Origin of the sequence: Bradyrhizobium sp. CB82, from assembly GCF_029714405.1 — a bacterium.
Classification (GTDB): Bacteria; Pseudomonadota; Alphaproteobacteria; order Rhizobiales; family Xanthobacteraceae; genus Bradyrhizobium.
This window is the reverse complement of record NZ_CP121650.1, coordinates 1943643-2001313: the sequence shown is the minus strand read 5'-3', so window position 1 is coordinate 2001313 and position 57671 is coordinate 1943643. Positions and strand designations below refer to the sequence as shown.

Below are 57671 nucleotides of genomic sequence, written 5' to 3'. Positions count from 1 at the left end.
TCCGTAAGGGAGAAACGCGCGTCATTGAATGGCGGCAGCAAGCCGCCGGTGGCGGCGAGTTCGAATTGTGGTATCCGGGATCCCGCCGCCTGGAAGTCAGGCTCGTCGCGCCCGATGGCACGAAGTTCGATCCCGTGGCGCCGAACGACTACTTGGCCATGGGCAGCGATAGTCAAATGGCCGCTTTCATCAGCAGTCGTCTCAACGATCCCAACAACGGCGACAACATGATCGGGATCTGGATCGCCGAAGGATTGTCGGAAGAGAACTTCAAAGTCGAATTGAGGATCCTGGACGATGTGAATGAGGATCTCGAGTACCACGCCTGGATCGAACGCGATGACCGGAAGCAGGGCAGCTTCGTGGACGCGGTTGCCACGCATACGCTGGGGTCGATTTCGACCGGTCACGATACCTTGGTCGTCGGCAGCTACGATGGTCACAAGAAACACTTTCCCAATGCGTCCACATCAAGCGCAGGTCCCACCAGAGACGGGAGAGAGAAGCCGGAGCTGTCGGCCCCCGGCCAGTTCGTATTGGCCGCCATGTCCGGTACGAGGGACGGCGTTGTGAAGAAGTCAGGAACGAGCATGGCCGCACCGGCAGTAACGGGCCTCGTTGCTCTGCTGTTTGCCGAAGCCAGACGGCAGCGAAAGGATATTTCCATCGAAGACCTTCGAGAGAAACTCATCGCCGAAGCTTTGGTCTCGCCGCCCAATTTAAAGGCTAGTGAAGGATGGCATCCGACCTACGGGTATGGCCGGGCATGCGGTCGCAGCATCAAACTGTAGTAAGGATGCAACGCGCACCGATTTTTGATGCGACGCAGCGCCGCTACCCCTTAACGTTTCTTGAACCGTTCTCGGATAGTTCTAAACTAAGTGAGCACGAGGCGGATCGCCATGCCCATCGATTTCAAGTCGCTCCATAAATTGGAATCGGTACCGGGCTCCTTGTCCTCTCGGACCCGGAGCGCGAACGAGATCGTGCAGGTGCTCGTCAAGCTCCGCAAGGGAGCCAAGCGTCCATCGTTCATCAAGCCGCGGGCGCAGATAACATCTCGTATCTTTTCGGCCGACGTCACATTTGGCGACATGCAGCGCCTCGAGGCCGACCCCGCTGTCGAATCGATGGCCCTCGCTCGACGCATGCCCGGGATTAAATAGCACCTGCAATCATCGAAGTTCGCGCGGAGTGATCGGATGTTTCGCCAGCTCCGTCCTCGCCAGGGTTTGTCGTGCGTCAGCTCGCGATGCATGAGTACTCAGGGACGCGGTCCCGAGGCGCTGGCCGCGGAGTTCGCCCTCTCGGCGGCATCCGTCGTCCTGGACCAAGATGGGTGGCTAGAGCGTTTCGACGAAATTGGCACAAGTCTCGCGCGGCAGCGATAGAAGCCGTTGCGAGCCATTATCGGCTACGCCATTGTTGGAGCCGCAGACCGCTTGCCGGTCCCTACTTAGTTTTTGGATCCATGCCGAAGATCGCCATATCCGAGATCACGCGCCGCAACCTTTTCGATGAATTGAGATTGCGTGGTACAGCTTGGGCCGGACGTCTGGGCGAATCCGACTTTTTGGGCCGCGTATTCGATCTGAGCACGCTCCCCTCCCATGATCACCGCCAAAAGACAATGGCGGGCGACATCTGGATGCATCGCGAAAATTTTCGCGATTGGGACGATGACTGGGTCTATGACGATAACCGCTTAAAGCTACTGCATTGTCCTGACGAAAAGTTCCTTTCGTTCCTTTGCGAAATGATCCATCCACTGGTTCGCCAGGACGAGAGGGAGATTGAGGCTCTTCGACAGGTGTTTAATCGCCACTTGGGCGCGGATGGCTACGAAGTGGCAGCTCACACCTATATCTCGGGCAAGGCCATATACGCGGCGCGGCCGATAGCGGCCGGCGTATTGCAGATTGCTGCGGCCCGGGAGATCGCCGACGAGCTCGCTTCCGACCACGTTGCAGCCTTGATAACCAGAATAGAAGCGGCGGTTGAGGCGGACCCCGCCTTGGCCATCGGATCGGCCAAGGAGTTCGTCGAATCAATCTGCAAAGGCATTTTGTCTTCTCGCGGCTTAACGGTGCGTGCCGGCGACAGCCTGCCTCAACTGGTGAAGGCCACTCGCGACGCGCTGAACCTTTCAGGCCAAGGAAAGACCGGCGATACGTTGCGCCAGGTACTCAGTTCGCTTTCGACAATCACGCAAGGAATTGCAGAGTTGAGGGGACAGCTCGGATCCGGGCACGGCCATCACCCCTCGGCGGCGCGACCACTCTCGTCTGTTGCCCGGCTCAGCGTCAACACGGCGATCGCGCTAGGCGTCTTCCTGTACGAGACTCATCGCGAGATGTCAAAAGCGAATGACGTTTTCGGATTACTGGACAACTAAGTATTGCAATCGGAACTCGCTTCTCTCGAAGGATCCGAACGAATTGTGGCAACGAGCGCGCGCACAACTCTCAAACGGTTGGCCAATCTCGCGGCGAGGGCGTACCCCGTTGAGGTGACATTTAAAGACAGCAGGCCTGAGGACGCGACCGATTCACCACGGTATTAGCGTCCCGTTATTTGCGGCCGACGGTGCTCAGCGTCCATGTCTAAAAGAGAAAGGCCACCCTCTCGGAGTGGCCGATCCCGTTCAGAACAGCCGCACGATAACCGCCACCATCGAAGCCACTTGCGGGGGCACGAGGCACCCCAGGCCGAGACGGTAGACCCTACCGTTAGGCTGGCTGGCTTCGAGGACGAGGAAGATACCCATTTGGGCCTCCTGTTCTCGTGCGCGGGGTCCTAACTTAGCCGACATCGCGCGTTGAGCCAGCGAGCTTAGGGATTTTTGGGAGTTTAGATAGCCACCCGGTGTCCCCTACACGCTTCGGCTCTTTCGGTGTCGCAGGGGAGGTGGGGTTGAGCGAGCGCCGCACAAGATGCAAACGAATGATTTTTTGGCGTTGACTCTCAAGGAATCGGGTCCCTGGCTCCATAGCCATCCCAGTTGTCCGACAATAGCTCGACAACATCGTCATCATGCTTTTGGCGGGGATTTGTGCGGTGATTAGCTCGCCTGTATTCACGCTTGCGTCAGCCGCGATCGGCCTTCAGTGACCCAAACATCTCGGCAATGTTGCGATCCGCGTCCCGCTCGATGCCGTAGCGCTCCTTCCACTCGTCCTGCATGTGGTCCACGTAGGCGTCTTCGTGTTCCTCATACTCGCTTTTTGCCTGTTCGACACTCTCGATCAAGTGACTGACGTCTACGCCCAGTTCATCGCGGAACAGTTCCAGGTCCTCGATCAACCCGTCGAACTGTTCGCGTGATCGGCACTCGCGCAAATCGTCCCTAAAATAGTCTCGTCGATAACAATCAAAGCCTGCACGGGCAGTCAGGACGTTGGTATGAGCGTGGTCGGAAGTATCAACCACACTGATCAGCTCGCGGAGTTCGTCGGCTCGGCAGCCGCTGCTGGCTTCCTCCAGGATCGCGGCCTCGATGATCGCTTGCATCGAAATCGCATCTTGGCACAACAACGAGTTCGTCCGATCAAGCGCGCGATGCAATTCGACCGCATCGTTTATGTCGGGACGCTCCGTTTCCCACTCCTTCAACAGTCGAGCAAAGACCAGGGCGACGAGTGCATCGATGCCCGTGCTAGACAGCTGTTCCGCCATGTGAACAATGATCGCCAGCCGTTTTTCGAACGTTGGCCCCCGGAACGCGATGGAGCCATTACCCATGTCGATACGGCGATCAATCACTGCGACCTCGCCGATCCGCTGGGCGATCCGCGCTGCATCACGACGCAGAGTGGCTCGAATCGCTCCGGTTTCGTCGGCCTTTGCGAAGGTCCATAGGTGTTCGACTTGGTCGAACCCCGTAGCACCCGAGAACAGATCGACGGCGTTGTCTGGACTTTCGAGGACGACAGCATTCATCAGGTCGAGGACCGAGGGATCGATAACCTCGAATCCGTGAGGGCCGGATGGCTTTACGAAGCTGTTGGCCACCTCGCGAATAGCCAAAGCGAAGTCCTCTGGTCTTGTTTGAAAACCATAGCGGTCCGCTCGCAACTGGTGGAGTGCAGCAAACGACTGGGTGAGTCTGTCTCCTGCGCATTTGCCGCCGAGCGAATAAAGCGCAAGCAAGAGCGAACGCCCCGCGTCGGTGAGCTCCCGTTCATAGGCATGACGCCAGATTTCCGACGGGTCATGCAGCAAGCTTTGTACGAAGCCTCTATACTTCTCGACCTGAATCGAGCGCAGCCGCCGATAACTAGATAACCATTCAATTACCCGCGGATTGAATTTGTCGTGCTTTACTATTTTGAGATAGAAATCGCCGCGCAACAGTTCGTCCCGATAAGCATCCGGCAAATCGCTGAAATGCAAATGATTGTATAAGATCCGGGCGCGCTGCATTCGGTCGTAGCTGGGCATGTTGAGAAAGACCCGCAAATCGCCGAGGTCAGAGTGGCGAAGACGCTCGGAGCGGGAAAGCGCTTGCGAATAGACGTGTTCACGTGTGGTCAGAACCATTCGTGCGGTTGGTGACGCACGCACCATGGCGATGAAATTGAGCAGCGCACGGTCGTTCGAGCCGGCATGCACCCCCGCGCGATCGCCCAAAAATGTCGCGCCCATGAAATCGTCAAAATAGAAGATTTGTCGAAGACCCGGCTGAAATAGCTGCTCGCCCTCCTCGATATCCCGTTGAATTACTACCGCCTGATAGCCTTTCTCCAAATGTTCATAGAGAAGCAAATCGGCTAGCGTGGTTTTTCCGACACCCGGTGGACCGGCGATGACCACGACTCGTTCATCAATCAGCATCTTTAGCGCTTGCGGATAGGCGGCGCTCGCGACATAGCGCTTAGCCTTCTCATAGACCTGCTGTGCCTTGAATTCGCTGCGGGTCATCGCAGCATTATGCAGAACGCGATCCAGGACTGCCCGACTGGCCAACCAAAGCTTGTAGTGCCGCCCCTCGACGGCCGGGTATTGGCCCAAGAGATTGTTCAGATCTTCGGCGCCTAGAACGTCGTTCGTTTTGAGCGCATCAGCGCCGATTGTCTTAACAACGGCATCCTTGTTCGCGGGTGTCAGTTGCAAGGACGTCACCAGCAAATAGCGGCTCGGCTGCAACCTGCGCACCTTGGTTGCCTCATTTTCCAAATCACGCAGAAGGCCCGAAAGCCCGGTGCGCAGGTAATGCTTGACTTGCACAATTGTTTTCTGCGGGCCCATTGCGTAGCGCAGGTCGATGCCACCGTCGCGCCCGGTCTTGAAGCTCTCGATCGTAACCTGCCAATGCGCTTGCAGCAGATCCCGAACTAGCAATTCTAAGTCGTATGGCGAAAGCTGGTGAAAATCGTAGTCCGGCATCGATCCAAAGCCTAAAAATAAAGGCTGATTCGCAAGTCCAAAGGGATAACTTAGAAGCGAGAACTATAACTGTCGATCCTAGGCCGCACAACCCAGAGCTGGAACTAGATCGCTCGTGCGCAGCGTGCAGTGCCTGCACCGGAGGGGACACCCATGCGGTGGTTAGGCGCAGCACAATAAAGATAGCAAACAAAAGGAAATCGCGGCTGGAGCCGTCGCGATACCTTGGTCGTTGGAGGGGAAGGAGGAATTTGGAATGGCATGGACCAAAACGGACGATGGCTCGATCGTCGATCAGAACGGGAGGGTGATTTTCTTCAGCACCAAGCGATTCATTGACGACATCTGCCTCGGGAACTGCTGCTTCATTTGCGGTGCGGATCCCACCGAAAAGGAGTTCAACGACGAGCATGTTTTTCCGGAGTGGCTACTGCGGAAGTACGACCTCTTTGCCCGCACGATAACATTACCCAACGGCAGGAAGGTTCGGTACGACAGGCATACGGTGCCGTGCTGCGTCGAATGCAATTCGCTAATGGGAAAAACGATAGAGAAGCCGATGAGCGCCGTTGTAAACGGCGGACCGGACTCGATCCAGAACCACGTCGCGGCCAACGGTGCGCTTGAACTATTCGTCTGGATGGGTCTGATCTATCTGAAGCTCCACCTAAAGAACAAGACGAACCGTAAGATCCTCGATACGCGAGTGCCAGGCGGAATGATCGCCGATGACTACGAATGGGATCTCTTGCACCATATTCATACCGTCGTTCGGTGCTTCTATATCCCCACGATGATCGAGGCGCAGGTCTTCGGTTCGCTTCTCGTCTTACCTTGCCGTCAGGAAGGAAGTCCCGATGAGTTCGATTTCGGCGATCTTCACATCGCGCAAACGATGATGTTGCGGCTGGGACGCACCGCAATTTTCATTGTCTTCAACGACTCCACTGGTGCACTCAGTTTCTTCCGAGAGAACATGCTCGATAAGATCACGGGGCCGATATCAGAATTGCAGGCGCGCGAAATAATGACGGAGTTCGCAATGCTCAATCTGCACCTGAAGGAACGGCCGATCTATCAAAGCGAGCTCGATACCGTGAATGAGCAACACAGGATCATTGCGCGTCTCCCAGACCGGCCGGAACTGGAAGACTGGAATTATGAGGTTCGTGGTAAGTTAATGTGGAACGCATTCGGTCATGCTTGGCCGCAATTGCGTTTCGCCGGCACGACAGAAGAGGAAGTAAAGGAGGTTATTCTTACGGGCAAGCTGACTGTTCTATTCGATGACATCGGCAATTTCGTTAGCGGACCTGCGAATCTATAACGATGCTGTACCCGAGGCGAGGCCGGGCTATTAGCCTATAGTGAGGCCAACGGGTCCTTAGATTATTCGGGCGGGGAAGGGCAATGGACGAGAATAAGCGGTTTGTCGAAGATTTCGCAAACCCCCATTCGTGGTTACTCACCGCTGAGAACCTGCACGATCAGGCCACCGAAATGTACCGACGGCGCGACCAGTCGAGCATCTTGACGAAGACGAACGCGAAACAGGAAATTGTGCGGCAAGTCTGCGGCGTCGACAAGCCGATCTTCCTGCTGGGCGGCTTCGCGCTAGAGAACGCGATGAAGGCGTTTCTGGTTTACGAAAACCCCCACTGGATCTCGAACGGGAAACTGTCCAGCGAGCTCAAGTCTCACAAGCTGAGGGTTTTGCGAAGTCGGTCCAAATTGATCCCGTACAAGAATTCGTACACGCACATCCTCGAAGCCTTCGAATCCGGGCTCGACTCGTGGTTCCGTTATCCATGCGCCCTCACTGTCGAGGATACGCAGGAGGAGCGAAATCTGTACGAGTACTTATGGCATGGGTATTCCAGACTAATGAGTGCGTACGGCAAAAAGCTCGTGATGCTCCTCGACAAAGAATGGAAAGGGCCGCACGGGACCCGCGGACGCTGGAAGGTGCAAGGCGAGACGCTTGGATGGCGCGGAAAGCCCTTACCAGCGTACTACCGTCGCCCAAAGAGACCGCAACAAAGCTAGGCATAACCGGCGCGCCGCTGGTTTACTTCGAGCGCAAGCGCCTCGAGCTTGGATTGAGCGGGCGAAGGGCATCGAACCCTCGTATGCGGCTTGAGCTGTCTCAGCAACCTTACGAGCTTCTCACACGCTTCTTCTTGCGTGTCTCGTCACACCGCTTCAACGGCGGCGCGCCGACCTCGTAGCGCGGCAATTTCCGGAGCTCGCGCCGGGCCGTTTGTGGCCAGAGGTCGCCGTACTCCCGCGCCTCGTTAGCAGGCGCGTGTCCCTGGATGATGTTCTGAATGCGCTCGTCCATGTCCACATCCATTGCCACAAAACCGATGCCGCCAGCCGTGATTTGGCAAAACGCCTTTCGGAATTCCCAACCCGCGAACCCAACTCGCCAGCCGTTCACCGACTTTTTGCCACTGCGCATTTGCAGGCGTCCCGCCCCGCCCGCGCTCGGGATCGTAAAACAGCGGCCGGTCGCCGCGGGATTTCACGTAATCCAAGAGTCCCTGTTCGATCAGATGATCGTAGATCGGAACCTTCCGATACTCGTCAGCCTTCGTATTTTCAGCGCGTATACGAAACAGAGGAATGCCATCCTCGGTTTGAATGTCGGCGGGACAAAGCGGGGTGATCTCATTCACGCGCGCGCCGGTGTAGGCGCATATCCAGGGGACCCACCTGTGGGCGGCCGCCATCTCCTCGCTCATTTTGGCCGACCTTTCAGCAAGCGTTGCCTTCAGGATGATTTCGGCCTCCGCCCGCGTGAACCCTTTCTCGCGCTTCCTGGACTTCTTCTTCACGCGGACCTTGATGCCAACGACCGGATTGCTGGTGATCCAGTCCTGCTCCACCGCGTATTGGAGCGTGGCTTTTGCTGCGGCAATATAGCCATCCCGCACGCTTCGCGGCGCCAGGCCTTGCGCCAGCAATTGGTCCTTCCAGTCAATTAGAAGGGAGCGGGTGACAGCTGACAGGTCATCGCGACCGACGTGAACGACCAGGCGATCGATGATCGGTCCCCACTTCTTGACGGTCCTCGCGCCGAGCCCGGCTTCTTTTGCGTACGCCTTGAACGCCGCGACGATTGACGTCACCTGGGCCTTGGCGCGGTCCTGCCACTCGGGAAACCGCGAAGCCTTCGGATCGGGCGTGTAGTCGCGGCCTGCATTGCGCATCAGCTGCTGGTCGGCCATCTGACTCGCTTCCGCGAACGCCTTGAAAAACATCTCGAAGCTCGGCGGATCGAGACGCATGCCCATGTCGGTCAGGTACTGCTTCGCATGCCACCGATAATGTAGCCAAAGGCCAACGGCGTCGGGTCCCTTCTCGGGGATCAGCTTGCCGTCCTGTTTGAGCTTCTTGAATTTGTTTTCCCACTGGTCTTGCGAGCCGGGATTCTCATCGTTGGCAGCAATCCGCTCGCGATAGAATTTTCCCGCAAGCGCACTCGCCTGCTTGAAGGTGAGCGTCTGGACACCGCTCCTCAGGCTTGCCCAGCGCTTTGCGACTTCGGCGGCCTTCACAGCATGAAGCAGCTTCGCCTCGTCCGGATCCCGAGTCCGAAGCGAATGCTTCTCCTCCCTCTTTTTGAGGATCGGACGAAGCTTGGCCGGAACGGCCTTGCGAAACCAATAGATGCCGGTGACCGGGTGCGGCCAGGGGCGCGCCATTTTGAGGACCATTCCTTTGTACCAACCTTTTGTACCAACGGCTGGTAAGGAAAGCCCTTATTTTCCTGAAGGATTCGATTTTACAGGCACTTAAGGGGCTGCTTGGCGGAGAGGGAGGGACTCTCGTCCCCGTTGTCGCCCGGCTGCGCAATCGAATCCTTGGAATTTCATCCTATTCACGTGAGAGTCGCCGATCACAAGAACGGCTATTCGATTTGAGGGTTTGAGCGCAGGAAGCGGATCGGGCTCGATCGTCGAGTCAAAAGGAAAGCTTCAAGGATTAGATTAACAGTCCATCCGCAGGCCGACGCGGCGCTACCAATTTGCTACGAGATCGCGCGCCGAACGTCACGATCGGTGAGGTTGATGGCAAGCAACTGATTCGACGTGATTATTTGGTAGCGGGGGAGGGACTCGAACCCCCGACCCCAGGATTATGATTCCCGTGCTCTAACCAGCTGAGCTACCCCGCCACAGGGCTCGCGGGGCCGAAACGGCCGATCTCGCGAACGCGCGGCATATAAGGAAGGGGGCGGCGGCCTGTCAAGCAAAGTGGCCGAGATTGCCGGGGTGATTTCGGTGACGGAATCCAGCCCGTTCCACGCCAAATCCGTTTGCTTTCGGGCTCCAGATTCGTGGAGAGCCGCCCTCACCCGGAATTCGCGCCTCGCGCGGACTTCACCGCTCCCCGCCCGGGAGAGACGAAGCAACGAGCCTACTTCGGCCGGATCGTGGGGTCACCGCCGGGGCTGCCGGGGGTGGGATGACGGGGGTCCTGCCGACATCCGGCGCAGGTGCGCGCATTTCGGGGTCGACGCCCGCGGGCGGGCAGAGGACGCCGTCGGATTGCGCCAGTTTGTCGCCGAGGGGTTCCCGGGCCTGGCCGGTGGTCGAGCCATTGGGCGTCACCGTGCCGCGGGGGCGATCCGTCTGGGTCGGCGTGCAGTCGCTGGCGCGCTGCGGGGGCGGCGGCGCGGTCGCCTGCGGCGGCGTCGCCGGGCTGGGTGGGGCCTGCGCGATCGCAGGCGCGGCGGCCGCGATCAGCAGGCTTGCGAGCATGAGTTTTGATATCGTGCACATGAAACGGAAACGCCCAGCGATATGCGCATGTTCCAGCTAAAGCGCGACCAATTCGCACTCTAGCTCTTCTTGCACACGATCTTGTCGGAAAACCGCTACACACGTTTCCGAATCGTGCGCTGTCACGTTCACGATTTGCGGTAGCGGATCAGCGAAAAGTGGCCCATCGGCGGCATCGGCCGCCGCTCGGCGAGCGTGATGCCACCATGCCGCGCCGCCCAGTTGACCAGTCGTTCCCAGGGAAACTCGGGGCGCCAGCCAAGCCTTCTTGCGAGCGGCGCAAAGGCCAGCTCGAACAGTTTTCGCGGGCCGCTTTCCGCGCCGATGTGATTGACGAGGATGAGCTCGCCGCCGGATTTCAGCACACGCACGAACTCGTCGAGCGTGCCTTCGGGGTCGGGCACCGCGGTGATGACATATTGCGCGACCACCGCATCGAAGAAGCCGTCGCGGAATGCGAGGTTCTTCGCATCCATCACGCTGAGCACCTCGACATTGACAAGGTTTTCCGCACGCACACGCTGTTGCGCCTTGCGCAGCATCGGCTCGGAGATGTCGACGCCGCAGACTCTTGTCGAGCGCGAATAGTCCGACAGCGACAGCCCGGTGCCAACACCGACGTCGAGGATGCGGCCGCCGATCTTGTCGGCCTCTGCAATGGTCGACTGCCGTCCCGCATCAAACACCTTGCCGAAGACGAGATCGTAGACCGGCGCCCAGCGGCCATAGGCCTTCTCGACCCCGGCACGCGAGATATCTGCTGCCATGCCCCCTGCCCTGAAGAATTTAGATTTTCGTCTTGCGCATGATCTCCGCGCAAACGCGTTCCGCGTTTGTCGCGAGGGAAAATCGCTGCGCACTGTTCCGGATCATGCGCTAGCGCACCGCTTCTACCAGCGGTCTCGTCGTGCTGCTGGCGACTTTCGCGGCTGCGCTCTGAATAAAGCCGCCGCCGAGCACGCGCGCCTGCCCCGAAGGCGCATCGTAGAACACGCAGGCTTGTCCGGGCGAGACGCCCTCTTCGCCGGCGACCAGCTCGACCTCGTAGTGGCCGTTGCCGCCGCGCAGCCAAGCCGGCTGCGGCGCGCGGGTCGAGCGCACGCGTACGAACATTTCGAGGCCATTACCGATCGCGCGATCGATATCAGCGTCGCCGATCCAGTTGACGTCGCGCAGCACGATGCTGTGCATCTTCAAGGCATCGCGCGGGCCGACAACGACGCGGCGGGTCGCGGCCTCGAGTCGCACCACGTAAAGCGGCGAGCCGGAGGCGATGCCCAGGCCGCGGCGCTGACCGACGGTGAAATTGGCAATGCCGTGATGCTGGCCGATGACGCGGCCGTCGAGATCGACGATGTCGCCCGGCTCCATCGCGTTGGGGCGCAACCGGGTGATGATGTCGGTGTAGCGCCCGGTCGGCACGAAGCAGATGTCCTGGCTGTCGTGCTTGTCGGCAACGCTGAGGCCGAAGCGGCGCGCGAGCTCGCGCGTCTCGGTCTTGGTCATGTCGCCGAGGGGAAAGCGTAAATAGTCGAGCTGCTCGCGCGTGGTCGCAAACAGGAAATAGCTCTGGTCGCGCTCGCTATCTGCGGCGCAGACGAGCGCGCGGGAGCCGTCTGCGAGGCCGCGCGAGGCGACATAGTGGCCAGTCGCCAGCGCGACCGCGCCGAGCTCGCGCGCGGTCTTCAGAAGATCGCGGAATTTGACCGAGCGGTTGCACTCGATGCACGGCACCGGCGTCTCGCCGAGCGCGTAGCTGTCAGCGAAATTGTCGATGACGGACTCGCGAAAGCGGTCCTCATAGTCGAGCACGTAATGGGGAATGCCGAGCTTGGCGGCGACGTCGCGCGCGTCGTGGATGTCCTGGCCGGCGCAGCAGGCGCCTTTGCGATGGGTCGCCGCGCCATGGTCATAGAGCTGAAGGGTGATGCCGACGACGTCGTAGCCTTCGGCCTTCAGCAGCGCAGCGGTCGTCGAGGAGTCTACGCCGCCCGACATGGCGACGACGACCCTGGTGTCCTGCGGACGGCCTTCGAGATCCAGACTGTTGCGCATGGTTCCGGCTGTTGAATGCGACTGCTGCGGAAGCGTTCCGCTGTCCCCAGCGCCTATCGGGTCGGGAAAGGAGCGGTCTCAGGGAACGGAAATGGTTCCATGAGGTCGGCTTGCCCGGTCGAAAACGGCTGAGAGCTACCCTTTAATATAGGCCGTATTCCTGTGAAGCAATCGCGGGGGAGCCTTTCGCCGCGCGCTTGGGGGCAATTCTTGCCGGGAGGCAGAATTGGGCTGGGTTTCCGAGGCCTTTCCAGGGCCACAGGCGGCGCTTCAAACACTTGATTTTATTATGTAAAGCAACGTTGAGCCAGGCTGGCCCGCTCCTTGCTAACCTGTTGTCCCGAGTTCATTTCAAGGGGCGTGTCCGTGGTCAGCGTGACGTCAGATGTAGCCGCAAGCGTGTCGATCCAGACCGCGCCGCCAAAACCTGCCCGCTCGCGGGGGTCGACGGCGAACGACCAGTTCGGCGCGCTCGTCGACAGCAACACGGCCGCTGCCAGCGGCATGCCGCGCCAGACCTCGGATCCCGCGCCGCGCCGCACCGACAGCGCGTCCTCATCCTCCTCCGACAAGAGCACGCGCGACACGTCGTCGACGGACTCCTCGTCGCAGAGCAAATCGACAGACACGACCGATAGTTCGACCTCTGCCGCCACCGACGCGCCGGCCGATCCCACCAAGGCGACCGACAAGACCAAAGGCAAGCCGGACGCGTCCGGCACGAAATCCAGCGAAAAATCCGACGACGGCAAGGGCGACAAGACCGAGGACACTGATGCTCTGGCCGCCGCCATTCAGGCCGATCCCACGCCAGCAGCCGCCACCGCAACGCCCGATCCGAACGCCGTTGTCGCAGCCCCGGTCGTTCCGGTCGATTCGAACGCGGCCGCGAGCCAGGCGAACGGCAATTCAAGTTCGCCGCTGACGATCGCAGCCGCCGGCATTGCCGCAAGTGCCTCGACCGCCGCGCAGATCACTGCGCCTGCGGTCAAGACCGACGCAACCGGCGACAAGACCGCCGCGACCACCAATGCGGGTACCGCCGCAAAAGCCGCGCTGGATGCGGCCGCCACCGCAACGACCGACGCTTCGCCGACCGATCCGCAAACGCAGGGCGCACTGTCCGCCGCCGTCGCGCAGGCAACCCCCAAGACCTCGTTCAAGGTGGCGGCAACGACGCAGCAGAACACGGACGTTTCCGATCTCGGGCAGGATTCGACCAGGACGAGCGCGACCAGCACGACGCCCAACCAGGCGGCGGCGACCGCGAACCCGAACGCGGCCGCGCATCCGCAAGCCGCCAAGCCGCAGGTCGAGGGCAACACGACCGAGGCCAAGGCCGATGCATCTGACAAGCCAGCTCCTGCGGCAGCCGCCCCGGCATCGGCGCACGACCACACGGCCAACACTCAGGCGTTGACCAGCACGACGGATACCAACTCCCTGGCCGCCTCCGCGGTGCAGGCGCCGCTGACCACGACCACCTCGACCGCCAGCGCGTCGACAGCGACCCTGACCGCGACCGCGGCGACCGCCACCGCCGTGCCGATTAGCGGCGTGCCGGTCGAGATCGCGGCGGCTGCGCGCGCCGGCAAGACCCGGTTCGACATCAGCCTCGATCCCGCCGAGCTGGGCCGCATCGACGTGCGCATCAACGTCGACCGCAACGGCCAGGTTACCTCGCATCTCACCGTCGAGAAGCCGGAGACGCTCTCGATGCTGCGCCAGGATGCGCCGCAATTGCAGCGCGCGCTCGACGATGCCGGCCTCAAGACCGGCAGCAACGGCCTGTCGTTCAGCCTGCGCGATCAGAACTCGTCCGGGCAGAACAACAGCAACAGCAACAACAACGACAACGGCAGCAATGCCCGCCGGCTGATTATCAGCGACGAGGACGCAGTTCCGGTCGCGCCGGTGGGGCGCGGCTACGGCCGCATGCTCGGATCGAGTAGCGGCGTCGATATCAGAGTGTGAGGACTGTTCGATATGACCACCACGAATGCCGCCACCGCCCCCTCAGTCATTTCCGGCACGACCCAAACGGCATCATCGTCGTCCTCGTCGAGCTCCAGCCTGAGCTCGACCACCGGCTCGACGCTTGCGGGCAACTTCCAGACCTTCCTGACGCTGCTCACCACGCAACTCCAGAACCAGAACCCGCTCGATCCACTCGACACCAATCAGTTCACCCAGCAGCTCGTGCAATTCGCCGGAGTCGAGCAGCAGCTCAAGACCAACACCGAACTTTCGACCCTGGTGACCCTTCAGCAGACCGCGCAAGCGACCCAGGCGCTGAATTTCGTCGGCAAGACCGCGGTGGTCGACGGCACGACCGCCACGATGACCAATTCGTCGGCGACCTGGCACCTCAGCGTCCCCTCCAGCGCGACCGTCGACATCTCGATCGCCAACTCCAGCGGCCAGACCGTCTTCACCGGCAAGTACACCGCTGGCGCCGGCGCCGACATTCCGTTCACCTGGAACGGCCAGGGCAATGACGGCACGCAGTGGCCCGACGGCAAATACACGATCAGCGCGACCGGCAAGGACGTCTCGGGGAATTCGGTCGGCGTCGCCGCGCAGGTGCAGGGCACAGTGTCTTCGGTCGACCTGACGCAATCGCCGCCGTTGCTGACGATCGACGGCAGCACCTACACGGTCAGCCAGGTCAAGAGCATCGTCAGCACCAGCAGCAACTGAGGCTGGACGCACGCTACATTAGGCAGTGTCGTCCCCGCGCAGGCGGGGACCCATGACCCAAGGGAGTGGTTCTAGGGCAAGGTAGCAACCCCAAGTGTTCGCAAAAACCGCGCGCGGGCCAACTTGTTAGTAAAGTATTTACGAAATCGCCCGCTTGGCCGGTTGGAGACCCCCATCCCACCGGCCGGGCCGATCGCGTTCCAGCCATTTTCAACGAGAATTGTATTGAAGCCTTAGGCTTAGCCAATTTTTAAGCCGACCGGCGTAGGGTTACGGCGTGAGTTCAGTGGTTGAGAGTTTGTGAGTACGCCATGACAGAACCCCATCGCCCGAGGGTGAAATACGTCATCGGGCCGGACGGCAGCCCTTTGACGATCGCGGACCTGCCTGCACCGGGGACCAAACGCTGGGTCATCCGACGCAAGGCTGAAGTCGTTGCCGCGGTCCGAGGAGGCCTCCTCTCCCTCGAGGAAGCCTGCAGCCGTTACACCCTGACGGTCGACGAATTCCTCTCCTGGCAGTTTTCCATTGACCAGCATGGTCTGGCCGGACTGCGCACCACGCGCATCCAGCAGTATCGCCAGTAAGCGATCTGGAAATCCGCCAAGTTTGACGCAAATCGGCCTCGCTCTGCGAGGCCGATTTTTTTCATGTCGCGACTTTCGTCGCACCTCTTAACCTTCGTTAACCATATCGAAACCATCACCTAGGCAATAATTGCCCAGTCGGCCTTCGGATAGCGGCCGAATCTTCGGGGCGGTTGCTTGCAAGGTCTGTTGGACTTCCTGAAAGGTATCGGTGCCGCCAGGTTCGGGGCGATGATCGCGGTCACCGCCGCGCTCATCGGCTTCTTTGCCTTCGTCATCATGCGCGTGACCACGCCGCAGATGACGACGCTGTTCACCGACCTCAGCGTCGAAGATTCCTCCAGCATTATCAAGGATCTGGAACGCCAGGGCATCCAGTTCGAGCTGCGCAATGAAGGCAGCATCATCATGGTGCCCAAGGATAAGGTCACGCGGCTGCGCATGAAGCTTGCCGAAGGCGGCCTGCCCAAGGGGGGCGGCGTCGGCTACGAGGTGTTCGACAAGTCGGACGCGCTCGGCACCACCAGCTTCGTCCAGAACATCAATCATCTGCGCGCGCTGGAGGGCGAGCTCGCCCGAACCATCCGCGCCATCGACCGCATCCAGGCCGCTCGCGTCCACCTCGTGCTGCCGGAGCGCCCGCTGTTCTCGCGCGAGGCGCCGGAGCCGTCGGCCTCGATCGTGGTGCGGGTCCGCGGCTCGCTGGAAGCGCAGCAGATCCGTGCGATCCGCCATCTCGTCGCCTCCGCCGTCAACGGGTTGAAGCCGCAGCGCGTCTCGATCGTCGACGAATCCGGTCAGTTGCTCGCCGATGGCGCGGCATCCGACCCCGACCAGGCGCTTGGCGATGAGCGCCGCACCGCGTTCGAGAAGCGGATGCGCAAGCAGGTCGAGGACATCGTCTCTTCCGTGGTCGGCTCGGGTCGCGCCCGGGTACAGCTCTCGGCCGATTTCGACTTCAACAAGATCACCCAGACCTCCGACAAGTTTGATCCCGAAGGCCGCGTGCTGCGCTCGAGCCAGACCCGGGAAGAGAGCAGCCTCACCGCCGACAATAACGGCCAGGTCACCGTCAACAACGAGCTGCCGGGCAATCAGCAGAACAGCGGCGTGGTCGCCAAGGACCAGAGCAAGAAGACCGAAGAAACCAACAATTACGAGATCTCCCGCACCACCAAGACCGAGGTAACCGAGGCCGGCCGAGTCAACCGCATCTCGGTCGCGGTCCTGGTCGACGGCATCTACTCCAAGAACGACAAGGGCGATCTGGTCTATCAGGACCGCACCAAGGAGCAGCTCGACCGCATCGCCACGCTGGTGCGCTCGGCGATCGGCTTCGACCAGAAGCGCGGCGACCAGGTCGAGGTCGTCAACCTGCGCTTTGCCGACGCGCCGTCGACCGCCCCGATCGCCGAGCCGTCAGGCTTCCTCGGCATGCTCCAGTTCACCAAGGACGACGTGATGTACTTCGTCGAGCTCGGCGTGATGATGCTGCTCGGCCTTGTCGTGATGTTCATGGTGATCCGGCCGCTGGTGAAGCGGATCCTCGCCTCCGACGAGATCGCAGCCTTGACCAGCGCGCTGAGCGCCCCTGCGCTGACCGACGAATCCGCTTCAGCTTCGGGCGGCGGCCACGCGCTGGTCCCGAGTGGCAACGCCACGGCGAGCGCGATCGACGTCGCCACCATCCAGGGCCAGGTCCACGCCCAGTCCGTTCATCGCGTCGGCGAGCTCGCCGAGCGCAACCCCAATGAAACCGTCGCCATCATCCGCCAATGGCTGAGCGAACCCGCGAAATGATTCGAGAAGTGAATTGACATGGCTGCTTCCTTACAAAACGCCAACTCGCAAGACATCACCAGCGTGATCTCGACGCTCGGGCAGCGTGCCGGCAACCGGGCCAAGGACAAGTCCGAGCCGCTGGCGGGACCGAAGCGCGCCGCCATCCTGATGCTGGCGCTCGGCGAGCAATATGGCGGCAAGATCTGGTCGCTGCTCGACGACGATGAGGTGCGCCAGCTCTCGCTGGAGATGTCCACCCTCGGCACGGTCGAGGTCGACACTGTCGAGGACATGCTGCTCGAATTCGTCTCGCGCATGTCGGCATCCGGCGCGCTGATGGGCAATTTCGACGCCACCGAGCGATTGTTGCAGCAATACCTGGCCCCGGAGCGCGTCAACGGCATCATGGACGAGATCCGCGGCCCTGCGGGGCGCAACATGTGGGAGAAGCTCTCCAACGTACAGGAAGAGGTGCTCGCCAACTACTTGAAGAACGAATACCCGCAGACCATCGCGGTGGTGCTGTCCAAGCTCAAGCCGGAGCACGCCGCGCGCGTCCTCGGCATCCTGCCCGAGGAGCTGGCGCTCGATGTCGTCAACCGCATGCTGAAGATGGAGGCGGTGCAGAAGGAGGTCATCGAAAGCGTGGAGAGGACGCTTCGCGTCGAATTCATGTCGAACCTGTCGCAGACCCGCCGCCGCGACGCCCACGAGGTGATGGCGGAAATCTTCAACAATTTCGACCGCCAGACCGAAACGCGCTTCATCACCTCGCTGGAAGAGGAGAACCGGGAATCGGCCGAGCGCATCAAGGCCCTGATGTTCACCTTCGACGACCTCGTCAAGCTGGACTCCGGCTCCGCCCAGACGTTGATGCGCAACGTCGACAAGGACAAGCTCGCCGTCGCGCTGAAGAGCGCCAACGAGGACGTCCGCAACTTCTTCTTCGGCAACATGTCCTCGCGCGCCGCCAAGATGCTCCAGGACGACATGGCAGCGATGGGACCGGTCCGGCTGCGCGACGTCGACGAGGCGCAGGCGCTGCTGGTCAACCTGGCCAAGGACCTCGCCGCCAAGGGCGAGATCATGCTGACCAAGAACCGCGCTGACGACGAATTGGTGTACTGATGGCTGCGCCCGCGAAATTCCTGTTCGACAACGACTTCTCCGCGCCCGACCGGTCGCGCGAGAAGGCTGCGAGCGCAGCCGAGATCGCACAGAAGATCGCGGCCGCCGAGGCGCGCGCCTACCAGGCCGGCTTCGACGCCGGACAACGCGAGGCCAAGGCCGAGAGCGATCGCCGCGTCGCGCTCGCCATGGAAGAGATCAACATATCGGTCAGGGGCATCGCGTCGGGCATCGGCAATATCGAGGTCAGGATGGAGACCGAGGCGGTCGACGTCGCGGTCGCGGTGGCGCGCAAGCTGTGCGCCGATCTGATCGCCGCTGAGCCGCTCGGCGAGATCGTCGCGCTGGTCAAGGACTGCTTCTCGCACCTGGTCGCGACGCCGCACCTGGTCGTCCGCATCAACGAGGCGCTCTACGAGAGCGCGCGCGAGCGGATCGAGCGGCTCGCCAAGCAGAGCGGCTTCGAGGGCCGGCTGGTGATCCTGGCTGAGCCGGAGATTGCGACCGGCGACTGCCGGATCGAATGGGCCGATGGCGGCGTCGTGCTCGAGCGCGGCGCCATTCTCGGCAAGATCGACGAACTCGTCGGACGCTATATCGCGTCCCGCAAGGGGAACTAAGTCATGAGCGACACCGACGGACAGGTCCCGCTTCCCGATCTCAACGGCCCGATGGCGCCGACCGGCACCGATGTGGGCTACAACGAGGACGAATACGCGGCCCGCGTCGCCGCCGACCTCGAGGCCGTGTTCGACGTGCCGGTGCAGGTTTCCGCCGTGCTCGGCCGCTCCAAGATGGACGTCGGCGAACTCCTGAAGCTCGGTCCCGGCACCGTGCTCGAGCTCGACCGGCGCGTCGGCGAGGCCATCGACATCTATGTCAACAACCGCCTCGTCGCGCGCGGCGAGGTGGTGCTGGTCGAGGACAAGCTCGGCGTCACCATGACCGAAATCATCAGGACCGAACGCAGCTAGTTGGTTTGAGCATGATCTTCTCGGAAAACCGCTGCGCACTTTTCCGGACCACGCAATCGCAGGGAATGACGCGCGGCAGCGCGAACAGACGGACAGGAGACTGACATGCGGCTTCTCATCGTTGGCACATTGAAGGGCCAGCTCACCACCGCCACCAAGATCGCGATGGAGAACGGCGCCACCGTGACCCACGCCGAGGATCACGAGCAAGCGATGCGTGTGCTGCGCGGCGGCAAGGGCGCCGACCTGCTGCTGGTCGACGTCGCCCTCGACATCCGCGATCTCGTGATGCGGCTGGAAGCGGAGCACATCCACGCTCCCATCGTCGCCTGCGGCATTACCAACGACGCCCGCGCCGCGGTCGCCGCGATCCACGCCGGCGCCAAGGAATACATCCCGCTGCCGCCGGAGCCGGAGCTGATCGCCGCCGTGCTCGCCGCGGTCGCCAACGATTCCCGCGAGCTCATCTATCGGGACGACGCCATGGCGCGCGTGGTCAAGCTCGCTCAGCAAATCGCGGGCTCGGACGCCTCGGTCATGGTCACCGGCGAATCCGGCACCGGCAAGGAGGTGCTGGCGCGCTACGTCCATACGCGCTCGACGCGCGCCAAACGCCCCTTCATCTCCATCAACTGCGCCGCGATCCCCGAGCACCTCCTCGAATCCGAGCTGTTCGGTCATGAGAAGGGCGCCTTCACCGGTGCGGTCGCCCGCCGCATCGGCAAGTTCGAGGAGGCGACCGGCGGCACGCTGCTGCTCGACGAAATTTCCGAGATGGACGTCCGCCTGCAATCGAAACTGCTCCGCGCCATCCAGGAGCGAGTGATCGACCGAGTCGGCGGCACCAAGCCCGTTCCGGTCGATATCCGCATCATCGCGACTTCGAACCGCAACCTGGCGGAAGCCGTGCGCGAAGGCACGTTCCGCGAGGACCTGCTGTTCCGCCTCAACGTCGTGAACCTGAAGATCCCGCCGCTGCGCGAGCGTCCCGCCGACATCCTCGAACTGGCCCAGCACTTCGTGAAGAAATATGCCGAGGCCAACGGCGTGCCGCTGCGCCCCATTTCGGCTGAAGCGCGCCGGGTGCTCTCGACCAACCGCTGGCAGGGCAACGTCCGCGAGCTCGAGAACACCATACACCGCGCGGTACTGATGGCGCAGGGCGACGAGATCGGCGCTGACGCCATCATCACGCCGGACGGCGACCGCCTCGACGTCGCCAGAACAGCTCCCGCCGTAGCGCACGCCACGATGGCAGCCGAGCAGGTGACACGGGCACTGGTGGGACGTACCGTCGCCGACGTCGAGCGCGATCTGATCCTGGAGACGCTGAAGCACTGCCTCGGCAACCGGACCCATGCCGCCAACATCCTCGGCATCTCGATCCGCACGCTGCGCAACAAGCTCAACGAATATGCCGACGGCGGCATCCCGATCCCGCCCGCCGGCACGTCGGGCGAATATCCGCGCCTGCCGGCGATGGGGGCGTAGGGCTCCAGCGAATATTGAGAATGCGAATGCCCGGGCTCAGTCCCGGGCATTTTTTGGGTGCAAACGCAAGCCGTCGCCACACCCTCCGCCGTCGTCCTGGCGGAAGCCAGGCTTTCGCCAGGACGACGATGAGGAGACATCGCGGGGTCTCACCCCGCGAACTCTGACATGGCCGCACCGCATCCGGCGACTAGGTCCCGCCCGCGCAAAGTCCTATAAGCGCGAACGAGATGCAGCGAGGTGACTATGTCTGAAGCCCAAATCACGGAATGGCTGGCGTCGCAGAAGCAGGCGATGATCGACCTGTTGCGCGACGTCGTGAACATCGATTCCGGATCCTACGACAAGGCCGGCGTGGACGCGGTCGGCGCGCGCTTCGAGCGGCACTTTGCCGAGCATGGCATTTCGAGCTGGCGGGAGAGCCACGGCACGTTCGGCGACGCTATCCATGCCACCGTGGCCAAGCCCGGCAGCAACGAGAAGCCGATCCTCCTGATGGGGCATCGCGACACGGTGTTCGGCAAAGGCGAGGCCGAACGACGCCCCTTCACGATTCTGGACGGCCGCGCCTATGGCCCGGGGGTCGCGGACATGAAGGCTGGTCTCGTCATGAACGTGTTCGTGGCCGCGGCCTTCCAGAAATTCGGCGGCAGCCCGCACCCGATCAAGGTCCTGATCACCTCGGACGAGGAGATCGCCTCGCCCTCGTCGCGACCGGTGATCGAGCGCGAGGGACGGTCCGCGCGCGCCGTCTACAATTCCGAGCCGGGACGGCCGACCGGTAACGTGGTCACGAGCCGCAAGGGCGGCATCTTCATGCACCTTGCCGTCACCGGCAAGGCCGCCCATTCCGGCGCGAATTTTGCGGCCGGCGTGAGCGCGATCGGCGAACTTGCGCACAAGATCGTCCATATCCATGCGCTGACCGATCTGACCAAGGGGATCACCCTGAACGTTGGACTGATCTCGGGCGGCCAGTCTGTGAACACGACGGCGCCCTATGCCGAGGGCCAGATCGATCTGCGCTATGTCGAGCCGAGGGACCGCGACGCGGTGATGGCCGCGATCGAGAAGATCGTTGCCACTTCCCACGTGCCGGGCACGAGCGCCACGCTGACGATCAAAGGCGAGTTCGTGCCGGCGGTTCAGAGCGAGGCGTCGAAGGCACTGTTCGAGGGTTACCAGGGCGCCGCGCGCGACGTCGGGCTGACCACGCTCACCGGCGAGTTCTCCGGGGGCTGCGCCGATTCAGGCTTCACCGCCGCCGTCGGCACGCCGACGATCTGCGGCGTCGGCCCCGTCGGCGGGCTTGCACACACGGTGGAGGAGTATCTCGAGCTCGACAGCATCGTCCCCCGCGCGCAGGCGCTGGCGCTGGCGATCTTGCGGAGTTAGCTCTAGTAGGGCAAAGCGAAGCGTGCCCACCACTTCTATCGCCATCGTTTGGTGGGCACGGCGCAAGGGCGCCTTTGCCCACCCGACGGCTACACCTAGCTCACGTCAAGAATAGCTCGGCGCGTCGGGATTGCGGAAGATGTGGATGGGGTCGCCGGGCACGATGTGCCGGCCGGTGATCATCGCATAGGCGTAGAGCGCGAGATAAGCGATCGCGAGCGCGCCGACGGCGTAGAAGGCCCAGGTCGCAGCGCGTTTCATGCCGGCTCCATCGTCTCCTCGGGGAGGCTCTGGCAGGGCTTCTAGATCGAGAGAAACGAAAAGGCCAGCCCGGGAAGGCGCCGCGCGGTCAAATGACGCGCCGACCCCGCGCGGGAACACTGACTTCAGCGAGCCTCGCTGCGTCCTCATCCTGGTCGACCGCGACGTACTGTCCGCGCCAATAAGCGAGCGCCGCGCTGCGGGTCGAACTCCGAAGATCACGCACGCGGCCGATGACGATGCCGTGCGAGTGACGCTCGACGATCTCCTCGACCTCGCAATCGAGCGCGGCCAGCGCGCCGGCGAGCAGCGGGACGCCGGACACGGCCGTCACCCAGTCGCTGCCGGCGAAGCGGTCGGCGCCTTTCAGCCCGCCCTTGCCGGCAAAGCGCTCGGCGACGTCGAGCTGGTCAGCGTTGAGGATGTTCACGCCGAAGGCGCCGTGACGCTTGATCAGCGGGAACGATGAGGCGTCGCGGTTGATGCTGACGAGCAGTGTCGGCGGAACGACCGACAGCGACGTCACCGAGGTCACCGTCATGCCGGTGATGTCCCTGCCGCGGCCGGCCGTGATGACGCTGACGCCACCGGTGAGGTGGCGCATGGCGCCGCGGAAATCGGCAGAGGAGATAGCGGTATCGGTCATGATATGGCGGGCAATCACGTTCATGGCAAGCTCCCCGAAATCAGGGCCCCTGTTATCTAGGTACGATCATCCGCCGAGAGAAGATGGCGCAGGATGGCGCCTTCGAGGCCCCCGAGCTCCACTGAACCGCGCTCGCGCGGCCGTGGCGCGTTAACCGTAACGTCATGGGCGATGCGGCCTTCCTCGATCACCAGCACGCGATCGGCGAGTGCAACGGCTTCCGCGACGTCGTGCGTCACCAGGATCGCGGTAAAAGCCTGGTCCCGCCAGACGCGCTCCAGGAGCCGCTGCATCGAGATCCGGGTCAACGCATCGAGCGCGCCGAGCGGCTCGTCGAAGGCGAGCACGCGAGGGTGGCTGACGAGCGCGCGCGCCAGCGCCACGCGCTGCTTCTGGCCGCCCGACAGCACCGAGGGCCACTGGTCACGCTTGTCGGCGAGCCCAACCTCGGTCAGCGCGTGCTCGGCGCGCGGATGCGCATCAAGAGAGGCGCGGTCGCGCCCGAGGCCAACCTCGACATTCGACAACACGCGCGCCCAGGGCAACAGCCGCGGCTCCTGGAACATCACCCTGATATCCTCGGGCCGCGCCGCCTCACCAAAGCTGATGGCACCGGCATCGATCTTGTCGAGGCCAGCGATCAGTCGCAGCAGCGTGCTCTTGCCGCAACCACTCTTGCCGACGATCGCGACGAACTGGCCGGCGGGGATGTGCAGGTCTATGCCGCGCAGCACCTCGTTGTCGCCGAAGGATTTGCGCAAGTTCCGGATCGTGAGCGGCAGGCCAAGAGCCGGCCGGTCCTCGCGCGCGCGCCGGCGCTCCGGCGCGATACGGGTGCGCTGGTCGCGTTCGGTCTCGGGAAGGAGAAGAGCTGTCTGCATGTCATTCTCAACGTTTCTGGAAGGCGGGGTGCCAGGCAAGCGTCAGGCGCTCGAGCACGCGCGAGGCGCTGTCGGCGAGCTTGCCGAGCAGGGCATAGATCAGGATCGACAGCACGACGACGTCGATCAGCATGAACTCGCGCGCCTGCATCGCCATGTAGCCGAGGCCGGAGGACGCCGCGATCGTCTCGGCGACGATCAGCGTCAGCCACATGATGCCGAGCGCGAAGCGGATGCCGACGAAGATCGAGGGCAGCGCACCCGGAAAGATCACGCGGCGGAACAATTCGCCGTCGCTCATGCCGTAGATGCGCCCCATCTCGGTGAGCTGCGGATCAACGGTGCGAATGCCGTGCAGCGTGTTGAGATAAATCGGGAAGAACACGCCGAGCGAGACCAAGAACAGCTTTGCGCTCTCGTCGATGCCGAACCACAGGATGACGAGCGGGATCAGCGCCAGATGCGGCACGTTGCGCACCATCTGAAGCGTCGTATCGGTCAGCTTGGCCGAGAGCTGCGAGAGGCCGTTGGCCAGACCAAAGGCGAAGCCGATGCTGCCGCCGATCAGAAAGCCGATCGAGGCGCGCCAGAAACTGACCCAGATGTTGCGCACCAGCTCGCCGGAGAGCAGCAGCTTCCAGCCCGCGAGCGCAACGTCGCTCGGCGCCGGCAGTACCCGCGTCGGCACGAGGCCGGTAATGCAGGCGATTTGCCAGATCGCGATGATGGCGAGCGGCACGATCCACTGGATCAGGCCGTCGGCGCGCGGCAGGCGCAGGGGACGCGCAACGCGCGGAAGACTGTCGATGAGGCTCATGATTGCGCTGCTTGCCTGGAGGGACGGTAGTCGTTACCGACGGTCTCGCCGAACGGACCGTTGTTCGGATGCAGCCGCGTCACGTTGCTGCCGTGCTGGAGCGACAGCAGCGGGAAGACCAGCTCGGCAAAACGATAGGCTTCTTCCAGATGCGGATAGCCGGACAGGATGAACGTATCGATGCCGAGATCCTGATACTCCCTGATGCGCGCGGCGACCGTCGGAGGATCGCCGACCAGCGCGGTGCCGGCGCCGCCGCGCACCAGGCCAACGCCGGCCCAGAGGTTCGGGCTGATCTCGAGCCTGTCGCGGCGACCGCCATGAAGCTGCGCCATGCGCTGCTGGCCAACGGAGTCCATGCGGGCGAAGTTCTTCTGCGCGAGCGCGATGGTCTCGTCGCTGACATGCTTGATCAGCTCGTCGGCGGCCTTCCATGCCTCCTGATTGGTCTCGCGAACGATGACGTGCAGGCGGATGCCGAAGGACAGCTTTCGACCGCGCCGGCCTGCGACCTCCCTCACCTTCGCGATCTTCTCGCCGACCTGCGCCGGCGGCTCGCCCCAGGTGAGATATTTGTCGACGGTGTCGACGGCGACGTCGATGCCGGCATCCGACGAGCCGCCGAAATAGAGCGGCGGACGCGGCGACTGAATCGGGTGAAACAGCAAGCGTCCGTCCTCGATGCGGATGTGCTTGCCCTCGACATTGACGGTCTTGCCGGCAAGCAGGTCACTATAGACATTGAGAAACTCGCGGGTGACCTCGTAACGCTCGTCATGGGCGAGGAAGATGCCATCGCCTTTGTTCTCGACAGGGTCACCGCCGGTGACGACGTTGATCAGCAGCCGGCCGTTCGTGACGCGGTCGAGCGTCGCGGTCATGCGCGCCGCAACGGTCGGCGATTGCAGGCCTGGCCTGACGGCCACGAGGTAACGCAGCCGCTCGGTGAAGGGCGCGACGCTCGAGGCGACGATCCAGGAATCCTCGCAGCTTCGCCCGGTCGGCAGCAGCACGCCGAAGTAACCGAGCTGATCGGCAGCCTGCGCGATCTGGCGCAGGTAGTTGAAATTCACCTCGCGACCCCCCTGCGACGTGCCGAGATAGCGGCCGTCGCCATGGGTCGGCAGGAACCAGAGGATGTTGCTGTTCTGAGATTGGCTCATGGATGTCTCACGCCTGGATGATTAGTCGTAAGACGTCCCAACAGCGGCCGCCACGGTCCCTATCGACTGGACGATGGCCGCGATCACACGCTGAACGAGACGCCTCATGTTCAAACCCTTTGAAATCGGAAGATCGGTCGGCACGATCAGGTCGCCGTGCTGCGCCAGACGATGTCACGAATGACGATCGGCTTCGGTATCAAGCCGAGCAACGCAGCCAGCGCCGCTGTTCCATCGGAGATTTTCAAGAAGTCCAGACGCCGCATTCCAAACTCCCGACCGCGTGCGGCCGTGCATTCCATTGCGATGCGGGAATGATGGTGCGACTAGCAGGAAGTGTCGAGACGTCCGGGAAAATAGCGATGCCCACACTGCCGCGCGCGCGGCGCGCATGATTAATCTTTCAAACGGCCAGGCGAATGCAGAGAGAATCTTCCCGCACGCGAATGTGACATTTTGCGCGTGCTGCAAATGCGCGTGGCGGCAGCGACGAAAGTCACGATGAGGTCGGTCCGGCGCTCCGGTGACCGGACGACAAAATATCGAAAACAACCCCATGCAAAGGAGTGATCACTGCCGCACAATGTAATGCTGATTTTACGAAATCATTTGACACGTCGGGCAAATCAGGTGCATAAGACCATCATGGACCCGCGTGGGATAAGCGAGCCCTTGCGGAACTAGAGCCTCCATCTCACCGGTAGGTTCAGCAGCCCTCGGAACGCCCAGCCGCCAATCCGCACCGGCTCGTCGTCGGCCATCCGCAAGTTCTTCGCCTTCGCGAATACCGTCGGCAGCGCGACGTCGGCGATCATGGCGCGCGAGGCCCAGGCGCCGGCGCAGAAATGCGGGCCGGCACCAAAAGCGACGCTCTTCGACACATCGCGCCGCACGTCGAATTCGTCGGGGCCAACGACTCCTTGGAATGCCGCAACTGCCACAGCGCCGATTCCATGGACATCACCAAGCAGTCGCCGCGGGCTTCCGTCGCGCATCAGCGCTTCCTGTTCACGGGCGAGAAGACTTGCATCGACTGCCACAAGGGCATCGCCCACCACCTGCCCGACATGCGCGGCGTTCCCGGCTGGCAATAGGGTGCTGACAAGAGGACTTGGCCGCCGCTTGAACCGGCGGGGGGAATGGTTAGTTTTGGGGACGGGCGAATCGATCATTTTTCGCTCTCCCTCAAGACGAAAATGCCGACATTTACCCCGCATCAGGATGCCGCCCTCAAGTCCGTCGCCGACTGGCTCAAGGCAAAGCCAGGCCGAGGCGGCACGCCGCCGATCTTCCGCCTGTTCGGATTTGCCGGAACCGGCAAGACCACGCTGGCGCGGCACATCGCGGACGGCGTCGACGGCGAGGTCAAGTTCGCCGCCTTCACCGGCAAGGCGGCGCTCGTCATGCGCAACAAGGGTTGCGACAACGCCTCCACCATCCATTCCCTGATCTACCGCGCCCGCGAATCCGGCGAGGAGCAGCCGAGCTTCGAGCTGTGGGACGATGCGCCGGCCTCGAAGGCCAAGCTGATCGTGATCGACGAATGCTCGATGGTCGACGCCGAACTCGGCCGCGACCTGATGTCATTCGATTGTCCGTTGCTGGTGTTGGGCGATCCCGCCCAGTTGCCGCCGATCCAGGGCGGCGGCTTCTTCACCAATACCTCACCCGACGCGATGCTGACCGAGGTGCACCGCCAGGCGCAGGACGATCCGATCGTGCGGATGTCGATGGACATACGCGAGGGCCGCGAGCTCGAGATCGGCCGTTACGGCGAGAGCGAGGTGGTTTCGCGCAAGGAGCTCGATCCGGACCGCGTCATGAGCGCCGACCAGATCCTGGTCGGCCGCAACAACACCCGCCGCGCCTACAACATGCGCGTGCGCCAGCGCCAGAACATCGAGGACCAGTTTCCGGTCGCGGGCGACAAGCTGGTGTGCCTGCGCAACAACCGCAAGAAGGGTCTGTTCAACGGCGGACTGTGGCGCGTGAAGTCGCGCAACACCTCGCGGTCCAAGTCGCGCATCCTCAGCATGCGGCTGTCGCCGGACGAGGATTTCGGTCATAAGGTGACGAAGGTCTCGGTGCGCGCCGATTGCTTCGAGGGCGGCATCGAGCAGATCGCCTGGGAGCAGCGCAAGCCGTATGACGAGTTCGACTACGGCTACGTGCTGACCGTGCACAAGTCGCAGGGCTCGCAATGGGACGACGTCGTGCTGTTCGACGAGAGCTTTGCGTTCCAGGACAGCCGCGCAAGGTGGCTGTACACGGGGATTACAAGGGCGGCGAAACGGCTGAGCGTGGTGATTTAAAGCTCCGATGCCGTAGGGTGGGTTAGCCTTACTGTGTCACTAACCCTCATGGTGAGGAGCGCAAAGCGCGTCTCGAACCATGAGGCCCCGCCTGTGGCCCACATCCTTCGAGACGCTTGCTTCGCAAGCTCCTCAGAGGCTGTGAATCTTTTTGACTGCTCGCAAGCGGTATAGCCGAAAGCTGGTGCTGTGTGATTCTCTTGCGGTGATGGATTCGCAGGAGGGATGATGGCCGCTGATGAATTGTTTGGGGATCTGCCGGAGCAGGCAAAGCCGCAAGCCGGTGCGGCGCCGCTCGCAGCGCCGCGACTTCGTGAGCCCCAACGCGATCAAATCGAGTTGCGAGCAGTGGATATCGAGAGCCTGATCGGGGAAGACCATCCGGTGCGCCTGATCTGGTCCTATGTCGAGGAACTCGACCTGAGTGAGCTGGAGAACCGGATCAAAGCGCGGGGCGATCGGCCTGGTCACCCCGCGACATCGCCGCGGCTTTTGCTGGCGCTGTGGCTCTATGCCACCAGCGAGGGCGTCGGCAGCGCGCGCGCGTTGGAGCGGCTTTGCGAGAGCCATGACGCCTATCGTTGGCTGTGTGGCGGGGTGTCGGTGAACCATCACACGCTGGCGGACTTCCGGGTCGGTTGCGCCGACCTGCTCGACCGGCTGCTTTGCGAGCATTTGGCGGTGCTGGCGAAGGTCGGCCTCGTCAATCTGGAAACGCTGGCGCAGGACGGTGTTCGGGTCCGGGCCAGCGCCGGGGCCGCTTCGTTCCGGCGGGAGGCGACGCTCGATCGGCACCTGGCCTTGGCTGAGGCGGTGGTGGAAGACCTCAAACGCGAGGTTGACGCTCGTTCGGATGCTAGCAATCAGCGCATGAAGGCCGCCAAGGAGCGCGCCGCGCGTGAGCGCAGAGCGCGCGTCAAAGCGGCGCAGACGGCGCTCGCCGAAATCAAGCAGCAGCGCAAGGAGCGCGAAGAAAAGCGCGGCAACGGCAAGAAGCCGAAAGAGCCGCGGGCCTCCACGACGGACGCCGACGCACGGGTCATGAAGATGGCCGACGGCGGCTTCCGCCCCGCCTACAACGTGCAGGTGACGAGTGCCGCCGGCCAGCCGATCGTCGTTGACATCAAGGTCTGCAACACCGGGTCCGACCGCGGCCTGATGCGGCCCATGCTGGAGCGGCAGCGCGCGCGTCCTGGCGGGTTGCCCAAGGACCATCTCGTCGATGGCGGCTTTGGCAGTGCCGAGGACATCGAGTGGGCGCACGCCGAGGGCATCGATATCTTTTGCCCGCCCACTCAATCCAAGCACGGCACCGATCCCCATCTACCGCGACGCGGCGACGGCCCGGGGGTGTTGGCCTGGCGTGCGCGCATGGCGAGCGAAGAGGGCAAGGCCCGATACAAGCCCCGGTCGATTTGCGAGTGCATACATGCCCGCTGGCGCAACTGGGACCTGCGGCAATTGACCGTGCGCGGCCTCGAAAAGGTCCGCGCCGTCGTGCTCTGGTACGCCCTCGCCAACAACATCCTGCAAGGCAACCGCCTCGCTAGCGCATAGAGGAGCGTTCATCGACATCCCCCAACCTCGCCACAGCCGCCCAGCCCACGCGTTGCCACGACGAGGAACTGCCACATCCTTCGATGACCACGCAAAACGAGAAAGATTGGCAAGCTCTCAGGATGAGGAGTGAGAGCGTTTATGACGCAGTAAGATTAGCCGAAGGCGTAACCCACCAAGATCTATCCGCAGAGGCGTCGGCAAAGTCGGCGAGCGCGCCGTCATAATTCTTCATGAAGGTCCGCGTCCGCGCGCGGTTGGTGTGACCGACCAGCAGATTGGGTGTGTATTTGATCGCGAGATTGAAATCGTCGAGAGCGCTCTGGAGCGCGCCCTTGCGCAAATACAGCGTGCCGCGGTCATTATAGGCGCCGCCATAGTTGGGGCGCTTCTGGAGGGCGAGGTTGTAGTCGGCCATCGCGAGATCGTCCTGGCCCTTGCGCTGGTGGGCCTGGGCCTGGCCGTCGAGCGCGACCATGTTGTCGGGATCGGCGTCGCACGCCGCGGCGAAGGCTTCGAGGGCGTGGTCGAAGTCGCGCTTGTTCAGAAGCGAGAAGCCCCGCACGGTCAGCGCAATGGACTTGTCTTTCCCGGCCACGCGATCCGAGGCGAGCAGGTCTTCGCAGGCCACAAGCCGCGTCGGCAGGTCGAGCTTGCGCTCGCGGCAGGTCTCTAGATCATCGCCAGGCTTGGGGTCGGCCAGCGCGGCCGGAGCAGATGACAGCAGGATGAGAAGGGTCAGGAAAAAGACGCGCAACATTTTCGTCGAACAAGCTCCAGCGCCACTCATTCCCACTCATTCTATGTCGGTCAATCCAAGGGAGGGGTTCATCCCGGCCCGATTTTCCCCGTTTCCGGCGAGGCTAGCATGCCTTCTTCACGGGCTCGTGTCTGCCAGCGTGTAACATCCGGCCCTTCCGCCCGTATCTTGGGCAGGCCTGAATGCGGAGGCCCGGCGGGCTGTTCGCCTCGCCCCAACCACCCTAGACTGTCGCACCGACCGAACGAGGATCCGCCATGAGCCGACCCATCTTCCATCCCCTCCCCCTCCTCGCTGCCACCGCCGCGCTGGCGCTGGCCTTCGCCGCGCCCGCGCGGGCTGCGGAAGATGCGGTGGTGATCCCCGCCCCCACCGTGGACGCAGCGCCCGCAAGCGGTTTCCAGACCGCGGTCGTCGCCGGCGGCTGCTTCTGGGGCGTGCAAGGCGTGTTCCAGCACACCGCCGGCGTCATCAACGCGGTCTCCGGCTATGCCGGCGGCACCAAGGCGACGGCCGACTATCACACCGTCTCGTCGGGCATGACGGGTCACGCGGAGTCGGTCGAGATCAAATACGATCCGAAGAAGATCTCCTACGGCAAGATCCTCCAGATCTTCTTCTCGGTCGTGCACGATCCGACCCAACTCAACCGCCAGGGGCCCGACACCGGCACGCAATATCGCTCGGCGATCTTCACCACCTCCGACGAGCAGAAGAAGATCGCGGACGCCTATATCGCGCAGCTCAATTCAGCCAAGGTCTTCAGCAAGCCGATCGTGACCAAGGTCGGCGCGCTGGAGGCGTTCTATCCGGCGGAAGGCTATCACCAGGACTATCTGACGCTGCACCCGAACCAGCCCTACATCGCCTACAACGACATCCCGAAGGTCGAGAACCTGAAAAAGCTGTTCGCGGATAACTATATCGAGAAGCCGACGCTGGTCAGCGCCAGCAAGGTCACCAATTGATTGCAAGATCGCTTGCTAAACAACGGGAGATCCATGCCCGACACCAAGGCACCCACGAACGAAACCAAGGTCACCAAGAGCGAGGAGCAGTGGCGGCGCGAACTCACGCCGATGCAGTATGCGGTACTCCGCGAAAAGGCGACCGAGCGTCCATTCTCGGGCGAGTATGAGCACGACCACCGCGCCGGCACTTACGTCTGCGCCGGCTGCGGCAACGTGTTGTTCGAGTCCGACGCCAAGTTCGATTCCGGCTGCGGTTGGCCGAGCTTCACCCAGCCGGCGGTCGAGAGCCATATCGACGAGGAGACGGACTTGACCCACGGGATGGTCCGGACCGAGGTGCTGTGCTCCAAATGCAGCGGCCATCTCGGCCATGTCTTTCCCGACGGCCCGGCGCCGACGGGGCTGCGCTACTGCATCAATTCGGCGGCGCTGAAGCTCAAGCCGAGATAAGGCGGCACAAGCCGGTTCCGGCGTGGAACCCGGCGGCCGGATGTGCTTTTCTCATCTGGCGGCGCGGTCGTCAGAGGAGGATGTCATGAGTCTCGGAACCATCCTGATCATCCTCGTGATCATCTATCTCCTGGGCGGCATGTCCGGCCGGTTTGGGGGCTATGGCTATGGCATGGGCCATTCCGGCATGGGGATCGGCGGCGTGGTCCTGGTGGTGCTGATCGTGCTGCTGCTTCTTGGCAAGCTGTAACCACACAAACCATTGAATTTATTAAATTTATTTCCTTCGCGGGGCTGCCATGCGCGGATTCATCATCTGCGTTCGCAGGGGTCGCATTTTTGTCAAATCGGCCTATATTAGGGGGTGAAAATGACGTGGCCGCCTGATTGCGGCCCTCGATTAAAACCCCACACGCGCCTGAAACCGAAGAAGATCACGAGGTCTTTGACCATGCGTCCACTGCGTCCGTTCAACTTCAATACCTCCGCCGAGCTTTTCCCCGCCGCGATCCGCAAGAAGAAGCGTGCGGGCTTCACTTATCGGCGGTTCGGCACCGCGGCCGAAGCCGTGCGCTTCGCGATCGAGGAATTGCCGACGGACTCGCTGAACGGCGCGTACCTGCAGGTCGAGGAAGCTCGCTTCGACCAGAACGGCATCCGTTCGCTCTACGAGAGCGAGGCGTTCCCGTTGCCGCGCCGCCGCAAGCCGGCCGCGAACACCGACGCCGACGCGGCATAAGCTTTTTCTCATCCTCCGATGCGCGATGAGCGCGGTAGCCGAAAGGTTATCGCGCTTTTCGCGTCTAAAGCGCGACGAGGTTAGGATGAATCGTCATCGCGCTTCAGGTGTTGTTTGCGCATGATCTCCGCGCAAACGCGTTCCGCGTTTGTCGCGAGGGAAAACCAGTCACACTTTTTCCGGATCATGCTCTAGGGCGGCTGCTTGTCCAGCCAGCGGCGCAACAGGCGGACATTGCGCATGTTGGCGCGGAACATGACGTCGAAGGCATCGCCTGCGAACGGCACCATGCCGACCACACCGTCAACCGCGACATTGCCGAGCATCCGCGCCGTGATGTGCCAGGGGTGCGCCCAGCGCCCGCGCCTCACGCACAAGCCAGAGCGAAATCGCGGTGGTGATGATGTCGCCGATGACAGGGATCAGGCCGATCAGGCCGTCGATGCCGTAGCGGATATTGGTGCCTGGCAGGATGAAGGCGACGTCGAGCAGCTTTGCGATCGCCTCGAGCCGCGCCAGCCGCTGCTCGCGCGTCAGGCTGCCGAAGGGATTGGCTTTGCCAAACTCTTGGCCAAACTCGAAACCGAATTCGCGAAAGCCCTCTCCAAGCGTCTCGGGACGGATCTCGCGTCCGTCCTGATCGATGATCGGCCCGCGTGCCTCATCGTCCGAGAAGGTCGCGCGCGAGGTCGTCCCCGAACGGGGACGGCGTGTTGCAAGAATATCATCGTCAGACATCATCATCGTTTGGGCATCGTCGTCTAAGGCAAACGCGCACGCACCGCTTCGGTTGCTGCGCTGCGCCCAACCGCCATCCCCGCCCTCAGGTCGGCGCCGGAGCCGGTTGCGGCTCCTCGACATATTTATGTACGAGCCAAGATGAAATCACGCTCGGCACGAAACCGACGAGGCCGTAAAGGACCCATTGCACCGCGCCGGAATCCGCCCCGCGCGAGCCATAGGTGATGGCAGCGAGGATGAACGCGAACAGGCCGACCAGCAGCATCCGCAGCACCGGCCCGATGCGCTTGATGTGAACCAGGATGTCGTCGACCGCACCGATCATCAGCGACGGCAGGAAGCCGAACAAATAGCTGTATTGCAGGGTCTTGAAGAACACCACGAACAGCTTGCCGACCTCGCCCAAATTGGTCTGGGCCCAATAGCCGGACTGGTAGGTCGTCGTCAGCAGCAGCAGGAATCCACCGACAAACGGACCCACCAGCGCAAAAACCAGATAGCGTTTCATCAAGCACCCCTCACTCGAGACCCGCGCCCGTTATAGCAGCGCCTTGAGAACCTTGGATAGCGGGGTCGGAACCCCCGCGGAACAAGTGGCAGGCGGGCGGGTTCTGTGAACGGCTCTCATATCAAGAGATTGGATTTGGCCATGCGTTGGATGACCCTTTTCCTGGCGACGATCACGCTCACCGCATCCGGCCTCGTAAGCCTGCCGGCCTTCGCACAGGGCCATGCCGGAACCCAAGCGGAGCAGCAGGCCTGCTCGCGCGACGCCGAGCGCCTGTGCCGCAAGGATCTCGGCAATGACGGGGCGGTTCAGTCCTGCCTGCAGGCCAACCGCGCCAAGCTGTCGCGTTCCTGCCGCAAGGTGTTCGAGAGCCACGGCATGTGAGGCGCTTGCGGCGCTGCAAGACGGAGATGTCACCATGCTGCGCGATGAACAGCTCGCGATCCTCAAGGACATCAGCCAGTCCATCGCCTTCGCGGACGATCGCCATGGCGAGGTCGAGGAACTCATCATCGAAGGCTACGTCATGAAGGACGGAGACCTGTTCGAGCTGACGTCCAAAGGCATTACGGCAATCGAAGAGCATGCTGCGGCTCTCGCTGATGTGCCCTCGGCGCGCGCGTGAGGCGACCGTTGCCGTGACGAACGCGCAACAATCGTGAAATCGTTCACACGAACCATTGAAGCTTTGTGGCATTCGCGCATAATCGAATCGGGGCGGCGCAGCACTTTCGATTCGAAATCTCAAGCGTAATCGAGCAACCACACCGGGGGCACCTCCCCGCGTGCCGGATCTGACGTGCGGCAGCGCAAGCCGCGTGCGGCGCCTCCAATACACAAGCGGCCAACACCGCAAAAAGCTTGGGGATGCATCTCACATGTTTAGCTACCGTATCGGGAAGATCGCCACTCTCGCCGCCATTGCCGCAACTGCCACCGTGCTTCACGCCGCACCCGGCATCGCCTTCTCCTCCGAGGCGCAGCAGATGTGCACGGGCGACGCCATGCGCCTCTGCTCCAGCGAAATCCCCAACATCTCGCGGATCACCGCCTGCATGGTCCGCAATCGCCACCATGTCAGCCCGGGCTGCCGCGCCGTGATGGATCGCGAGGCCGCAGCAGCGCGCAAGCGGGAAGCCGCCGCGAACTGATCCATCGCACGCACTGCGAGTTGAGCGGCGTCCGCCGCAATCGACGCTATGCTGAGGCCCGGCCAAGAGAGCTGGAGCAACAGACATGGCGACCTAAACGCTAGAGCATGTGCGGAAAAGTGCGAAGCGGACTTCCCTCGCGACAAACGTTTGCGGGGTGATCATGCTCAATCAATAACCTGAGGCGCGATGACGATTCATCCCGATCTCATCACGCTTTAGCCCCTACTCCCCCCACTGCGCGAACGCGTCGTTGAAGGCGCGTTCGCCGGGCGCACCCTTCTCGATGGCAATGATAGCGCGGCGCTGGTTGGTGTAGACCAGCGGTACGTCGAACCAGGAGCGCTCTTTCAGGAGCTGGACGTTGCGCGAGCGATCGGCGTCGACATTGGAGAGGCCGACCAGGAAGAAGCCGTCGGTGACCTTGACGGCGAGGCCCGCGAGCGGCGTGCCGCGCGCCTGCTCGTTCGACTTCATCAGGATGCCAGGCACGTTGGCGACGCCGCCACCGGGGAAGTCCGGCGGCAGGATGAAGGTCAGCTCCGCGGTGTGGCTCGCCGGCAGCGATGAATCGGTGTTCCTGCGGAACGACATCGTCATCTTGAACTTGCGGTCGGGAATCTCGATGTCGGCGCGCACGGCGACGTCGGCCTTCTGGTTGCCCGAGGCCTTGATCGGTTCGGTCCGCCAGACCACGGTGCCGACATATTGCTTGCCCTTGGGATCGGACGGATCCTCGTCATAGAGCACGACCTTCTGCGCCACCGGCGCAGCCGGCTGCTCGGTCGACGACGGCTGGCCCACGCGATCGGGGATCTTGGGCTTCGGCGCCGGCTGCGACTCATCCTTCGGCGCCTCCACGACCTGCGTCGCAGACGGCTTGAACAGGACGCTCACGGCCTGGACCGCCTGCTTGCCCCAGAGAATGCCAGCGCCGACCAGGATCAGCACGATGCCGACGGCGATCGCGCTCTTGAACGGGAAGGCTGAACCGGAGCGACGCTTCTTCAACTCGCGGTCGGCCGGAATGCGCGGACGCGGCGATGGCGGCGGGTAGCGCTCAGCTTCCTCGACCGACTCGTCGTAGGAATAGGGCACGTCCGGCGGCTCGCCGCCCCGGTTCTCCAGGCTCGGCTCGAGCCGGTCGAACTCCGGCGAGGGCGACGGCACGTTGGCGTAGGTCCGGCGCGCGGCACGGTTGGCCTGCGCCGCCGCGCGGCCCAGGTCATCGGCATCCGCAGTGATGTCGCGAAAGCCGCGAACGCCCGGCGCCTGCGGCACCGGCGGCGGCGCGCCCTCCGGCGGCCGGCGCGAGGCGGAGCGATCGCGCGCCGCGGGCGGCGCCGGCGGCTCGGGCATCGGAGGCGGGGTCGGCCCCTGTGGGCGCTGAGGACGCGACTGGCGCTGGGCGTCGCGGTCCCCGAGATCGTCTCCACCAAGCGGAGGACGCTCATTGCGCGACGGCGGCGGCGCGGCAGGACGCGAGGGGCGCGGGGCGGACGATGAAGCCGAAGGCGGCGCGGCGGGCGAAGTGCCCTCGGCGGCGCGGGCGCTCGCACGGCGGAAGGCGTCGCCACTGCCGCTGCCGCCGCGGGGGCCGCCGGGGCGCGAGGCGTCTCGCGCGCGCTGGGCTGCTTCAGATTCGACCTTGCGGACGGCCTCTTCGAGTGACAGCCGCTCGCGGGTGATTTCGGATTCGGAGAGAGGCGGCTGCACGCTGCGGAGCTGCGCAATCAGCGCCGTACGCGCCCGTTCATAGAGCGCGCGGCGGCTTTCGCCGGGAGCATTGGGATCCAGGGCGGCAATAGCGCGGGCGATCAGCGGATAGTAATCAGCCATTTCAACTCAACTATGCGCCTGTCCCGGTAAGATACCGTTAAGCCTCAAACGGGTTTTGTACCAGAATAGTATCTTCACGTTCGGGGCTCGTGGAAAGAAGCGCGACCGGGCAGCCCACCAGTTCCTCGATCCGGCGCACATATTTGATGGCCTGAGCCGGCAAATCCGCCCAGGAGCGGGCATTTGCGGTCGGTTCCTTCCAGCCTTCGATGGTCTCATAGACCGGCTCAACCCGCGCCTGCGCGCCCTCGCCGGCCGGGAAATGGTCGATCTCCTTGCCGTCCAGCCGGTAACCGGTGCAGACCTCGATCGAATCGAAGCCGTCGAGGATGTCGAGCTTGGTCAGCGCCAGCCCATTGATGCCGCAGGTCCTGACCGCCTGGCGGACCAGGACGGCGTCGAACCAGCCGCAGCGGCGCGGACGGCCGGTATTGGTGCCGAACTCGCGGCCGCGCTCGCCGATCTTGCGGCCGATCTCGTTGTCCTGCTCGGTCGGGAACGGCCCCTGGCCGACGCGGGTCGTGTAGGCCTTGCACAGACCCAGCACATAGCCGACCGCGCCGGGCCCGAGGCCGGCACCGGTCGCAGCCTGCGCCGCCACCGTGTTGGACGAGGTGACGTAGGGATAGGTGCCGTGGTCGACGTCGAGCAGCGCGCCCTGCGCACCCTCGAACAACATGCGCTTGCCCTCGCGGCGCTTGATGTCGAGCAGCCGCCACACCGTCTCGGCATAAGGCAGAAGCTGCGGCGCCAGCGCGCTGAGCTCGGCCAGGATGGTCTTGCCGTCGAACTCCGGCAGATTGAGGCCGCGGCGCAAGGCATTGTGGTGAGCAAGGAGCCGGTCGATCTTGTGCGGCAGCGTGTCGAGGTCCGCGAGGTCCATCAGGCGGATGGCACGGCGGCCGACCTTGTCTTCATAGGCAGGTCCGATGCCGCGACGGGTGGTGCCGATCGCGGTTGCCGCATTGGAGGATTCGCGAAGCGCGTCGAGCTCACGATGCAGCGGGAGGATCAGGGTGACGTTCTCGGCGACGCGCAGATTGTCCGGGCTGACCGCGACGCCCTGTGCCCTGAGCTTGGTGACTTCGTCGAGGAAGGCCTGCGGGTCGAACACCACGCCATTGCCGATCACCGACAGCTTCTGGTCACGCAGCACGCCGGAGGGCAACAGCGCGAGCTTGTAGGTCTCGCCGTTGATGACCAGCGTATGGCCGGCATTGTGGCCGCCCTGGAAACGGACGACGATGTCGGCCTGCTCCGACAACCAGTCGACGATCTTGCCCTTTCCCTCGTCGCCCCACTGGGCGCCGACGACGACAACATTGGCCATTCGCGGGTAATCCCTATGCAGATGTCTTTAAGTGGCATGATCCTAGCGGAAAACCGGTACCCACTTTTCCTAAGATCATGCCGGCGCCCAGCTCAATCCACGGCCGGGGCCGCTCGCATGCGAGGCAGCCAACCGGATAACGGAAGCAGCCTCTCTAGGCAAGCAAGAACGGGGCTTTTTCGCGTCCTAAGGCGCGATCCAAGCCTTTGATATCCCCTTAAAATCCGGAAAGCTTCGGGGCCGCGCCGGCAAGCGCTGGAACCGCGGAATTGATACGCATCAACCACCCCTGTTCACCGCTCGCCTAAGGGATGCTGTCACCTCCGCCCCTTACCTTCTCCGGGCCACAACGCCCTTTCGGACATGCCGTGACCGAACCATCGGGAAACCAGGCCGGCCATTTCTGGCGCTTTTCAGCCGACGCGCTCGCCCGGCAGCTCGGCTGCGGCCTTCGGGGACTGACCACGCGCGATGCCGCCGAGCGGCTTCACCGTTTCGGGCCGAACACCGACGCACCACCGCGCATCGAGGGCGCGATGCGCGCGATCCTGCGTCGGCTCTTCGAGCCCTTGTCGCTGATTTTGCTGGTCGCCGGCATCATCTCGATGCTGACCGGCGACGACATCGGCGGGCTGATCATCGTGCTGATCCTGACGCTGTCGATCGGGCTCGACACCATCCAGGAGGGGCATGCGGTCCGGGCCGCCGAAATGCTGCGCCGCTCGGTGGCGCTAAAGGCCGAGGTCAAGCGCGACAGCGGGTTTGGCCAGGTCGACGTCGAACGGGTGGTGCCCGGCGACATCCTGCGCATCCGCGCCGGCGATATCATCCCGGCGGACGCGCTGATCCTCGAGAGCACGGCCTTCACCGCCGGCGAAGCGGCACTCACCGGCGAGCCTTATCCGGTGCAGAAGCGCGCGGGCGTCGCCGATGCTCCAGACGACACGTCGAATGCGCTGTTCCGCGGCGCTGTCGCGCAAACCGGCGAGGCGATCGTGCTCGCCGTGCGCACCGGCCGCGACACGGTGTTCGGCGCCGCCGCCTCCGCACTTGCGGAAGCGCAGGCGCCCTCGCCGTTCGAGCGTGACTTGCGCGAATTCGGCCTCGTCATCGCGCGCGCGACGCTGGCGCTGGTGGTGGTGGTGCTGACCATCCGCGTGGTATTCGGCCGTCCGGTGCTGGACTCGTTGCTGTTTGCGGTGGCGCTCGCGGTCGGGCTGACGCCGGAGCTGCTGCCGATGATCACCACGGTGACCTTGTCGCGCGGCGCGCTGCGCATGGCCCGCCGCAAAGTGATCGTCAAACGGCTCGCGGCGATCCACGATCTCGGCGCCATGACGGTCCTGTGCACGGACAAGACCGGCACGCTGACCTCGGCCGAGATCCGCCTTGCGCGGAGCCTCGATGCAGAGGGCAAGGAGGATGCGCGCGCCGCGCGGTTTGGCGCCATTGCGGCGGCGCTCGGCGGTGACCGCGGCTCGCTCGACGCGGCGCTGGTCGCGGGCTGCGCGGGGGCTGCGCAAGGATGGACACTCGCGGGCCGCCAGGCGTTCGACTTTTCGCGGCGGTTGGGATCGGTGCTGGCGAACGGTCCCGAAGGCGCGCGGCTGATCGTCAAGGGCGCGCCGGAGGCCGTGCTCGAACTCTGCACGATAAACGATGCCGCACGTGCGGCCGCAATGGCGCGCGTACGAGGGCTCGCGACCGAGGGCCTGCGCACCGTCGCCATTGCCTCGCGCCCGTGGACGGGCGCTACGCGCGAGGTCGAGACCGAAGATGAGACCCGCCTCGTCTTCGAGGGTCTTTGCGCCTTCGCCGATCCGCCGAAGCCGACTGCTGCAGCTGCCATCGCCGATCTCGCGGCAAGTGGCGTCAGGCTGAAAATCCTCTCGGGCGATGATCCCGTCGTAGTGAAGCGGCTCGCGGGCCTCGTCGGGCTGAACGCCGAGCGCGTGCTCTCCGGGCCCGATATCGCCGAGCTCAGCGACGAGGCATTGGCCGTACGGGTGCAATCCGCCGACGCCTTCGGGCGGCTCGCGCCGGACCAGAAGTCGCGCATCGTGAAGGCGCTTCAGGCGAGCGGCGAAGTCGTCGGCTTCCTCGGCGACGGCATCAACGACGCACCGGCGCTGAAGGCCGCCGATATCGGGCTGTCGGTCGAAGGCGCCACCGGCGTGGCGCAGGCCGCCGCCGACATGATCCTCCTCGCTTCGGATCTCGAGGTCGTCGCCGACGGCGTCCAGGAGGGCCGGCGCACCTTCGCAAACATTCTCAAATACGTCCGCATGGGCGCGAGCTCGAATTTCGGCAATATGCTGTCGATGGCGATCGCCTCCGTCGCGCTGCCGTTCCTGCCGATGCTGCCGACGCAGATCCTGCTGAACAATCTGCTCTACGATCTCTCCGAGCTCGGCATCCCCTTCGACCGCGTCTCGGCGCAGGCAACCGCTCAGCCGCAGGTGTGGAGCATGTCGCGCCTCGTGCGCTTCGCCGCGATCATGGGGCCGTTGTCGTCGGTGTTCGATTTCCTGACTTTTGGTGCACTGCTCCTCCTGTTCAAGGCATCACCCGATGAATTCCGCACCGCCTGGTTCATCGAATCCATGGCGACGCAGATCCTCGTGATCTTCATCATCCGCACCAATGGACGTCCGTGGCACAACTGGCCCGATCCCGCGCTGTCCGCCTCCTCGCTGATCGCCCTCGTCGTCGCGATGCTCGTGCCGCTCACGCCGGTCGGTGCCTGGTTCGGTTTCGTCGCGCCGTCGCCGCTCATGCTGGCCGGCATCGCGGCCCTGGTCGTCGTCTATCTCGCCTGCACGGAGCTGTTGAAGCCGCTTGCGATCCGCACCGCGCGGAAGACTTGAGGCAAGAGTTCCCGCCACATTGAAGGCGCGCATGGACGCGATGCGTCGCGCGCCATTGATATCAGGGCGAATTACGTGTCTGTGGAGGAGCCGGGTATGAGCCGGCCCGGACGCCACCGGGCCCGACGCCTTGGCGCACGAACCGGGGCCATAACAATCACAATGTCCGCCGCCGACCAGACCACGCGCCTTGCCACCCCCGCCCGGCACTGGATCGCCAACCAGCCTTATCTCCTGCTCAGCATCACGGCGCTGTGCTGGGCCGGCAATGCCATTGTCGGGCGGCTCGCCGCCGGCCACATCCCGCCGGTGACGCTGTCCTTCCTGCGCTGGTTCTTCGCCTTCCTTCTGGTGCTGCCGTTCGCCTGGAAGCATCTGGTCACGGACTGGCCGGCGATCCGCGGCAAGCTCGGTCTGATGATCGTGCTGTCGATCATCGGCATCGGCGCCTTCAACACGCTGCAATATTGGGCGCTGGAGCATACGCAGGCGCTGAACACGCTGCTGCTGCAATCGGCCGCCCCGCTCGTTGTTGCACTCTGGTCGCTGATCATCCTGGGCGTCCGTCTTACGGCGATGCAGGCCTTGGGCGTTTTGCTCTCGCTATGCGGCGTGCTGACGATCCTCTTGCGCGGCGACCTCACCACGCTCTCCAACATAGAGTTCAACAAGGGCGACCTGATCTTCATGGTCGCGCTGGTGATCTTCGCGCTCTACTCAGTGCTGACGTTGAAGCGGCCGGCGATCCACGGCCTGTCGTTCCTTGCCTTTACCTTCGGCTGCGGCGCGGCGTGCCTCATTCCGCTGGGGATCTGGGAGTTGTCGGCCCGTCCGGTGATGAAACTCGATCTGCCGAACCTGCTGACGCTGGTCTATGTTGCGGTGTTTCCCTCGACGCTCGCCTATCTCTGCTTCAACCGCGGCGTAGCGCTGATCGGCGCCAACCGCGCCGCGCCGTTCTTTCACGTGGTGCCGGTGTTCGGCTCGATCATGGCGATGATCTTTCTCGGTGAACTGCCGCAGGCCTTCCATTTTATCGGCTTTGCGCTGGTGCTGTCGGGCGTGTTCGTAGCCTCGCGCAAATAGGCGAGTTGAACGGGCGCCAGCCGATCGAGCCGCCCAAGCCTTCTATGTTCAATATATTAACCGCCAAAGCGGCCTCACTGATCTTCCGCTGCATTGTAGCATTGCGGCGGTGGGACTTGTGGTGCAGCCGCGATCCGACGCAAGCTCGCCTGCGAAAACCAATGACGATCGCTTCGCCCGCGCCACCGGCCTCTAATCCGGTCGGCTGGCTCAACAACCAGCCCTATCTGCTCCTGAGCCTGAGCTCGCTGTTCTGGGCCGGCAACATCGTGCTCGCGCGCCATGTCGGTGCGCATGTGCCGCCGCTCACCCTGACCACGGTCCGCTGGTTCGGCGTCTTCCTCATCCTGCTGCCGTTTGCAGGACCGCATCTGAGGCGCGACTGGAAGGCGCTTCGCGAGCATCTGCCGCTGATGCTGTTCCTTTCGCTGGTCGGCTTCGCCTTCAACAATGCGATCTCGTTCTGGGCCCTGCAATATACGGAAGCGCTGAACGCGCTGCTGATCCAGTCGGCCGGACCTTTGTTCGTGGCGCTTTGGTCGCTGGTGCTGTTCGGCGTCCGCCTGACGGTTGCACAGCTCGCCGGCATCGCGATCTCGCTTCTCGGCGTCCTCATCATCATCCTGCGCGGTGATCTCGCGGCACTTGCCGGCATCAGCTTGAACCGGGGCGACATCATGTTCGCCTCCTCGCTGGTAGCGTTCGGGCTCTATTCCGCCTTCATCCCGCGCCGGCCAAAGATCCATCAGCTCTCGTTCCTGTCCTTCACCACCTGCTGCGGAGCGATAATGCTGCTGCCGGCTGCGGTGTGGGAATTCTTCGCAGGCAACGTCTTGAAGCCCGATGCGACGACGCTGGCGACATTCGCCTACATCCTGATCTTCCCCTCGACCCTCGCCTATCTCTTCTTCAATCGCGGCGTGGCGCTGATCGGACCGAACCGTGCCGCGCCGTTCTTTCATCTGGTTCCGGTGTTCGGCTCGGCGATGGCGATCCTCTTGCTCGGCGAACGGCTGCAACTTTTCCATCTTGTCGGCTACACGCTGGTGCTCGCCGGCGTCGTGATCGCGTCGCGACAGGGCTCGGCGTCGAAATAATTCGGCGCCGCGAAAAGCTGATCAGGCAGGCCGGGATCGGGAAGCAGTGAGGCGCGGCCAAGCGTGACGCCGCCGTAGGGCAAAGCGCAGCGCGCCCACCATGAAGCTTCCAAGTCGTGGAAAGGAGCGGTGGGCACGGCGCTCGCCTTCGCCCACCCTAAAAATTCGCGGAAAGACCTAAGCCGCCCTTACCTTGGCGAGGAAGCCGTCGACGGCGCTTCGCAGTGCGCCGGACTGGTTGTCGAGCTCGCGAGCGTTCGACAGCACATCGGAGGCCGCCGTTCCCGTCGCCTCGGCCGCCGAGGTCACGCTGCCGATATGGGCGTTGATCTCGCTGGAGCCGGCTGCGACCGACTGGATGTTGCGGGCGATCTCGCGCGTCGCTTCGCCCTGCTGCTCGATCGACGCGGAAATGCCTGCGGTGATCTCGCTCATCTCAGCGATCGTCTGGGTGATGCCGGCAATCGCGGCGACCGCGTCGCTGGTCGAGGTCTGCATCGCCGCAACCTGGGCCGAGATTTCCTCGGTGGCCTTCGCGGTCTGGTTGGCGAGCGCCTTGACCTCGGAGGCGACGACCGCGAAACCGCGGCCGGATTCGCCGGCGCGCGCCGCTTCGATGGTGGCGTTGAGTGCGAGCAGGTTGGTCTGCGCCGCGATCGAGTGGATCAGCTTGACGACCTCGCCGATCTTCTCGGCGCCCGAGGACAGCACCTGCACGGTGGTGTTGGTGCGCTCGGCGTCGCTGACCGCCCTGCTCGCGACCTCGGTGGAGCGCGTCACCTGGCGCGAGATCTCGGCGACCGAGCTCGACAGTTCTTCGGCGGCGGCCGCAACCGTGCCGACATTGCCCGACGCCTTTTGCGAGGCGGCGCCGACGGTGGCCGCACGCGCGCTGGCATCGCTCGCGGTCGCGGTCATCGACTGCGCGGTGGTCTGCATGCCGGCGGCAGCCGAAGAAACCGAACGCACGATGCCGTTGACGCTTCGCTCGAAATCGCTGGCGATGCCTTCCATCGCGCTGCGACGTTCCGCAGCGGCGCGTTCCTTGGCAACCGCCTCCGTCTTCTCGAGATCGCGGATGCGGATCGCATTGTCCTTGAATATCTGCACGGCCGAAGCCATTGCGCCGACCTCGTCGCCACGGCCGACGCCGGGAATGTCGGCTTCGAGCTTGCCGTCGGCCAGCTCCTTCATTCGCGTGCCGAGAAGGTTGAGCGGCAAGCTGATGCTGCGGCCGAGCAGCCAGGCCACGCTGCCGGCGACGATGACGATGCCGAGCAGGGACAAGCCGAGGAGCCAGTAGACCGGCCCCATCTTCTCGTCGATATCCTCGAGATAGGCGCCCGTGCCGAGATACATGTCGAAGCCGGGGACGGCGACCGCATAGCCGAGCTTGCGGATCGGCTTCTCCTGGCCGGGCTTCTTATATTCGTAAAAGAGCAGGACGTCGCCATTGGCCTTGACGCCATCCATGATCTCACGGGACAGCTTGCGCCCGTTCGTCTCCACGTCCATCCGGTTGGTGCCGATCTGCTTCGGATCGGGCGCGAGCTGCGTGATGCCGTCGTAGGTCGTGCCGAACAGATAGCCGGAGCCCTTGTCGTAGGTCATGGCGTTGCCGTAGCGGCGGAATTCGGCCAGCGCGGCATCCTTCGTCATCTCGCCAGCATTGACCCGCTTCATCAAGGTGGCCGCATAGTTGCGAGCCATGTCGACGATCGCTTTGGTCTGGTCGATGCGCGCATCCACCATGCTGCGTTTCATCAAATATCCGGCCAGAAGCCCTGAGATGCAGAGGCCGAACAGGGTGACGCCGACAAGAATGCCAAGCTTGGGGGCGATCTTCAGATTGCTCAGCTTCACGAGGTGGCTCCGGACACGCGGGTGGGTCGATCGAATTTGAATCAATTTTTAGTGTGGGACCGATTAGCAACTTGTTACGATGCCTCCGTAGAAGCCCGTAGAGGAAGCGAAAACCCGCAAACACCGCAGTCTGCGAACAACCGATGATTGTACGCGTCAAGCTCGATTTCGCGTAAAAGACGCAAAGGCCCCTCCGCCAGGGAGCGGGCCCCAATAAGAACCGACAAACCAAATCGGAGCAGGAAATGCCGAAATACAGGGTGGTGACGCCGAAGGGCGCGAGCTTCACGGTGACAGGAAGCGATTATTCCTTCGAGCGGGAGGCGCTCGATCCGATCGACGCGGAGATCGTCGAGGCGCCGGCCAACGAGACCGAGTTCATCGCCGCAGCCCGGACGGCTGACGCGATCTACGCCAAGGGCATCCCGATCACCAAAGCCATCATCGACGCGCTGGAGAACTGCAAGGTCATCACGCTCGGCTCCGTCGGAGTCGACAGCGTCGATGTCAAGGCGGCAACTGCCCGTGGCATTCCCGTGACCAACATCCCCGACACCTTCATCGAAGAGGTCGCCGATCATGCGATGATGCTGCTGCTTGCGGGCTTCCGCCGCCTGGTCGAGCAGGACCGCATGGTGCGCAGCGGGCGCTGGGCCGAGGGCCGACCGGCACTTCTGAAGATCCCGCGACTGATGGGACAGACGCTCGGCTTCATCTCCTTCGGCCGCGTCGCCCGCGCAGTCGCCAAGCGCGCTGCCCCCTTCGGCGTGCGGATGATGGCCTTTGATCCCTTCATCCAGGAAACGCTGATGTACGATCACGGGGTGATGCCGGCGACGCTGAACGAAGTGCTGTCGCAATCGGACTTCGTCTCGATGCACGCGCCAGCCAGGCCGGAGGTTCACCACATGCTGACCGAGACACATTTCCGCCAGATGAAGAAGGGTTCGATCTTCATCAACACCGGGCGCGGCGCCACCGTGGACGAGGAGAGCCTGATCAAGGCCTTGCAAGAGGGCTGGATCGCGCATGCCGCGCTCGACGTGCTGGAGAAGGAACCGCCCTCGCACAACAATCCCCTGCTCGGAATGGAGAACGTCACCCTGACCGCGCACGTCGCCTCGGCCTCGGCACGCTTCGACGAAGCGCGCAAGCGGCGCGTGGGCTACGAATTGTCACTGGTGCTTCAGGGGATGTGGCCGGTAAGCTGCGTCAATCCGTCGGTGCTGCAGAACACTGCACTGCGACGCTGGCAGCCCGTCAGCATGGATCGCGGTCCGAACAGCTGAGCCTGCGAGGCGCTTTCGGATGAAATGGAGACCGGTTCGCGTGCAAGAATAAGCCAGATCGAAGACCCTTCACCGGCGATCAACGCCGGGAAGGCGCAAAAACAGGGAGGAACTGATGAGGAACGACATCACCCGTCGTGATGCAATCGGGTTTGGGCTGTCCGTTGCGGCGTTTGCAGCCACCGGTGCTGCAGGGCAAACGCCATCCAACATCAAGGCTGCGGACGTCGCGGCGCCGTCGCTGCCGATCGAGAAGGGCGCAAGCCTGCGCATGCTGCGACCGGTGCGCTTCGTCCAGCCTGACGAGGACGTGTTCCGCGCCAACGCAAAGCGTTTCAGCGATAGTACCGGAGTGGAGGTGAAGGTCGACTTCGTCGGCTGGGAAGACATCAACCAGCAGACGGCGGTGACCGCGAATTCGGGCGCGGGGCCCGACATCATCATCGGCTTCTCTGACGCGCCGCACATCTATGTCGACAAGCTCATCGAGCTCAGTGACGTCGCCGAATATCTCGGCAAGCGTTATGGCGGCTGGCTGTTTCTGGCGGAGAAATACGGCAAGCGCGCCAAGAGCAACAACTGGATCGGCCTGCCCTTCGGCGCCAGCGGCGGACCGCTGGTCTACCGCAAGTCGGCGCTGAAACAGATTGGCTATGACAGGGTTCCCGACGACCACGCCGGCGTGCTCGATGTTTGCCGCAAGCTGCAGAAAATCGGCAAGCCCGCAGGCTTTGCACTTGGCAACGCCGTTGGCGACGGCAATGGCTTCGCGCAATGGCTGCTCTGGTCGCACAACGCGGCGCTGCTTGATCCTGACGGAAACCTCATCATCAACAGCAAGGAGACGGTGGCGGCGCTGCAATATCTGAAGCAGCTCTACCCGACCTTCATTGCCGGAACGCCATCATGGAATGACGTATCAAACAACCGCGCCTATTCCTCCGAGGAGATCGCGCTTACGTCCAACGGCGTATCGCTTTATTTCGCGCTGAAGAAAGATCCGGCGACCGCCGCGATTGCGGAAGACACCGAGCATCAGTTTTCGCCGAAGGGACTCGCTGCGACCTATCCGATGGGCGGCCTGACGCTGAATGCCATGGTGTTCAAGCACAGCCCGTATCCGAACGCGGCGAAGGCGTTCCTCCAGTTCATGCTGGAGAAGGAGCAGTACGAGCCGTGGCTCAATGCCAACAGCGGCTACTGGGCGCAGCCGCTCGCAGCCTATGCCGATGCGGCGGTGTGGTCGGGTGACCCGAAGGTGGCGATCTTCAAGGACACCATGAAGAACGAGTACTGGGATGGCTACAAGGGTCCGATCTCGACGGCGACAGGCGCCATCCGCGCCGACTACGTGCTGGTACAGATGTGCGCCTCGGTGGCGACCGATGCGGCAACGCCGGAGCAAGCGGCGGCCGAGGCGGAGCGCCGCGCGAAGCGGTACTTCCGGAGGTAGTGCCTTGAGCGCCGTCATTGCGAGGAGCGGAGCGACGAAGCAATCCAGAGTGCATCCCCGTAGACAGACTGGATTGCTTCGCTTCGCTCGCAATGACGGTGTCATGACATTCGGACCAGGACGACTGCGATGTCCGTAACCACACTCCCACAGGTCCTGGCACAGCGACAGCCCTCATGGCTCGTGCGTTTGTTCGACTACAAGCCGTTCCTGATCGTGATGTGCCTCGCACCGGCGATCGGGCTGCTCACGGTGTTCCTCACCTACCCCCTCGGCCTCGGCATCTGGCTCGCCTTCACCGACACCACGATCGGCCGGCGCGGCATCTTCGTAGGCCTCGAGAATTTCCAGTACCTGCTGAGCGATCCCCTGTGGTGGAACGCGGTGTTCTACAGCGTGCTTTATACGGCCGTCGCAACGTTTGGAAAATTCGCGCTGGGCTTCTGGCTGGCGCTGCTGCTCAACAACCACTTCCGGTTCAAGAGCCTGCTGCGCGCGATCGTGCTGTTGCCCTGGATCGTGCCGACGGTGCTCTCGGCGCTGGCGTTCTGGTGGATCTACGATCCCCAGTTCTCGATCATCTCCTATCTGCTGGTCGACGTGCTGCATTGGCGCACCAGCAATATCGACTTCCTCGGCACGCCCTGGCCGGCGCGTTTCTCGCTGATCGCGGCCAATATCTGGCGCGGCATTCCCTTCGTCGCGATCTCGCTGCTTGCTGGCCTCCAGACCATCTCGCCCTCGCTCTATGAGGCCGCGATGCTCGACGGCGCCAGCGCCTGGCAGCGCTTCCGCTTCATCACCTTCCCGATGATGATGCCGATCCTCGCCATCGTCATGACCTTCTCGATTATCTTCACCTTCACCGACTTCCAGCTCGTCTATGCCATCACCCGCGGCGGCCCCGTGAACTCGACGCACTTGCTCGCAACGCTGGCCTTCCAGCGCGGCATCGCCGGCGGCGAGCTCGGCGAGGGTGCCGCGATTGCGGTCTCGATGATCCCGTTCCTGGTGTTCGCGACGCTGTTTTCCTATTTTGGCCTTGCGCGGCGCAAATGGCAGCAGGGGGAAGCCAATGACTGACGCCGTCGCTCGACCCACCGCCGTTGCGAATGCGGCGCCCGACACCATGGCCTGGGATACCCGCGCGCGGCGGGTGATGATGATCTATCTGCCACTCAGCTGCTTCGTGCTGATCCTGCTGTTTCCGTTCTACTGGATGGCGGTCACCGCGTTCAAGCCGAACGCCGAACTCCTGAACTACAAGGCCCACAATCCGTTCTGGATCACCTCGCCGACCCTGGCGCATGTCAAGCACCTCTTGTTCGACACGGCCTATCCGCGCTGGCTGAAGACGACGATGTTCGTCGCGATCGGCTCGACCACGCTGTCGCTGTTTGCGAGCACGCTGGCGGCCTATGCGATCGAGCGCCTGCGGTTCCGCGGCAGCCCCTATGTCGGCCTCGGCATCTATCTCGCCTATCTGGTGCCGCCCTCGATCCTGTTCATTCCGCTCGCGACCGTGGTGGTGCAGTTCGGCCTGTTCGACAGCCCATTGGCGCTGATCCTGGTCTATCCGACCTTCCTGGTGCCGTTCTGCACCTGGCTCCTGATCGGCTATTTCAAGTCGATCCCCTATGAGCTCGAGGAATGCGCGCTGGTGGACGGCGCGACGCGGCTCCAGATCCTGCGGCGGATCACGCTGCCGCTGGCGGTGCCCGGGCTGATCTCGGCCGGCATCTTCTCCTTCACGCTATCCTGGAACGAATTCATCTATGCGCTCGCCTTCATCCAGAGCGGCGCCAACAAGACTGTGCCGGTCGCGATCCTGACCGAGCTCGTCACCGGCGATGTCTATCAATGGGGAGCGCTGATGGCGGGATCGCTGCTCGGCTCGCTGCCGGTCGCGATCTTCTATTCGCTGTTCGTGGACTACTACGTGTCCTCGCTGACCGGCGCGGTAAAGGAGTAAATTCTCCTCAAGCCGCGAATCGAGCAAGTCCGATGATGTCGAGTTCGTGCTGCTCGAGTTGGCGGACTTCCTCTCCACATAACGCCGTCATCGCCCGGCTTGACCGGGCGATCCAGTACTCCAAGACGGTCGTGCCAAAATCGATAAGCCGCGGCGTACTGGATGCCCCGCTTTCGCGGGGCATGACCGAGGGATAGGAGAGCGGGACGATGTGGTTTCAGTGTCATCCCGCCGGCGCCATGACGATGCCCTTGTCCTTGGGCCAGCGCACGCGCCAGCCGAACTTGATCTCCTTGATTTCGGCGGGCTTGGCGTCGAACGCCCATTCCATCACACCGCGCTTGTCGCGCAGGTTGGTCGTCGTGGGCGGCGTGGTCGCGGGCAACACCTCGACCGCGATGTCCTCGTTCTCGCTGACCGGAAGCTGATCCTCGATCGAGATCCGGATCAGGAAATCATGACCGTTGCGAATGACGGTCCGGAACGAGCGCGCATCGGTCTTTGACGAAGAGATCACGCCCGCCGTACCCTCGTTCTGCCGGATCACCGAACGCTCGATCTTGACCTTGTCGTCGGCGCCGAAGCCGAGGCGGACCGCCTCGGTCCGTGCGGCGGTGGAGAACCTGCTGCGACCGACGAACACGCCGTCGCGAAAGATCGCGACCTTGCCGGGCAAAAGGGTGGTGTCGTCGGCGAGCTTGAATGAGGCCTCGAGATAGGCGGTCGGATCCACCACCGGCGCGGCGCGGATGGCGAGGTCCGGGGTGACGGTCATGGTGGAGATGAGCAGGCTCTTGGCGCCCTCATTCGCGCCGAGGCTGACGCGGCCCGCGATCTGATAGACGGCCTGGAAATCGCCGATCTCGGCATTGGCCTGCTGCTCATCCGCACGCTCGCGCGTCTCAGCCGGCTCGGCCTTCGCCATCGCAGGCGATTGCGCCTGTCGCGTCATGGGCGGCGCTGGCATGGCCATGTCCGACGCCGTTCCCAGGGCCAGCGGCTTCGCCAGTTGCGGATAGCGGACGACCAGCGAATTCAGTTCCGGCGCACTGCCGCCGCGGCTGACGCGAACGGTGGAAACGCCGAGACTGACATTCGACCAATCCTCGCCGGTCGACTGTGTGATTTCCGCGCGGCGGACCAGTTCGAGCTGCGGCTTGTGATCTCGGGCGCCGGTGTCGAGGCGGGCGTCGTAGAGCGGCGCCCAGCGCGCATTGCGCACATTGTAGGTCACCCGCAGCGTCGCTTTCGTCGCGGCCGCCGAGGCGATTTCGACCCGCACCTCCAACTTGCTCGGCGACTTGGCCGCGCGATCGGCTTCGAGCTGGGCGATCTGGCGATCGATCTCGCGCTGCTTTCGCATGGCATCGCGAATCGCGGTGTCGGCGGTGGCGATCTCCTCGGCAACTGCCGAGAAGGCCGCGCGCCACTCGGTCATCGGCCGGGCCTCGCCCTTTTCGCCGATACCGGCGGGAGAGGCCTCGGCAAAACGTTCGGCAAACTTGCGCCGGGCACTGGCCGCATCAGCCGCGCCCTGCAAGTCCGCGCGCTCGTCCTTCAGGGCCTCGATGCGCTTGTCGAGCTCAGGAAGATTGACCGGAGGGGCTGCGCGCGGCGGCCGCGCGTCGATGGCGCCGATGGTGAGCTTTGCACCCGCCTCGCCCTCTACCCGCAAGGAGGAAGTGTCGAGCCCGAGCGGAAAATCCTTTGCGACCAGTGTCGAGTCGCCCGGCGGCAAGTCCAGTGTGATGACGCGAGTGACGCTCGCGCCATCCGGATAGACCGTGACGGCGTCGATGGCCGACGTCGCATCCAGATCGGCCGCCCAAGACGGCAGCGCAATCGCCGCCGTCACCAGGACCAGGCTCGTCGTCGCCAGACCCCCTTGCAATCGTGCGCATCAAATTCCTCCTGCCAATGTCGCCGCATCGCCAGCCGGATGCAGCGAAAAACGCCTCGCCATCGTGGTGAGACGCAGCAGGTCAGGAACCGGTTCGATTTGGGGTTTCCGTGCGGCGCCTCCGCGGCAGGTCGGTGGCCGCTGGAGCGTCATCTGGCCGCGCGCAGGTGCTCCAGCACCTCGCTTTCGCGCCCTGTGAGTGGTTCGCAACTGGCGAGCCAGCGCTTTTTACTCGACGCACAGCGCGCCGAACTCGTCGTCCAGCGGCTCGAAGAACCCGGCCGGCCGCTCTCGACGATCGCCGAGCAGCTCGGCTTTTCCGCGCAAAGCGCCATGGCGCGCTGGTTCCGTCACCACTTCGGCCGCACCATCACCGACTGGCGCAAGGGCCTGCGGCCGGCAGTGGCGCGGGCGGAGGAGCTTGCCGTCGAGAGCTTAGGATTTCAAGCCGTGCGCACGGTATCCAAAAACTTGCCGAGCTCGAGCTTGAGGCGGTTGCTGTCGTCGGAGAGCGAATGCGCGGCGGAGAGCACCTGCGAGGAGGCCGAGCCGGTCTCGGTCGCGCCTTGCCGCACGTTGCTGATGTTGGCGCTGACCTGCGTGGTGCCGGCGGCAGCGTTCTGCACGTTGCGCGAGATCTCGCCGGTCGCGGCGCCCTGCTCTTCCACGGCGGCGGCAATGGCCGAGGATATCTCCGACAGCCGCTCGATCGTGCCGCTGATGGTCCTGATCGCACTCACCGAGTCCTGCGTCGCGGCCTGGATGCTGGAGATCTGCTGCCCGATATCGCCGGTTGCCTTCGCGGTCTGCTCGGCCAGCGCCTTGACCTCGGATGCAACCACCGCAAAGCCGCGCCCGGCCTCGCCTGCGCGCGCAGCCTCGATGGTTGCGTTCAGTGCAAGCAGATTGGTCTGGCCAGCGATGGTGTTGATGAGCTCGACCACGTCGCCGATGCGCGTGGCCGCCTTCGACAACTCGCCGACGCGGCTGTTGGTCTGGCGCGCCTGGTCGACTGCTTCGCCTGCGATGCGCGCCGATTCCTGCACTCGGCGGCTGATCTCGTTGACTGACGCGCTGAGCTCCTCCGCCGCCGATGCCACCGACTGCACGTTGGTGGCCGCCTCTTCCGACGCCGATTCGACCATGGTGGCGAGCTCCTCCGACCGGCCGGCCGTCGAGGTGAGAAAGGTGGCTGAGGCCTTGAGCTGGGTCGCGGCCGATGAGACTGTGGCGACGATCCGGCCGACCGCGCCTTCGAAATTATCCGCCATCCGGATCATGTCGTCGCGGCGGCGCTCGGCGGCGAGTTGGTCCTGCCTGACCTTCTCCTCGGCTTCGTCCCGCGCCTTCCGCTCGGCGTTGACCTTGAAGGTCTCCACCGCCTGCGCGATCTCGCCGATCTCGTCGGGACGCTCGAGGCCTGGTAGCACGATCGCGAAATTGCCGTTGGCAAGCTCGATCATTGCCGCCCGCATCGCGGACAGCGGCCTCGATACCGAGCGACCGATGACGAAGCCGAGGCCGAGCACGCCAGAAGCAATCAATGCGATCGCCATCGCGATCCACCATTGAATGCCGTCGCGCTCGACGTCGTTCAGACGATCCGCCTCGGCGCGAAGGGTGTCGACCGATTTTGACACCTGCTCGATCACCGGCTCAACGGCGGAGAAGGCTTCCGACATCTTCTTTTGTTCGACAGCGAGCGCCAGAGCCGTGTCCATCCAGGCCGAAAAATCGCGCTGGTAGTCAGCGAGCTTCGCACGCAGCTCGGCCTTCGCGCCGTCGGGAACGGCGGCCGCGTCGACGCCGGCGAGGAATTCGGACGCGCGCTTCTTCATCTCATCGCCATATTTGGGATCACGGCGCAGCATGAAATCCTTCTCGTGGCGACGCATCATCAGCATCGTCACGAGGAGCGGCACTTCGTGGAGCTGATCGACCTTCGCCTCGATATCGTGGACCGATGCGCGCAGCCGCCCTTCGAGGCCGGATTTCTCGTCGAGCCCGAGCTTCTGCTTCTGCTCGACCACGGCTACAAAATGAGCCTGATAATCCTTCAACGAGGCATTCATCGCCTCGATCTCACGGCCCAGCTCCGGCCGGCCGAGCGCGACGATCTTGCCCCGCAGCGTCTCGATGTCGTCGGCGACCTGCCGGGCGATCTCGATCTGGCGCTGCACCTTGGCCGCGTCATTGCGCAGCAAAAAATCCTTCTCGGCACGGCGTCCTTCGAGCAGCTCGACGGCGATCCTGCTGTTCAGCTCGAAGATGGTGCGCGCACTCTCAGCCGCGTCGCGATAGACCGCCATCGCCTTCTCGCCGTAGAGATGGATGCCGCCGATCAGGGCGACGCCGACGACGCCGATGATACCGATCGCAGTGATCTTGTGAGCGAGGCGAAGAGAGGGAGGTCGCATCGTGGTGGCAAGGCTGGTTGTGGCCGATGCGGTTCATGAAGCGATAACCGGGAAAAATTTCCCTTAATTTGCGGGTACGTATGACTACGTGTATTCACAAAACCTGCCGCAAAAATGTGCAGGAATCGATAAATGATTGCACGATGGCGTGCATACACGCTGCAAAAAACACGGCGCTCGAAGGCGCCGTGCGCTCATCATCCAATCATGGATGGACTTTGCATCAGCTATAGATCTCGAACAGGCCGGCGCCGCCCTGGCCGCCGCCGATGCACATCGTCACCACGCCCCACTTTGCCTTGCGGCGCCGACCTTCCTGCAAGAGGTGACCGGTGAGGCGTGCGCCGGTCATGCCGAAGGGATGGCCGATCGCGATCGAGCCGCCGTTGACGTTGTACTTGGCGGGGTCGATGCCGAGCTTGTCGCGGCAATACAGGCACTGGCTGGCGAAGGCTTCGTTGAGCTCCCAGAGATCGATGTCGTCGATCTTCAGGCCGGTCCGCTTCAAAAGCTTCGGGATCGCAAAGACCGGACCGATGCCCATCTCGTCCGGCTCGCAGCCGGCGGTCGCCCAGGCAACGAAGCGGCCCAGCGGCTCAAGACCACGCTTCTCGGCGTCCTTGGCTTCCATCAGCACGACGGCCGCGGCACCATCCGAGAGCTGGCTGGCGTTGCCGGCGGTGACGAACTTGCCCGGGCCCTTGACCGGCTCGAGCTTGGCGAGACCTTCCAGCGTAGTCTCCGGCCGGTTGCACTCGTCGCGATCGACGACGTAGTCGACGATCGATTCGGCCTTGGTCTGCTTGTCGACCACCTTCATCCTGGTCTTCATCGGGACGATCTCGTCCTTGAACTTGTTCGCTTGCTGCGCGGCCGCCATGCGGCGCTGCGATTCCAGCGAGAACTCGTCCTGATATTCGCGGCTGAGCTTGTAGCGCTCGGCGACGATATCGGCGGTGTCGATCATCGCCATGAAGATATCGGGCGCGACCTTGAGCAGTTCCGGATCGATCGATTCCTTCGGCGAGCCGCCGCCCGGAATCGAGATGCTCTCGACGCCGCCGGCGACGATGCAGTCGGCGCCGTCGGAGCGGATCGAGTTGGCTGCCATCGCGATGGTCTGCAAGCCCGACGAGCAGAAGCGGTTCACCGAGACGCCGGCCGTCGTCGTAGGCAGGCCGGCGAGCAGCGCGGCCTGACGGCCGATATTCGGCGCGCCATGCGCGCAATTGCCGAGATAGCAATCCTCGACATAGTCCTTCTCCACGCCGGCACGATCGACGGCGTGATGGATGGCGTGGGCCGCGAGAGACATCGGCGGGGTGATGTTGAACCCGCCGCGGGCGGACTTTGCCAACCCCGTGCGGGCATAGGAAACGATGACGGCTTCACGCATTGTTTTCTCCCTGTTCGGACGACTTGGACTGTTCGTTGTTGCGCCATTGGTACACAAACTTGGCGGTCGCAGGGAAGATAAAGGCGGCGTGGAGCAAAGAAAAACGCCGCCTCCGGAGACAGAGGCGGCGCTTGTTCCGCGGGTCGGAATATCTAAGCGGTAATCGTCAGAACGTCAGCGCCTTCGCCTGTTTGACCTGCGGCAGCGCCTGCACCTTGGCGAGCACATCCGCCGGCACGGCGCCGTCGACCTCGACGAGCGCGATGGCATCGCCGCCCTGTGAGACGCGGCCGAGATGGAAGGTCGCGATGTTGATCTTGGCATCGCCCAACAGGCTTGCGAACTTGCCGATGAAGCCCGGCTTGTCCTCGTTGGTGACGTAGATCATCGACTTGCCGAACTCGGCGTCGACGCGGATGCCCTTGATGTCGACCAGCCGCGGCTTGCCGTCGTGATAGACGGTGCCGGAGACCGAGCGCTCCTGACGCTCCGTCGCCACCGTCACGGTGATGAGGCTTTCATAGTCGCTCTGCGCGGCACGGGTCACCTCGTCGACCACCATGCCGCGCTCCTTGGCGACGACAGGCGCGGACACCACGTTGACCTCGCCCAGCATCGGCCGCAGCAGGCCGGACAGCACGGCGGAGGTCAGCGCCTTGATCTTCATTTCGGCGACGTGGCCCTCATAGGTGATTGTCACCTTCGAAATGCCGCTCTCGGTGAGCTGGCCGGCGAAGGAGCCGAGCTTCTCGGCGAGCGCGATGAACGGCTTCAGCTTGGGGGCCTCTTCCGCCGTTATCGAGGGGAAGTTGATGGCGTTGGAGATCGCGCCGGACAACAGATAGTCCGACATCTGCTCGGCGACCTGAAGCGCGACGTTCTCCTGCGCCTCGGTGGTGGAGGCGCCGAGATGCGGCGTGCAGATCACGTTGGGATGCCCGAACAGCACGTTCGAGGTCGCGGGCTCCTCGACGAAGACGTCGAAGGCAGCGCCGGCAATGTGCTTGGCGTTCAGCGCATCCACCACCGCCTGCTCGTCGACCAGGCCGCCACGGGCGCAATTGATCAGGCGCACCCCCTTCTTCATCTTGGCGATCGCTGCCGCGTCGATGATGTGCTTGGTCTTCTCGGTGAGCGGAGTGTGCAGGGTGATGAAGTCGGCGCGCCTGAGCAGGTCATCGAGATCGACCTTCTCGACGCCGATGTCCTTGGCGCGCTCCGGCGACAGGAAGGGATCGAAGGCGACGACCTTCATGCGCAGGCCGAGCGCGCGGTCGCAGACGATCGAGCCGATATTGCCGCAGCCGATGACCCCGAGCACCTTGCCAGTAATCTCGACGCCCATGAAACGGTTCTTCTCCCACTTGCCGGACTGGGTGGAAGCGTCGGCCTGCGGAATTTCGCGCGCCAGCGCCAGCATCAGGGTGATGGCGTGCTCGGCGGTCGTGATGGAATTGCCGAACGGCGTGTTCATCACGATGATGCCCTTGGCGGTGGCCGCCGGGATCTCGACGTTGTCGACGCCGATGCCGGCGCGGCCGATCACCTTCAGGTTGGTCGCCCTCTCGATGATCTTGGCGGTCGCCTTCGTCGCCGAACGGATCGCAAGACCGTCGTAGTTGCCGATGATCTCGGCCAGCTTGTCCTTGTCCTTGCCGAGGTTGGGCTGGAAGTCGACCTCGACGCCGCGATCCTTGAAGATCTGCACGGCAGCGGGCGAGAGCGCGTCGGAAATGAGAACTTTCGGTTTGGTCATCTGAACGTTTCCTTCACCCTCCCCTGGAGGGGGAGGGTCGGCGCTTTAGCGCCGGGGTGGGGTGAAACTGTCGATGCGATTTTCGATGGTGCGCCGCGTGGAGAGATCACCCCACCCCGACGCACCTAACGGTGCGTCGACCCTCCCCCTCCAGGGGAGGGTCAG

General features: G+C 63.4%; 49 protein-coding genes, 1 tRNA gene and 5 pseudogenes (1 of these 55 only partly in view). 32 read left to right on the top strand and 23 right to left on the bottom strand.

Annotated features, from left to right (window positions below):
* From QA640_RS09825 to QA640_RS09815, 3 genes are all read left to right on the top strand, one after another.
* On the top strand, positions 1-791 hold the final stretch of the coding sequence (locus QA640_RS09825; protein ID WP_283040484.1) for a S8 family serine peptidase. The gene continues 1267 nt to the left of window position 1, outside the view; only the last 791 of its 2058 coding nucleotides appear in the window; the start codon falls outside the window, past its left edge; the stop codon is at positions 789-791.
* A gap of 111 nt (positions 792-902) precedes the next feature.
* The gene (locus QA640_RS09820) at positions 903-1166 is read left to right on the top strand and encodes a hypothetical protein (RefSeq protein WP_283040483.1); all 264 of its coding nucleotides are present in this window, start codon (positions 903-905) and stop codon (positions 1164-1166) included.
* A 305-nt stretch (positions 1167-1471) separates the two neighbouring features.
* Positions 1472-2395: an abortive infection family protein gene (locus QA640_RS09815; RefSeq protein WP_283040482.1), complete on the top strand. Its 924-nt coding sequence runs from the start codon at positions 1472-1474 to the stop codon at positions 2393-2395.
* A 249-nt stretch (positions 2396-2644) separates the two neighbouring features.
* Here QA640_RS09815 and QA640_RS09810 read toward each other — a convergent pair whose 3' ends face one another.
* Positions 2645-2767, bottom strand: coding sequence for a hypothetical protein (locus QA640_RS09810; RefSeq protein WP_283040481.1), 123 nt, complete (start codon positions 2765-2767; stop codon positions 2645-2647).
* Between the two features lie 320 nt (positions 2768-3087).
* Entirely contained in the window at positions 3088-5385 is a 2298-nt protein-coding gene (locus QA640_RS09805) for a restriction endonuclease (protein WP_283040480.1), read from the bottom strand.
* A 256-nt stretch (positions 5386-5641) separates the two neighbouring features.
* Between QA640_RS09805 and QA640_RS09800 the strand changes: the two genes are divergently transcribed.
* Both QA640_RS09800 and QA640_RS09795 read left to right on the top strand, forming a co-directional pair.
* Positions 5642-6712 (top strand): hypothetical protein, encoded by a 1071-nt coding sequence (locus QA640_RS09800; RefSeq protein WP_283040479.1) that lies wholly within the window; start codon positions 5642-5644, stop codon positions 6710-6712.
* Between the two features lie 83 nt (positions 6713-6795).
* Positions 6796-7431 carry a hypothetical protein gene (locus tag QA640_RS09795; protein ID WP_283040478.1) on the top strand — a complete coding sequence of 212 codons (636 nt, stop codon included), beginning with the start codon at positions 6796-6798 and terminating at the stop codon, positions 7429-7431.
* A 248-nt stretch (positions 7432-7679) separates the two neighbouring features.
* Here QA640_RS09795 and QA640_RS09790 read toward each other — a convergent pair whose 3' ends face one another.
* From QA640_RS09790 to mnmA, 5 genes and pseudogenes are all read right to left on the bottom strand, one after another.
* A complete protein-coding gene (locus QA640_RS09790; RefSeq protein WP_283040477.1) occupies positions 7680-8675 on the bottom strand; it encodes a hypothetical protein in 996 nt (331 codons plus the stop codon).
* An 813-nt stretch (positions 8676-9488) separates the two neighbouring features.
* A tRNA-Met gene (locus tag QA640_RS09785) sits at positions 9489-9565 on the bottom strand.
* 242 nt (positions 9566-9807) lie between these two features.
* A pseudogene (locus tag QA640_RS09780) lies at positions 9808-10172 on the bottom strand (hypothetical protein).
* A 128-nt stretch (positions 10173-10300) separates the two neighbouring features.
* A complete protein-coding gene (locus QA640_RS09775) occupies positions 10301-10939 on the bottom strand; it encodes a class I SAM-dependent methyltransferase (RefSeq protein ID WP_283040476.1) in 639 nt (212 codons plus the stop codon).
* A 109-nt stretch (positions 10940-11048) separates the two neighbouring features.
* On the bottom strand, positions 11049-12227 hold the full coding sequence (mnmA, locus tag QA640_RS09770) for a tRNA 2-thiouridine(34) synthase MnmA (protein ID WP_283040475.1): 1179 nt from the start codon (positions 12225-12227) through the stop codon (positions 11049-11051).
* A gap of 375 nt (positions 12228-12602) precedes the next feature.
* Here mnmA and QA640_RS09765 point away from each other — a divergent pair, with 375 nt between their 5' ends.
* From QA640_RS09765 to QA640_RS09725, 9 genes are all read left to right on the top strand, one after another.
* Positions 12603-14201: a flagellar hook-length control protein FliK gene (locus tag QA640_RS09765; RefSeq protein WP_349253702.1), complete on the top strand. Its 1599-nt coding sequence runs from the start codon at positions 12603-12605 to the stop codon at positions 14199-14201.
* Between the two features lie 12 nt (positions 14202-14213).
* Entirely contained in the window at positions 14214-14927 is a 714-nt protein-coding gene (locus QA640_RS09760) for a flagellar hook capping FlgD N-terminal domain-containing protein (RefSeq protein WP_283040473.1), read from the top strand.
* Positions 14928-15238: 311 nt separating this feature from the next.
* Positions 15239-15514: a DUF1153 domain-containing protein gene (locus QA640_RS09755; protein ID WP_002714638.1), complete on the top strand. Its 276-nt coding sequence runs from the start codon at positions 15239-15241 to the stop codon at positions 15512-15514.
* Between the two features lie 177 nt (positions 15515-15691).
* Positions 15692-17314: a flagellar basal-body MS-ring/collar protein FliF gene (gene fliF, locus QA640_RS09750; RefSeq protein WP_283040472.1), complete on the top strand. Its 1623-nt coding sequence runs from the start codon at positions 15692-15694 to the stop codon at positions 17312-17314.
* An 18-nt stretch (positions 17315-17332) separates the two neighbouring features.
* Positions 17333-18424, top strand: a complete 1092-nt coding sequence (fliG, locus tag QA640_RS09745) for a flagellar motor switch protein FliG (protein WP_283040471.1) — start codon at positions 17333-17335, stop codon at positions 18422-18424.
* Positions 18424-19044 (top strand): FliH/SctL family protein, encoded by a 621-nt coding sequence (locus QA640_RS09740; protein WP_283040470.1) that lies wholly within the window; start codon positions 18424-18426, stop codon positions 19042-19044. Before fliG ends, QA640_RS09740 begins: the two co-directional genes overlap by 1 nt.
* A gap of 3 nt (positions 19045-19047) precedes the next feature.
* Positions 19048-19398: a flagellar motor switch protein FliN gene (gene fliN, locus QA640_RS09735; protein WP_027523198.1), complete on the top strand. Its 351-nt coding sequence runs from the start codon at positions 19048-19050 to the stop codon at positions 19396-19398.
* 105 nt (positions 19399-19503) lie between these two features.
* Positions 19504-20889 (top strand): sigma-54 dependent transcriptional regulator, encoded by a 1386-nt coding sequence (locus QA640_RS09730; RefSeq protein WP_283040469.1) that lies wholly within the window; start codon positions 19504-19506, stop codon positions 20887-20889.
* Between the two features lie 246 nt (positions 20890-21135).
* Positions 21136-22284: a M20 family metallopeptidase gene (locus tag QA640_RS09725; protein WP_283040468.1), complete on the top strand. Its 1149-nt coding sequence runs from the start codon at positions 21136-21138 to the stop codon at positions 22282-22284.
* A gap of 105 nt (positions 22285-22389) precedes the next feature.
* On the opposite strand, the gene QA640_RS09720 is transcribed toward QA640_RS09725, so the two are convergent.
* The 6 genes and pseudogenes from QA640_RS09720 to QA640_RS09695 all read right to left on the bottom strand — a co-directional run.
* On the bottom strand, positions 22390-22545 hold the full coding sequence (locus QA640_RS09720) for a hypothetical protein (protein ID WP_283040467.1): 156 nt from the start codon (positions 22543-22545) through the stop codon (positions 22390-22392).
* 88 nt (positions 22546-22633) lie between these two features.
* Positions 22634-23215: a flavin reductase family protein gene (locus QA640_RS09715; RefSeq protein WP_283040466.1), complete on the bottom strand. Its 582-nt coding sequence runs from the start codon at positions 23213-23215 to the stop codon at positions 22634-22636.
* A 32-nt stretch (positions 23216-23247) separates the two neighbouring features.
* A complete protein-coding gene (locus QA640_RS09710) occupies positions 23248-24072 on the bottom strand; it encodes an ATP-binding cassette domain-containing protein (RefSeq protein ID WP_283040465.1) in 825 nt (274 codons plus the stop codon).
* A gap of 7 nt (positions 24073-24079) precedes the next feature.
* On the bottom strand, positions 24080-24889 hold the full coding sequence (locus QA640_RS09705) for an ABC transporter permease subunit (RefSeq protein ID WP_283040464.1): 810 nt from the start codon (positions 24887-24889) through the stop codon (positions 24080-24082).
* Positions 24886-26052: an FMNH2-dependent alkanesulfonate monooxygenase gene (ssuD, locus tag QA640_RS09700; protein ID WP_283040463.1), complete on the bottom strand. Its 1167-nt coding sequence runs from the start codon at positions 26050-26052 to the stop codon at positions 24886-24888. The genes QA640_RS09705 and ssuD overlap by 4 nt, the downstream gene beginning before the upstream one ends.
* Before the next feature lie 680 nt (positions 26053-26732).
* Positions 26733-26957: pseudogene (locus tag QA640_RS09695) on the bottom strand (cytochrome P450); the annotation flags it as partial.
* Between the two features lie 3 nt (positions 26958-26960).
* Between QA640_RS09695 and QA640_RS09690 the strand changes: the two are divergent.
* The 3 genes and pseudogenes from QA640_RS09690 to QA640_RS09680 form a co-directional block, all read left to right on the top strand.
* Positions 26961-27146 (top strand): annotated as a pseudogene (locus tag QA640_RS09690) (NapC/NirT family cytochrome c); the annotation flags it as partial.
* A 102-nt stretch (positions 27147-27248) separates the two neighbouring features.
* Positions 27249-28364 carry an ATP-dependent RecD-like DNA helicase gene (locus QA640_RS09685; RefSeq protein WP_283040462.1) on the top strand — a complete coding sequence of 372 codons (1116 nt, stop codon included), beginning with the start codon at positions 27249-27251 and terminating at the stop codon, positions 28362-28364.
* 225 nt (positions 28365-28589) lie between these two features.
* Entirely contained in the window at positions 28590-29921 is a 1332-nt protein-coding gene (locus tag QA640_RS09680; RefSeq protein WP_283035864.1) for an IS1182 family transposase, read from the top strand.
* Between the two features lie 139 nt (positions 29922-30060).
* Here the strand turns inward: QA640_RS09680 and QA640_RS09675 are convergent, their stop codons facing one another.
* Positions 30061-30681, bottom strand: a complete 621-nt coding sequence (locus tag QA640_RS09675) for a hypothetical protein (protein WP_283040461.1) — start codon at positions 30679-30681, stop codon at positions 30061-30063.
* Positions 30682-30938: 257 nt separating this feature from the next.
* Here QA640_RS09675 and msrA point away from each other — a divergent pair, with 257 nt between their 5' ends.
* The 4 genes from msrA (at position 30939) to QA640_RS09655 (ending at position 32841) form a co-directional block, all read left to right on the top strand.
* Positions 30939-31649, top strand: a complete 711-nt coding sequence (gene msrA / locus QA640_RS09670) for a peptide-methionine (S)-S-oxide reductase MsrA (RefSeq protein ID WP_283040460.1) — start codon at positions 30939-30941, stop codon at positions 31647-31649.
* Between the two features lie 33 nt (positions 31650-31682).
* Positions 31683-32102, top strand: a complete 420-nt coding sequence (gene msrB / locus QA640_RS09665; RefSeq protein WP_283040459.1) for a peptide-methionine (R)-S-oxide reductase MsrB — start codon at positions 31683-31685, stop codon at positions 32100-32102.
* A gap of 85 nt (positions 32103-32187) precedes the next feature.
* Positions 32188-32352 (top strand): DUF3309 family protein, encoded by a 165-nt coding sequence (locus tag QA640_RS09660; protein ID WP_177248729.1) that lies wholly within the window; start codon positions 32188-32190, stop codon positions 32350-32352.
* A 201-nt stretch (positions 32353-32553) separates the two neighbouring features.
* Positions 32554-32841, top strand: coding sequence for a hypothetical protein (locus QA640_RS09655; protein ID WP_027523175.1), 288 nt, complete (start codon positions 32554-32556; stop codon positions 32839-32841).
* Between the two features lie 191 nt (positions 32842-33032).
* Here QA640_RS09655 and QA640_RS09650 read toward each other — a convergent pair.
* Positions 33033-33585: pseudogene (locus tag QA640_RS09650) on the bottom strand (DUF4112 domain-containing protein).
* A 79-nt stretch (positions 33586-33664) separates the two neighbouring features.
* Positions 33665-34090 (bottom strand): DUF5413 family protein, encoded by a 426-nt coding sequence (locus QA640_RS09645; protein ID WP_283040458.1) that lies wholly within the window; start codon positions 34088-34090, stop codon positions 33665-33667.
* A gap of 150 nt (positions 34091-34240) precedes the next feature.
* On the opposite strand from QA640_RS09645, the gene QA640_RS09640 reads away from it, so the two are divergent.
* The 3 genes from QA640_RS09640 (at position 34241) to QA640_RS09630 (ending at position 35241) form a co-directional block, all read left to right on the top strand.
* On the top strand, positions 34241-34474 hold the full coding sequence (locus QA640_RS09640; protein WP_283042755.1) for a hypothetical protein: 234 nt from the start codon (positions 34241-34243) through the stop codon (positions 34472-34474).
* A gap of 34 nt (positions 34475-34508) precedes the next feature.
* Positions 34509-34715, top strand: a complete 207-nt coding sequence (locus QA640_RS09635) for a hypothetical protein (protein ID WP_283040457.1) — start codon at positions 34509-34511, stop codon at positions 34713-34715.
* A gap of 253 nt (positions 34716-34968) precedes the next feature.
* The gene (locus QA640_RS09630; RefSeq protein ID WP_283040456.1) at positions 34969-35241 is read left to right on the top strand and encodes a hypothetical protein; all 273 of its coding nucleotides are present in this window, start codon (positions 34969-34971) and stop codon (positions 35239-35241) included.
* 225 nt (positions 35242-35466) lie between these two features.
* On the opposite strand, the gene QA640_RS09625 is transcribed toward QA640_RS09630, so the two are convergent.
* Both QA640_RS09625 and QA640_RS09620 read right to left on the bottom strand, forming a co-directional pair.
* Entirely contained in the window at positions 35467-37080 is a 1614-nt protein-coding gene (locus tag QA640_RS09625; RefSeq protein ID WP_283040455.1) for a hypothetical protein, read from the bottom strand.
* A 37-nt stretch (positions 37081-37117) separates the two neighbouring features.
* A complete protein-coding gene (locus QA640_RS09620) occupies positions 37118-38410 on the bottom strand; it encodes an adenylosuccinate synthase (RefSeq protein WP_283040454.1) in 1293 nt (430 codons plus the stop codon).
* A 368-nt stretch (positions 38411-38778) separates the two neighbouring features.
* Here QA640_RS09620 and mgtA point away from each other — a divergent pair, with 368 nt between their 5' ends.
* The 3 genes from mgtA (at position 38779) to QA640_RS09605 (ending at position 43460) form a co-directional block, all read left to right on the top strand.
* Positions 38779-41277, top strand: coding sequence for a magnesium-translocating P-type ATPase (gene mgtA, locus QA640_RS09615; protein ID WP_283040453.1), 2499 nt, complete (start codon positions 38779-38781; stop codon positions 41275-41277).
* A gap of 162 nt (positions 41278-41439) precedes the next feature.
* Entirely contained in the window at positions 41440-42363 is a 924-nt protein-coding gene (locus QA640_RS09610; RefSeq protein WP_283040452.1) for a DMT family transporter, read from the top strand.
* A 161-nt stretch (positions 42364-42524) separates the two neighbouring features.
* Positions 42525-43460 carry a DMT family transporter gene (locus tag QA640_RS09605; RefSeq protein ID WP_283040451.1) on the top strand — a complete coding sequence of 312 codons (936 nt, stop codon included), beginning with the start codon at positions 42525-42527 and terminating at the stop codon, positions 43458-43460.
* Between the two features lie 177 nt (positions 43461-43637).
* Here the strand turns inward: QA640_RS09605 and QA640_RS09600 are convergent, their stop codons facing one another.
* A complete protein-coding gene (locus QA640_RS09600) occupies positions 43638-45323 on the bottom strand; it encodes a methyl-accepting chemotaxis protein (protein WP_283040450.1) in 1686 nt (561 codons plus the stop codon).
* Positions 45324-45568: 245 nt separating this feature from the next.
* On the opposite strand from QA640_RS09600, the gene QA640_RS09595 reads away from it, so the two are divergent.
* From QA640_RS09595 to QA640_RS09580, 4 genes are all read left to right on the top strand, one after another.
* A complete protein-coding gene (locus QA640_RS09595; RefSeq protein ID WP_283040449.1) occupies positions 45569-46612 on the top strand; it encodes a C-terminal binding protein in 1044 nt (347 codons plus the stop codon).
* A gap of 115 nt (positions 46613-46727) precedes the next feature.
* Positions 46728-48065: an ABC transporter substrate-binding protein gene (locus QA640_RS09590; RefSeq protein WP_283040448.1), complete on the top strand. Its 1338-nt coding sequence runs from the start codon at positions 46728-46730 to the stop codon at positions 48063-48065.
* 129 nt (positions 48066-48194) lie between these two features.
* Positions 48195-49148, top strand: coding sequence for a sugar ABC transporter permease (locus QA640_RS09585; RefSeq protein ID WP_283040447.1), 954 nt, complete (start codon positions 48195-48197; stop codon positions 49146-49148).
* A complete protein-coding gene (locus QA640_RS09580) occupies positions 49141-50037 on the top strand; it encodes a carbohydrate ABC transporter permease (RefSeq protein ID WP_283040446.1) in 897 nt (298 codons plus the stop codon). The genes QA640_RS09585 and QA640_RS09580 overlap by 8 nt, the downstream gene beginning before the upstream one ends.
* A gap of 223 nt (positions 50038-50260) precedes the next feature.
* On the opposite strand, the gene QA640_RS09575 is transcribed toward QA640_RS09580, so the two are convergent.
* A complete protein-coding gene (locus QA640_RS09575; RefSeq protein ID WP_283040445.1) occupies positions 50261-51928 on the bottom strand; it encodes a mucoidy inhibitor MuiA family protein in 1668 nt (555 codons plus the stop codon).
* Positions 51929-51976: 48 nt separating this feature from the next.
* Here QA640_RS09575 and QA640_RS09570 point away from each other — a divergent pair.
* Positions 51977-52264: pseudogene (locus tag QA640_RS09570) on the top strand (hypothetical protein); the annotation flags it as partial.
* Between the two features lie 116 nt (positions 52265-52380).
* On the opposite strand, the gene QA640_RS09565 reads toward QA640_RS09570, so the two are convergent.
* The 3 genes from QA640_RS09565 to serA all read right to left on the bottom strand — a co-directional run bounded on the left by QA640_RS09565 (position 52381) and on the right by serA (position 57506).
* Positions 52381-54354, bottom strand: coding sequence for a methyl-accepting chemotaxis protein (locus QA640_RS09565; protein WP_283040444.1), 1974 nt, complete (start codon positions 54352-54354; stop codon positions 52381-52383).
* A gap of 223 nt (positions 54355-54577) precedes the next feature.
* Positions 54578-55750 carry an acetyl-CoA C-acyltransferase gene (locus tag QA640_RS09560; protein ID WP_283040443.1) on the bottom strand — a complete coding sequence of 391 codons (1173 nt, stop codon included), beginning with the start codon at positions 55748-55750 and terminating at the stop codon, positions 54578-54580.
* Positions 55751-55916: 166 nt separating this feature from the next.
* On the bottom strand, positions 55917-57506 hold the full coding sequence (gene serA / locus QA640_RS09555) for a phosphoglycerate dehydrogenase (protein ID WP_283040442.1): 1590 nt from the start codon (positions 57504-57506) through the stop codon (positions 55917-55919).
* Positions 57507-57671 lie beyond the last annotated feature (165 nt).

Coding starts and splice junctions, on each gene's coding strand:
- QA640_RS09605 (WP_283040451.1), top strand. CDS start 42,525: ATGACGATCGCTTCGCCCGCGCCACCGGCCTCTAATCCGGTCGGCTGG.
- QA640_RS09790 (WP_283040477.1), bottom strand. CDS start 8,675: ATGCGTCTCGATCCGCCGAGCTTCGAGATGTTTTTCAAGGCGTTCGCG.
- ssuD (WP_283040463.1), bottom strand. CDS start 26,052: ATGAGCCAATCTCAGAACAGCAACATCCTCTGGTTCCTGCCGACCCAT.
- QA640_RS09595 (WP_283040449.1), top strand. CDS start 45,569: ATGCCGAAATACAGGGTGGTGACGCCGAAGGGCGCGAGCTTCACGGTG.
- serA (WP_283040442.1), bottom strand. CDS start 57,506: ATGACCAAACCGAAAGTTCTCATTTCCGACGCGCTCTCGCCCGCTGCC.
- QA640_RS09755 (WP_002714638.1), top strand. CDS start 15,239: ATGACAGAACCCCATCGCCCGAGGGTGAAATACGTCATCGGGCCGGAC.
- QA640_RS09675 (WP_283040461.1), bottom strand. CDS start 30,681: ATGTTGCGCGTCTTTTTCCTGACCCTTCTCATCCTGCTGTCATCTGCT.
- mnmA (WP_283040475.1), bottom strand. CDS start 12,227: ATGCGCAACAGTCTGGATCTCGAAGGCCGTCCGCAGGACACCAGGGTC.
- QA640_RS09705 (WP_283040464.1), bottom strand. CDS start 24,889: ATGAGCCTCATCGACAGTCTTCCGCGCGTTGCGCGTCCCCTGCGCCTG.
- QA640_RS09625 (WP_283040455.1), bottom strand. CDS start 37,080: ATGGCTGATTACTATCCGCTGATCGCCCGCGCTATTGCCGCCCTGGAT.
- QA640_RS09660 (WP_177248729.1), top strand. CDS start 32,188: ATGAGTCTCGGAACCATCCTGATCATCCTCGTGATCATCTATCTCCTG.
- QA640_RS09810 (WP_283040481.1), bottom strand. CDS start 2,767: ATGGGTATCTTCCTCGTCCTCGAAGCCAGCCAGCCTAACGGTAGGGTC.
- QA640_RS09730 (WP_283040469.1), top strand. CDS start 19,504: ATGCGGCTTCTCATCGTTGGCACATTGAAGGGCCAGCTCACCACCGCC.
- QA640_RS09640 (WP_283042755.1), top strand. CDS start 34,241: ATGACCCTTTTCCTGGCGACGATCACGCTCACCGCATCCGGCCTCGTA.
- msrB (WP_283040459.1), top strand. CDS start 31,683: ATGCCCGACACCAAGGCACCCACGAACGAAACCAAGGTCACCAAGAGC.
- msrA (WP_283040460.1), top strand. CDS start 30,939: ATGAGCCGACCCATCTTCCATCCCCTCCCCCTCCTCGCTGCCACCGCC.
- QA640_RS09645 (WP_283040458.1), bottom strand. CDS start 34,090: ATGAAACGCTATCTGGTTTTTGCGCTGGTGGGTCCGTTTGTCGGTGGA.
- QA640_RS09685 (WP_283040462.1), top strand. CDS start 27,249: ATGCCGACATTTACCCCGCATCAGGATGCCGCCCTCAAGTCCGTCGCC.
- QA640_RS09585 (WP_283040447.1), top strand. CDS start 48,195: ATGTCCGTAACCACACTCCCACAGGTCCTGGCACAGCGACAGCCCTCA.
- QA640_RS09740 (WP_283040470.1), top strand. CDS start 18,424: ATGGCTGCGCCCGCGAAATTCCTGTTCGACAACGACTTCTCCGCGCCC.
- QA640_RS09815 (WP_283040482.1), top strand. CDS start 1,472: ATGCCGAAGATCGCCATATCCGAGATCACGCGCCGCAACCTTTTCGAT.
- QA640_RS09635 (WP_283040457.1), top strand. CDS start 34,509: ATGCTGCGCGATGAACAGCTCGCGATCCTCAAGGACATCAGCCAGTCC.
- QA640_RS09580 (WP_283040446.1), top strand. CDS start 49,141: ATGACTGACGCCGTCGCTCGACCCACCGCCGTTGCGAATGCGGCGCCC.
- QA640_RS09820 (WP_283040483.1), top strand. CDS start 903: ATGCCCATCGATTTCAAGTCGCTCCATAAATTGGAATCGGTACCGGGC.
- QA640_RS09775 (WP_283040476.1), bottom strand. CDS start 10,939: ATGGCAGCAGATATCTCGCGTGCCGGGGTCGAGAAGGCCTATGGCCGC.
- QA640_RS09800 (WP_283040479.1), top strand. CDS start 5,642: ATGGCATGGACCAAAACGGACGATGGCTCGATCGTCGATCAGAACGGG.
- QA640_RS09560 (WP_283040443.1), bottom strand. CDS start 55,750: ATGCGTGAAGCCGTCATCGTTTCCTATGCCCGCACGGGGTTGGCAAAG.
- QA640_RS09795 (WP_283040478.1), top strand. CDS start 6,796: ATGGACGAGAATAAGCGGTTTGTCGAAGATTTCGCAAACCCCCATTCG.
- QA640_RS09590 (WP_283040448.1), top strand. CDS start 46,728: ATGAGGAACGACATCACCCGTCGTGATGCAATCGGGTTTGGGCTGTCC.
- QA640_RS09805 (WP_283040480.1), bottom strand. CDS start 5,385: ATGCCGGACTACGATTTTCACCAGCTTTCGCCATACGACTTAGAATTG.
- QA640_RS09610 (WP_283040452.1), top strand. CDS start 41,440: ATGTCCGCCGCCGACCAGACCACGCGCCTTGCCACCCCCGCCCGGCAC.
- QA640_RS09725 (WP_283040468.1), top strand. CDS start 21,136: ATGTCTGAAGCCCAAATCACGGAATGGCTGGCGTCGCAGAAGCAGGCG.
- QA640_RS09620 (WP_283040454.1), bottom strand. CDS start 38,410: ATGGCCAATGTTGTCGTCGTCGGCGCCCAGTGGGGCGACGAGGGAAAG.
- QA640_RS09710 (WP_283040465.1), bottom strand. CDS start 24,072: ATGCAGACAGCTCTTCTCCTTCCCGAGACCGAACGCGACCAGCGCACC.
- QA640_RS09760 (WP_283040473.1), top strand. CDS start 14,214: ATGACCACCACGAATGCCGCCACCGCCCCCTCAGTCATTTCCGGCACG.
- QA640_RS09655 (WP_027523175.1), top strand. CDS start 32,554: ATGCGTCCACTGCGTCCGTTCAACTTCAATACCTCCGCCGAGCTTTTC.
- QA640_RS09565 (WP_283040444.1), bottom strand. CDS start 54,354: ATGCGACCTCCCTCTCTTCGCCTCGCTCACAAGATCACTGCGATCGGT.
- fliN (WP_027523198.1), top strand. CDS start 19,048: ATGAGCGACACCGACGGACAGGTCCCGCTTCCCGATCTCAACGGCCCG.
- QA640_RS09715 (WP_283040466.1), bottom strand. CDS start 23,215: ATGAACGTGATTGCCCGCCATATCATGACCGATACCGCTATCTCCTCT.
- QA640_RS09720 (WP_283040467.1), bottom strand. CDS start 22,545: ATGAAACGCGCTGCGACCTGGGCCTTCTACGCCGTCGGCGCGCTCGCG.
- QA640_RS09630 (WP_283040456.1), top strand. CDS start 34,969: ATGTTTAGCTACCGTATCGGGAAGATCGCCACTCTCGCCGCCATTGCC.
- QA640_RS09680 (WP_283035864.1), top strand. CDS start 28,590: ATGATGGCCGCTGATGAATTGTTTGGGGATCTGCCGGAGCAGGCAAAG.
- fliG (WP_283040471.1), top strand. CDS start 17,333: ATGGCTGCTTCCTTACAAAACGCCAACTCGCAAGACATCACCAGCGTG.